Origin of the sequence: Bacillus australimaris, assembly GCF_001307105.1 — a bacterium.
GTDB classification, from domain to species: Bacteria; Bacillota; Bacilli; order Bacillales; family Bacillaceae; genus Bacillus; species Bacillus australimaris.
The window spans coordinates 288,357-345,087 of record NZ_LGYN01000026.1 but is presented as its reverse complement, the minus strand read 5'-3'; the positions used below and the strand labels follow the sequence as shown (position 1 = coordinate 345,087).

Annotated in this window: 64 protein-coding genes (2 of these 64 only partly in view); 46 read left to right on the top strand and 18 right to left on the bottom strand. The window is 40.6% G+C overall.

Going from position 1 to position 56,731, the window contains the following annotated elements:
- On the bottom strand, nucleotides 1-222 hold the start of the coding sequence (locus tag AKG37_RS13425) for an AraC family transcriptional regulator (RefSeq protein WP_060699249.1). 693 nt of this gene lie to the left of the window's left edge; only the first 222 of its 915 coding nucleotides appear in the window; the start codon lies at nucleotides 220-222; the stop codon falls past the left edge of the window.
- A 113-nt stretch (nucleotides 223-335) separates the two neighbouring features.
- On the opposite strand from AKG37_RS13425, the gene AKG37_RS13420 reads away from it, so the two are divergent.
- On the top strand, nucleotides 336-1,232 hold the full coding sequence (locus AKG37_RS13420; protein ID WP_060699248.1) for a DMT family transporter: 897 nt from the start codon (nucleotides 336-338) through the stop codon (nucleotides 1,230-1,232).
- Nucleotides 1,233-1,414: 182 nt separating this feature from the next.
- Here the strand turns inward: AKG37_RS13420 and AKG37_RS13415 are convergent, their stop codons facing one another.
- From AKG37_RS13415 to AKG37_RS13400, 4 genes are all read right to left on the bottom strand, one after another.
- Nucleotides 1,415-1,630, bottom strand: a complete 216-nt coding sequence (locus AKG37_RS13415; protein WP_060699247.1) for a hypothetical protein — start codon at nucleotides 1,628-1,630, stop codon at nucleotides 1,415-1,417.
- 306 nt (nucleotides 1,631-1,936) lie between these two features.
- Nucleotides 1,937-3,214 carry an MFS transporter gene (locus AKG37_RS13410; RefSeq protein ID WP_060699246.1) on the bottom strand — a complete coding sequence of 426 codons (1,278 nt, stop codon included), beginning with the start codon at nucleotides 3,212-3,214 and terminating at the stop codon, nucleotides 1,937-1,939.
- A gap of 73 nt (nucleotides 3,215-3,287) precedes the next feature.
- On the bottom strand, nucleotides 3,288-3,785 hold the full coding sequence (locus tag AKG37_RS13405; protein ID WP_060699245.1) for a L,D-transpeptidase family protein: 498 nt from the start codon (nucleotides 3,783-3,785) through the stop codon (nucleotides 3,288-3,290).
- 156 nt (nucleotides 3,786-3,941) lie between these two features.
- Nucleotides 3,942-4,799 carry a metallophosphoesterase gene (locus AKG37_RS13400; RefSeq protein ID WP_060699244.1) on the bottom strand — a complete coding sequence of 286 codons (858 nt, stop codon included), beginning with the start codon at nucleotides 4,797-4,799 and terminating at the stop codon, nucleotides 3,942-3,944.
- Nucleotides 4,800-4,937: 138 nt separating this feature from the next.
- On the opposite strand from AKG37_RS13400, the gene fadH reads away from it, so the two are divergent.
- The 15 genes from fadH to AKG37_RS13320 all read left to right on the top strand — a co-directional run bounded on the left by fadH (nucleotide 4,938) and on the right by AKG37_RS13320 (nucleotide 16,141).
- On the top strand, nucleotides 4,938-5,702 hold the full coding sequence (gene fadH, locus AKG37_RS13395) for a 2,4-dienoyl-CoA reductase (protein WP_060699243.1): 765 nt from the start codon (nucleotides 4,938-4,940) through the stop codon (nucleotides 5,700-5,702).
- Between the two features lie 64 nt (nucleotides 5,703-5,766).
- Entirely contained in the window at nucleotides 5,767-6,987 is a 1,221-nt protein-coding gene (locus AKG37_RS13390; RefSeq protein WP_060699384.1) for an EAL domain-containing protein, read from the top strand.
- 429 nt (nucleotides 6,988-7,416) lie between these two features.
- The gene (locus AKG37_RS13380) at nucleotides 7,417-8,313 is read left to right on the top strand and encodes a manganese catalase family protein (protein ID WP_060699241.1); all 897 of its coding nucleotides are present in this window, start codon (nucleotides 7,417-7,419) and stop codon (nucleotides 8,311-8,313) included.
- Nucleotides 8,314-8,496: 183 nt separating this feature from the next.
- Complete coding sequence (locus AKG37_RS13375; RefSeq protein WP_003212254.1) at nucleotides 8,497-8,739, top strand: YkuJ family protein; 243 nt, start codon at nucleotides 8,497-8,499, stop codon at nucleotides 8,737-8,739.
- A gap of 144 nt (nucleotides 8,740-8,883) precedes the next feature.
- Nucleotides 8,884-9,399, top strand: coding sequence for a ribonuclease H-like YkuK family protein (locus AKG37_RS13370; RefSeq protein WP_060699240.1), 516 nt, complete (start codon nucleotides 8,884-8,886; stop codon nucleotides 9,397-9,399).
- 149 nt (nucleotides 9,400-9,548) lie between these two features.
- Nucleotides 9,549-9,740, top strand: a complete 192-nt coding sequence (gene abbA, locus AKG37_RS13365) for an antirepressor AbbA (RefSeq protein WP_003210802.1) — start codon at nucleotides 9,549-9,551, stop codon at nucleotides 9,738-9,740.
- A 146-nt stretch (nucleotides 9,741-9,886) separates the two neighbouring features.
- Nucleotides 9,887-10,330, top strand: a complete 444-nt coding sequence (gene cbpB, locus AKG37_RS13360; RefSeq protein ID WP_060699239.1) for a cyclic-di-AMP-binding protein CbpB — start codon at nucleotides 9,887-9,889, stop codon at nucleotides 10,328-10,330.
- Nucleotides 10,331-10,426: 96 nt separating this feature from the next.
- Nucleotides 10,427-11,308 carry a LysR family transcriptional regulator gene (locus AKG37_RS13355; RefSeq protein ID WP_060699238.1) on the top strand — a complete coding sequence of 294 codons (882 nt, stop codon included), beginning with the start codon at nucleotides 10,427-10,429 and terminating at the stop codon, nucleotides 11,306-11,308.
- Between the two features lie 79 nt (nucleotides 11,309-11,387).
- Nucleotides 11,388-11,798 carry a DUF4275 family protein gene (locus AKG37_RS13350; RefSeq protein ID WP_060699237.1) on the top strand — a complete coding sequence of 137 codons (411 nt, stop codon included), beginning with the start codon at nucleotides 11,388-11,390 and terminating at the stop codon, nucleotides 11,796-11,798.
- Between the two features lie 187 nt (nucleotides 11,799-11,985).
- The gene (locus tag AKG37_RS13345; RefSeq protein WP_060699236.1) at nucleotides 11,986-12,462 is read left to right on the top strand and encodes a flavodoxin; all 477 of its coding nucleotides are present in this window, start codon (nucleotides 11,986-11,988) and stop codon (nucleotides 12,460-12,462) included.
- A complete protein-coding gene (locus AKG37_RS13340; RefSeq protein WP_060699235.1) occupies nucleotides 12,452-13,345 on the top strand; it encodes a WD40/YVTN/BNR-like repeat-containing protein in 894 nt (297 codons plus the stop codon). The genes AKG37_RS13345 and AKG37_RS13340 overlap by 11 nt, the downstream gene beginning before the upstream one ends.
- Nucleotides 13,346-13,361: 16 nt before the next feature.
- Nucleotides 13,362-13,820 (top strand): flavodoxin, encoded by a 459-nt coding sequence (locus AKG37_RS13335; RefSeq protein WP_077233721.1) that lies wholly within the window; start codon nucleotides 13,362-13,364, stop codon nucleotides 13,818-13,820.
- Nucleotides 13,821-13,925: 105 nt separating this feature from the next.
- On the top strand, nucleotides 13,926-14,636 hold the full coding sequence (dapD, locus tag AKG37_RS13330; protein WP_060699234.1) for a 2,3,4,5-tetrahydropyridine-2,6-dicarboxylate N-acetyltransferase: 711 nt from the start codon (nucleotides 13,926-13,928) through the stop codon (nucleotides 14,634-14,636).
- Between the two features lie 81 nt (nucleotides 14,637-14,717).
- Nucleotides 14,718-15,848, top strand: a complete 1,131-nt coding sequence (locus AKG37_RS13325) for an N-acetyldiaminopimelate deacetylase (protein WP_060699233.1) — start codon at nucleotides 14,718-14,720, stop codon at nucleotides 15,846-15,848.
- Nucleotides 15,849-15,898: 50 nt separating this feature from the next.
- Nucleotides 15,899-16,141 (top strand): YkuS family protein, encoded by a 243-nt coding sequence (locus tag AKG37_RS13320; protein ID WP_003211408.1) that lies wholly within the window; start codon nucleotides 15,899-15,901, stop codon nucleotides 16,139-16,141.
- A gap of 22 nt (nucleotides 16,142-16,163) precedes the next feature.
- Here the strand turns inward: AKG37_RS13320 and AKG37_RS13315 are convergent, their stop codons facing one another.
- Nucleotides 16,164-16,973 (bottom strand): mechanosensitive ion channel family protein, encoded by an 810-nt coding sequence (locus AKG37_RS13315; protein ID WP_060699382.1) that lies wholly within the window; start codon nucleotides 16,971-16,973, stop codon nucleotides 16,164-16,166.
- A 270-nt stretch (nucleotides 16,974-17,243) separates the two neighbouring features.
- Between AKG37_RS13315 and ahpA the strand changes: the two genes are divergently transcribed.
- From ahpA to rok, 3 genes are all read left to right on the top strand, one after another.
- Nucleotides 17,244-17,786, top strand: a complete 543-nt coding sequence (gene ahpA / locus AKG37_RS13310) for a biofilm-specific peroxidase AhpA (RefSeq protein ID WP_060699232.1) — start codon at nucleotides 17,244-17,246, stop codon at nucleotides 17,784-17,786.
- Nucleotides 17,787-17,868: 82 nt separating this feature from the next.
- On the top strand, nucleotides 17,869-18,327 hold the full coding sequence (locus AKG37_RS13305; protein ID WP_060699231.1) for a TlpA family protein disulfide reductase: 459 nt from the start codon (nucleotides 17,869-17,871) through the stop codon (nucleotides 18,325-18,327).
- Nucleotides 18,328-18,807: 480 nt separating this feature from the next.
- Entirely contained in the window at nucleotides 18,808-19,389 is a 582-nt protein-coding gene (gene rok, locus AKG37_RS13300; protein WP_060699230.1) for a transcriptional regulator Rok, read from the top strand.
- Between the two features lie 51 nt (nucleotides 19,390-19,440).
- On the opposite strand, the gene AKG37_RS13295 is transcribed toward rok, so the two are convergent.
- Nucleotides 19,441-20,358 carry a coiled-coil domain-containing protein gene (locus AKG37_RS13295; protein WP_060699229.1) on the bottom strand — a complete coding sequence of 306 codons (918 nt, stop codon included), beginning with the start codon at nucleotides 20,356-20,358 and terminating at the stop codon, nucleotides 19,441-19,443.
- Nucleotides 20,359-20,442: 84 nt separating this feature from the next.
- Here AKG37_RS13295 and AKG37_RS13290 point away from each other — a divergent pair, with 84 nt between their 5' ends.
- The 6 genes from AKG37_RS13290 to moaD are packed head-to-tail and all read left to right on the top strand — an operon-like array spanning nucleotide 20,443 to nucleotide 24,577.
- Nucleotides 20,443-21,024 (top strand): molybdenum cofactor guanylyltransferase, encoded by a 582-nt coding sequence (locus tag AKG37_RS13290; protein ID WP_060699228.1) that lies wholly within the window; start codon nucleotides 20,443-20,445, stop codon nucleotides 21,022-21,024.
- Nucleotides 21,025-21,053: 29 nt separating this feature from the next.
- Nucleotides 21,054-22,070 (top strand): thiazole biosynthesis adenylyltransferase ThiF, encoded by a 1,017-nt coding sequence (locus AKG37_RS13285; protein ID WP_060699227.1) that lies wholly within the window; start codon nucleotides 21,054-21,056, stop codon nucleotides 22,068-22,070.
- A 9-nt stretch (nucleotides 22,071-22,079) separates the two neighbouring features.
- A complete protein-coding gene (locus AKG37_RS13280) occupies nucleotides 22,080-23,357 on the top strand; it encodes a molybdopterin molybdotransferase MoeA (protein ID WP_060699226.1) in 1,278 nt (425 codons plus the stop codon).
- Nucleotides 23,339-23,863: a molybdopterin-guanine dinucleotide biosynthesis protein B gene (gene mobB, locus AKG37_RS13275; protein ID WP_060699225.1), complete on the top strand. Its 525-nt coding sequence runs from the start codon at nucleotides 23,339-23,341 to the stop codon at nucleotides 23,861-23,863. Before AKG37_RS13280 ends, mobB begins: the two co-directional genes overlap by 19 nt.
- Nucleotides 23,860-24,351: a molybdenum cofactor biosynthesis protein MoaE gene (locus tag AKG37_RS13270; RefSeq protein WP_060699224.1), complete on the top strand. Its 492-nt coding sequence runs from the start codon at nucleotides 23,860-23,862 to the stop codon at nucleotides 24,349-24,351. Before mobB ends, AKG37_RS13270 begins: the two co-directional genes overlap by 4 nt.
- A complete protein-coding gene (gene moaD, locus AKG37_RS13265; protein WP_060699223.1) occupies nucleotides 24,344-24,577 on the top strand; it encodes a molybdopterin converting factor subunit 1 in 234 nt (77 codons plus the stop codon). Before AKG37_RS13270 ends, moaD begins: the two co-directional genes overlap by 8 nt.
- 46 nt (nucleotides 24,578-24,623) lie before the next feature.
- Here the strand turns inward: moaD and AKG37_RS13260 are convergent, their stop codons facing one another.
- The gene (locus tag AKG37_RS13260) at nucleotides 24,624-25,001 is read right to left on the bottom strand and encodes a Rok-like winged helix domain-containing protein (RefSeq protein WP_060699222.1); all 378 of its coding nucleotides are present in this window, start codon (nucleotides 24,999-25,001) and stop codon (nucleotides 24,624-24,626) included.
- 516 nt (nucleotides 25,002-25,517) lie between these two features.
- Here AKG37_RS13260 and yknW point away from each other — a divergent pair.
- The 8 genes from yknW to lepB all read left to right on the top strand — a co-directional run bounded on the left by yknW (nucleotide 25,518) and on the right by lepB (nucleotide 33,812).
- The gene (yknW, locus tag AKG37_RS13255; protein ID WP_060699221.1) at nucleotides 25,518-26,144 is read left to right on the top strand and encodes a YknW family membrane protein; all 627 of its coding nucleotides are present in this window, start codon (nucleotides 25,518-25,520) and stop codon (nucleotides 26,142-26,144) included.
- A 9-nt stretch (nucleotides 26,145-26,153) separates the two neighbouring features.
- Nucleotides 26,154-27,260 carry an efflux RND transporter periplasmic adaptor subunit gene (locus AKG37_RS13250; RefSeq protein WP_060699220.1) on the top strand — a complete coding sequence of 369 codons (1,107 nt, stop codon included), beginning with the start codon at nucleotides 26,154-26,156 and terminating at the stop codon, nucleotides 27,258-27,260.
- Nucleotides 27,257-27,958, top strand: a complete 702-nt coding sequence (locus AKG37_RS13245; RefSeq protein ID WP_060699219.1) for an ABC transporter ATP-binding protein — start codon at nucleotides 27,257-27,259, stop codon at nucleotides 27,956-27,958. Before AKG37_RS13250 ends, AKG37_RS13245 begins: the two co-directional genes overlap by 4 nt.
- A complete protein-coding gene (locus AKG37_RS13240) occupies nucleotides 27,945-29,138 on the top strand; it encodes an ABC transporter permease (RefSeq protein WP_060699218.1) in 1,194 nt (397 codons plus the stop codon). The genes AKG37_RS13245 and AKG37_RS13240 overlap by 14 nt, the downstream gene beginning before the upstream one ends.
- A 319-nt stretch (nucleotides 29,139-29,457) precedes the next feature.
- Complete coding sequence (locus AKG37_RS13235; protein WP_060699217.1) at nucleotides 29,458-30,213, top strand: DeoR/GlpR family DNA-binding transcription regulator; 756 nt, start codon at nucleotides 29,458-29,460, stop codon at nucleotides 30,211-30,213.
- Nucleotides 30,210-31,121, top strand: coding sequence for a 1-phosphofructokinase (pfkB, locus tag AKG37_RS13230; protein WP_060699216.1), 912 nt, complete (start codon nucleotides 30,210-30,212; stop codon nucleotides 31,119-31,121). The genes AKG37_RS13235 and pfkB overlap by 4 nt, the downstream gene beginning before the upstream one ends.
- Nucleotides 31,122-31,134: 13 nt before the next feature.
- Nucleotides 31,135-33,027 carry a PTS fructose transporter subunit IIABC gene (locus AKG37_RS13225; RefSeq protein ID WP_060699215.1) on the top strand — a complete coding sequence of 631 codons (1,893 nt, stop codon included), beginning with the start codon at nucleotides 31,135-31,137 and terminating at the stop codon, nucleotides 33,025-33,027.
- Nucleotides 33,028-33,239: 212 nt separating this feature from the next.
- Nucleotides 33,240-33,812 (top strand): signal peptidase I, encoded by a 573-nt coding sequence (gene lepB, locus AKG37_RS13220; protein WP_239686118.1) that lies wholly within the window; start codon nucleotides 33,240-33,242, stop codon nucleotides 33,810-33,812.
- A 262-nt stretch (nucleotides 33,813-34,074) separates the two neighbouring features.
- Here lepB and AKG37_RS13215 read toward each other — a convergent pair whose 3' ends face one another.
- Nucleotides 34,075-34,350 carry a hypothetical protein gene (locus tag AKG37_RS13215; protein ID WP_060699213.1) on the bottom strand — a complete coding sequence of 92 codons (276 nt, stop codon included), beginning with the start codon at nucleotides 34,348-34,350 and terminating at the stop codon, nucleotides 34,075-34,077.
- 143 nt (nucleotides 34,351-34,493) lie between these two features.
- Between AKG37_RS13215 and AKG37_RS13210 the strand changes: the two genes are divergently transcribed.
- Entirely contained in the window at nucleotides 34,494-36,113 is a 1,620-nt protein-coding gene (locus AKG37_RS13210; protein WP_039178203.1) for an ABC-F family ATP-binding cassette domain-containing protein, read from the top strand.
- Between the two features lie 37 nt (nucleotides 36,114-36,150).
- Here the strand turns inward: AKG37_RS13210 and AKG37_RS13205 are convergent, their stop codons facing one another.
- The 3 genes from AKG37_RS13205 to mreBH all read right to left on the bottom strand — a co-directional run bounded on the left by AKG37_RS13205 (nucleotide 36,151) and on the right by mreBH (nucleotide 38,703).
- Entirely contained in the window at nucleotides 36,151-37,383 is a 1,233-nt protein-coding gene (locus AKG37_RS13205) for an aminopeptidase (protein WP_060699212.1), read from the bottom strand.
- A gap of 106 nt (nucleotides 37,384-37,489) precedes the next feature.
- Entirely contained in the window at nucleotides 37,490-37,621 is a 132-nt protein-coding gene (locus AKG37_RS18925) for a protein YkpC (RefSeq protein ID WP_003210922.1), read from the bottom strand.
- A gap of 74 nt (nucleotides 37,622-37,695) precedes the next feature.
- Nucleotides 37,696-38,703 (bottom strand): rod-share determining protein MreBH, encoded by a 1,008-nt coding sequence (gene mreBH, locus AKG37_RS13200; protein ID WP_060699211.1) that lies wholly within the window; start codon nucleotides 38,701-38,703, stop codon nucleotides 37,696-37,698.
- Nucleotides 38,704-38,979: 276 nt separating this feature from the next.
- On the opposite strand from mreBH, the gene AKG37_RS13195 reads away from it, so the two are divergent.
- From AKG37_RS13195 to ade, 5 genes are all read left to right on the top strand, one after another.
- Nucleotides 38,980-39,258, top strand: a complete 279-nt coding sequence (locus AKG37_RS13195) for an AbrB/MazE/SpoVT family DNA-binding domain-containing protein (protein ID WP_060699210.1) — start codon at nucleotides 38,980-38,982, stop codon at nucleotides 39,256-39,258.
- A 144-nt stretch (nucleotides 39,259-39,402) separates the two neighbouring features.
- Complete coding sequence (locus tag AKG37_RS13190; RefSeq protein ID WP_060699209.1) at nucleotides 39,403-40,713, top strand: ATP-binding protein; 1,311 nt, start codon at nucleotides 39,403-39,405, stop codon at nucleotides 40,711-40,713.
- A 4-nt stretch (nucleotides 40,714-40,717) separates the two neighbouring features.
- A complete protein-coding gene (locus tag AKG37_RS13185) occupies nucleotides 40,718-41,554 on the top strand; it encodes a gamma-glutamylcyclotransferase family protein (RefSeq protein ID WP_060699208.1) in 837 nt (278 codons plus the stop codon).
- Between the two features lie 37 nt (nucleotides 41,555-41,591).
- Nucleotides 41,592-42,260: a potassium channel family protein gene (locus AKG37_RS13180; protein WP_008345123.1), complete on the top strand. Its 669-nt coding sequence runs from the start codon at nucleotides 41,592-41,594 to the stop codon at nucleotides 42,258-42,260.
- A 262-nt stretch (nucleotides 42,261-42,522) separates the two neighbouring features.
- Complete coding sequence (ade, locus tag AKG37_RS13175) at nucleotides 42,523-44,253, top strand: adenine deaminase (protein ID WP_060699207.1); 1,731 nt, start codon at nucleotides 42,523-42,525, stop codon at nucleotides 44,251-44,253.
- Nucleotides 44,254-44,357: 104 nt separating this feature from the next.
- Here ade and rnjA read toward each other — a convergent pair whose 3' ends face one another.
- Nucleotides 44,358-46,025, bottom strand: coding sequence for a ribonuclease J1 (gene rnjA, locus AKG37_RS13170; protein ID WP_012009818.1), 1,668 nt, complete (start codon nucleotides 46,023-46,025; stop codon nucleotides 44,358-44,360).
- A gap of 5 nt (nucleotides 46,026-46,030) precedes the next feature.
- Nucleotides 46,031-46,240, bottom strand: a complete 210-nt coding sequence (locus AKG37_RS13165) for a DNA-dependent RNA polymerase subunit epsilon (protein ID WP_008345114.1) — start codon at nucleotides 46,238-46,240, stop codon at nucleotides 46,031-46,033.
- Nucleotides 46,241-46,637: 397 nt separating this feature from the next.
- Here AKG37_RS13165 and AKG37_RS13160 point away from each other — a divergent pair, with 397 nt between their 5' ends.
- Nucleotides 46,638-47,417 carry a Cof-type HAD-IIB family hydrolase gene (locus AKG37_RS13160; protein WP_060699206.1) on the top strand — a complete coding sequence of 260 codons (780 nt, stop codon included), beginning with the start codon at nucleotides 46,638-46,640 and terminating at the stop codon, nucleotides 47,415-47,417.
- Between the two features lie 38 nt (nucleotides 47,418-47,455).
- On the opposite strand, the gene def is transcribed toward AKG37_RS13160, so the two are convergent.
- Entirely contained in the window at nucleotides 47,456-48,013 is a 558-nt protein-coding gene (gene def / locus AKG37_RS13155; protein ID WP_060699205.1) for a peptide deformylase, read from the bottom strand.
- Between the two features lie 111 nt (nucleotides 48,014-48,124).
- Nucleotides 48,125-48,313 (bottom strand): YjcZ family sporulation protein, encoded by a 189-nt coding sequence (locus tag AKG37_RS13150; protein WP_181286150.1) that lies wholly within the window; start codon nucleotides 48,311-48,313, stop codon nucleotides 48,125-48,127.
- 233 nt (nucleotides 48,314-48,546) lie between these two features.
- Here AKG37_RS13150 and AKG37_RS13145 point away from each other — a divergent pair, with 233 nt between their 5' ends.
- The 5 genes from AKG37_RS13145 (at nucleotide 48,547) to lpdA (ending at nucleotide 54,589) form a co-directional block, all read left to right on the top strand.
- On the top strand, nucleotides 48,547-49,215 hold the full coding sequence (locus AKG37_RS13145) for a YkyA family protein (protein WP_060699203.1): 669 nt from the start codon (nucleotides 48,547-48,549) through the stop codon (nucleotides 49,213-49,215).
- Between the two features lie 409 nt (nucleotides 49,216-49,624).
- Nucleotides 49,625-50,740: a pyruvate dehydrogenase (acetyl-transferring) E1 component subunit alpha gene (gene pdhA / locus AKG37_RS13140; RefSeq protein WP_060699202.1), complete on the top strand. Its 1,116-nt coding sequence runs from the start codon at nucleotides 49,625-49,627 to the stop codon at nucleotides 50,738-50,740.
- A 3-nt stretch (nucleotides 50,741-50,743) separates the two neighbouring features.
- The gene (pdhB, locus tag AKG37_RS13135; protein ID WP_060699201.1) at nucleotides 50,744-51,721 is read left to right on the top strand and encodes a pyruvate dehydrogenase complex E1 component subunit beta; all 978 of its coding nucleotides are present in this window, start codon (nucleotides 50,744-50,746) and stop codon (nucleotides 51,719-51,721) included.
- 107 nt (nucleotides 51,722-51,828) lie between these two features.
- Nucleotides 51,829-53,172 (top strand): dihydrolipoamide acetyltransferase family protein, encoded by a 1,344-nt coding sequence (locus AKG37_RS13130; protein WP_060699200.1) that lies wholly within the window; start codon nucleotides 51,829-51,831, stop codon nucleotides 53,170-53,172.
- A gap of 4 nt (nucleotides 53,173-53,176) precedes the next feature.
- Nucleotides 53,177-54,589, top strand: a complete 1,413-nt coding sequence (lpdA, locus tag AKG37_RS13125) for a dihydrolipoyl dehydrogenase (protein ID WP_039178233.1) — start codon at nucleotides 53,177-53,179, stop codon at nucleotides 54,587-54,589.
- 130 nt (nucleotides 54,590-54,719) lie between these two features.
- Here lpdA and AKG37_RS13120 read toward each other — a convergent pair whose 3' ends face one another.
- Nucleotides 54,720-55,100, bottom strand: a complete 381-nt coding sequence (locus AKG37_RS13120) for a hypothetical protein (protein ID WP_237697777.1) — start codon at nucleotides 55,098-55,100, stop codon at nucleotides 54,720-54,722.
- A 316-nt stretch (nucleotides 55,101-55,416) separates the two neighbouring features.
- Between AKG37_RS13120 and AKG37_RS18595 the strand changes: the two genes are divergently transcribed.
- Entirely contained in the window at nucleotides 55,417-55,536 is a 120-nt protein-coding gene (locus AKG37_RS18595) for a GapA-binding peptide SR1P (RefSeq protein ID WP_003212464.1), read from the top strand.
- A gap of 43 nt (nucleotides 55,537-55,579) precedes the next feature.
- On the opposite strand, the gene AKG37_RS13115 is transcribed toward AKG37_RS18595, so the two are convergent.
- Nucleotides 55,580-56,731, bottom strand: the 3' portion of a protein-coding gene (locus tag AKG37_RS13115; protein ID WP_149865094.1) for an aminotransferase class I/II-fold pyridoxal phosphate-dependent enzyme. 321 nt of this gene lie beyond the right edge of the window; the window shows 1,152 of its 1,473 coding nt (coding positions 322-1,473); the start codon falls outside the window, past its right edge; the stop codon is at nucleotides 55,580-55,582.

Below are 56,731 nucleotides of genomic sequence, written 5' to 3'. Positions count from 1 at the left end.
GCCATCCCCTTGCTTCAAACATAACGTCTCTTCATTTATTTGGAATTCAGCCTCACCTTCTAAAATAAAGACAAATTGAAACTCGTCATGCCAGTGAAGAGGGATATAGCCGCTTCTATGGTGCCGAATCTTCGTATGATAAAGAGCAATAGGCCATGTTGTCGTGGAATGCTCCGTTAATTCTTTCAGGTTGTAGTCAATCAGAAAATGATGGTTGCGCATAATTCTCCTCAATATTCTTATATTTTTATGTTCAATTGATATATCAATATGTAACAAAGTGAACTACTATCAACTATATTATCATGATTTGTTGAGAATTGAGGAGAATGAAAATGAATAGGAGAAAGGGAATTTTACTTGTACTCATAGGCGCCATCTGTTGGGGAGTAGGGGGAACGATTTCACAAAAATTGTTTCAGCAATATGGGATTGATGTCAATTGGCTTGTGACCGTCCGGCTGCTCATTTCAGGGGGATTGCTTTTATTTGTTCATGTTATGACAAAAGAACGAGCACATCTGATTGGCGTGTGGCAAAAGAAGAGGACCGCGATACAAGTCCTTCTATTTGGACTCATGGGCATGCTGGCTGTTCAATATACTTACATGGCATCCATTCAGCATGGAAATGCAGCTGTGGCGACGCTGCTGCAGTATACAGCTCCCGTCATGATTATCGTGTATTTAGTCATTCGCAGACAATCAGCCTTCACAGTAAGAGATATGTTGACGGTGGTATTGGCTTTAGCGGGTATGTTTTTCTTATTGACGAATGGTTCTGTTTCAACATTAACTGTACCATTTGCGGCAGTAATTTGGGGAATACTATCAGCTGTGGCGCTCTCGTTTTATACGCTATATCCAATCAACCTGTTAAAACAATTTGATTCTCTAGTGGTTGTTGGCTGGGCCATGCTCATTGGGGGAGGCGTCCTTAGCTTGATCCATCCTCCTTGGAAGGTCAACCTGACTCATTTACCTTTTGAAGCGTATGTCTATTTACTGTTTGTGGTCATATTTGGAACGATGATCGCTTTTTGGTTTTACATAGAAAGTCTACAATACTTATCACCAAAAGAGTCGAGTTTAATTGGAAGTGTTGAGCCCCTTGCAGCTGTTGTCACGACTGTTTTCTGGTTAAAAGAGCCATTCGGTCTTTTCCAATGGATAGGGACAGCTTGTATTGTATACATGATTTTATTCATGGCATTGTATCAGCCAAAAAAATGAACGGGGATAATAGGAGGACTTATCAAAAGAATTGACTGAATGAAATGTAAATAAAGTGAAATATTAGTTCGTGATAACTACCTATTTATCAAAAATGGGTAGTTTCTCAAATGATATTGTTTCGTTTATACAATATTTACCATATGCCAACAGTGTTGAACATATGGCTTAAACAGGATGAATTATTTCGTATGAATAGAATAAGCGCAATAGAAACATCCATTAAAATCAGCTTCATTCGTCAATTGTTTGGCTTCTTCAATGGCGCTTTCACCATTCATATGCAGGCCAATCAACGTTCGGCTTGTAGCATCACCTAAAAATGCACAATCTTCAGTATGTACAACAAATTGTCCCTGTTGATCTTTTGTATGAATAAAATAGTAACTTTTTAGCATTTCTTTCACCTCCAACCTGACTATCCTACTATAAAACTTCCAAAGGTGTAAAGGAATTTTATTAAAATTGTTGTAATTTTATACACATTTCTGTTGTGTGAAAAACAAGAAAAAGGGAGCAACATAACGAGAGTTACTATATCGATGGAGGAGGGTTTAGTACTGGAAGATATGATAAGAAAGGAATTTGTCTTTGGTCGTCGGAGATATAAATAGGTTCAATCAACAGAGTAAATAACGTCATAGTGCATTCCATCTATGAAAAAAAGGACTTTCTTTATAAAGAAAGTCCTTTTGACTATTCATTTATTGAACTCCCTGACCCTTTAGTTCACGCTGCACGTCTAGGTCGGCAGCTTCTCTGCTGAACTTTGGCAGTGTAATGAAGTAAAAAAGGAAGACGAGTAAAATAATAAAGCCCATTCCGTAATAAATATAAGAAACATTTGTGATGAGTTTTGGAAATAGTAAAGCAATCAAACCTAATGTCATCGATTGGGCAAACATGGTGAGCGGATCAACCCATCCTGATACACGTCCCATCAAACGAGGGTGGACGATTCTCGGCAGCCAGCCGCCAATGACAATGTTCACTGGACCAATGCAAGTACCAATGACAAATGATGTGACATAAAATAACCATAATGAATGAGTAGAACCAAGGACAAAAATCAGAATGCCTGCGACCAAAATAGGAATCGACATGAGGTATTGCATCTTGACCTTTTTAGCCAGAACAGAGCCCATTAAGCTTCCAACGAGCAGCCCTGCACCGATTGCGATGGTAAAGAAGGATGTATGCAGCTCGAAATGGTCTGGTGAAAGGCCATATTTCATTGTAAACATCGGAAGAACGGCAAATGCGCCATTGACTAGACCGAAAACAAAGAATCCGAAAATTAAAGAAGCCAATAATTTATTTTTTAAAATATACAGAATGCCTTCTTTAAAATCTTTCAGGGACGTTTTAACGGTCATGCCTCTCCAGCCAGCTTGTCCATTTGGCTGACGCGCTTCAATCGGAATGTTACATGAACGAATCAGGATGCCGGAAATAATAAAGCTGACCAAATCAATGGTAATGGCACCGTGAAGTCCAATCGTCTTATACATAATGGCACCAAGGCCGACACCAAACACCATAAATAAACTAAACAGCATTTGATTTAAGCCAGCGGCTTTTGCATATTGATCTTTATTTAAAATGGCCTGAACGAGAGAGGCTTCAGCTGGATAGAAGAACTTCGTAATGGCACTTCGAATGAACAAGATCAAGAAAATAAGTGGCAATGAATTAAAATAAATAACGATGAATAATACAATCGTCAGCCCAGCTCGTATCCAATCGCAATTCTCTGCGACTTTTTTACGATCAAAACGGTCTGCGACCACACCGACCATAAAAAAGACAAAGATGGTAGGAAGAGAATACATGAGCTCAGCCAAAGTGGCGTATGCAGGCTGATGACTAAAATGGTCGAGCAAATAAAAGGCAAACGCCATATTGCCTACTGTTGTCCCCATTTGCGAGGCAAGTGCTGCAAAAAAGAGACGAACAAAATTTCTGTTTTTAAAAATATCCATAAATACGCTCCTTAACCTGAAGATCCCACTTTATATCATATAAAATTTTAACCATTCATACAATTGATTTCTCCTACTGGCTAATGGTCACAGGTGTTCCGTTTGGAACGAGTGAGGCAAGCTCGAGGACATCCTGATTGTACATACGAATACACCCTCTAGAAACAGCTTTACCAATTGAAGACGGGTTATTCGTCCCATGAATGCCGTAATGAATTTTCGAAAGGCTCAGCCAATAAGCGCCAAAGGGCCCTCCTGGGTTTGGCTGTCTGTTGACAATATAATAAGAACCTGTCGGTGTCATATTTAAAATTTTTCCTGTTGCAATCGGATATGAACGAATAAGCTCTGATCCAGAAAACAACACGAGACGTTTCGTTGAAATCGAAACAGAGATGCGGTAAGGGATCGTACTAGGATCCGGCAAACCAGGAATGGTGATGACCTCATTTTGTTCAGGCTCTCGATTTTGAAGTGACGGATTTGCAGCCTTTAAGGCATCTGTTGTTGTTCTGAAATCAAGCGCTATAGAAGCTAGTGTTTCTCCACTTTTAACCGTGTATCGCAGCACCAAAGCACACTCCTTTTGCACAAATAAAAGAAGCCATGATGCCGTCACTAAACATACTATATGGACGGAATCAGGCCCAGTAAGGTTTCTCCTAACATTTGTCATGAGAAAGATCTTTGATTATACATATGCAGGAAAGGGTGGTTTGGCTTCTGTTTATACGCGGGATGTGAAGGTGAAAAAAGTTAACTCAGGTTTGGCTAAAAATCGAAGCGGCAGCCGTGTTGTCCCAAGTCCACGGTTGACATAGATGCGGTGCTGATCGCTGCCGTATAAACCCTCTACATATGTATGGCCGTAAGGTGCTGTGAGAATCGGTCCATAGAAAGGAAGCTGCACTTGTCCGCCATGTGTATGTCCAGAAAGCTGTAAGTTAATGGGGGTTGATTTCAGTTCTAGTGCGGCATCTGGCTCATGGACGAGCAGTAGCGTAAATAAATCAGACGAAACTTCCTGTTTGATCAAATTGTAATCAGGCACACTCATCATAAGGTCATCCAGTGTAGCAATCTGAATATGCGCATGATCTTTTTCTAATAGAAACACATCATTTTTACATAAAGTAAATCCACAAGCTTCCATTGTTTTCTCATAAAGCTCCACGCCAAATGGTCCGTAGTCATGATTTCCGTAAATGGCGAGTTTGCCGAACGGAGCATGAAGCTTGGTTAAATAATCCTTCGCTTTTTCATGCTCTTCAGTTGATGCTTCAAAATCAACAAGGTCACCTGTGAATACAATGAGATCTGGAGATTCAGCATTGATTTTCTGGACGATGGCTTCTAGATCCTTCGCTGGAAATGTATCACTTAAATGAACGTCACTAAATTGGGCAATTTTAAACTGGTCAAATGAAGCTGGAAGCTGAGCATCTTGAATGGTGAGTGACACAGTATCGATCATACGCGGCTCGATGTATCTGGCATACCCATATCCACAAGTTGTAGCCAAAAAGCCGAGAATACTCGCTCCAGCTGCTCCTTTTAAAAACTGTCTGCGGGAAAGTTGCTTCATATAAGACTCCTTTATTAATAAGATTAAGTATAGCATCATATTTGGATAGTCTCCCATATGGTGCACATAGGGTCAATCATGATATGATAAACAATAATGAATGAATAGTCATTCAAAGAATACAAAGGGGGAGAACAAATGACGAAAAAAACAGTAATTGTCACAGGGGGATCAAGCGGTATGGGAAAGGCGATGGCTGCCCATTTGGCACTTGGAGGCTGGAATGTCGTCATTACTGGAAGAACGGAAGAGACGCTGGAAGAGACGGCAAATGAATTGAAGCAGAAGGGCGGCTCGATCGCCTTCTTCCAAATGGATGTGCGAAACCCAGAGGATGCTGACCAAATGGTTAAGTTTGCGGTGGATACATTTGGTGATGTGGATGCTCTCATAAACAACGCTGCAGGGAATTTTTTAGTTCCAGCAGAAAAACTATCACCTAACGGCTGGAAAGCTGTCATTGATATTGTGTTAAATGGTACATTTTTTTGCAGCCATGCAGTGGGCAATTACTGGATTCGTCAAAAGAAAAGGGGAAGTATGATTAACATGGTGGCCACCTATGCATGGGGAGCAGGAGTAGGAGTGGCACATTCAGCGGCAGCAAAGGCGGGCGTTTTATCTCTTACTCGAACGCTTGCTGTGGAATGGGGAAAGCAATATCGAATTCGCGTCAATGCCATCGCGCCAGGTCCAATCGAAAGAACAGGCGGTGCGGATAAGCTATGGGAATCTGAAGAGGCAGCGCAAAGAACATTAGATAGTGTCCCTCTTGGCAGACTCGGCACACCCGAGGAAATTGCAGAGCTTGCGAGCTTTTTATTATCTGAGCATGCGTCTTATATCAATGGAGATTGTATCACGATGGATGGGGGACAATGGCTCAACCAATCCCCTTTTTGAATGACGATGTAAGACCTGCTTTTGATGTGGTATAATCACACAAAGAGAGAAGCAGGTGATGAAAATGGTCGATCCATTGGATATTTTAACGAATATTGAAGATGTTTTCCCGCACTATCAAGCGATATTCAGTGCGGAAGAGCAAAAAGTGATAGGCTATGAGATTCTAGGTAGAATGAAGCTTGAGTCTGAAACGGTTAGCCTAGGCTCCTTCTTTACAGATTCATCTATTCCTGACGAATATAAATTGGAAGTAGATCAAAAAGTACTGAGGCAGGCACTCGATCACTTCACAACAGCAGATGATGATTTGCTCATTTTTATTAATCATGATGCCAATATCCTCATGCTTGATCATGGTGAAAGCTTTTTAGAACTTTTAAAGGAATATGAAGCAAGGGGCATTCAGCTTAACCGATTTGTCATTGAGTTTACAGAGCATACGTTTAGCGGCGATATTGAACAGCTATACCATACGTTAACGTATTATCGTACATATGGGATTAAAATCGCCGTATCAAATATAGGAAAAGAAAGCAGTAATCTGGACCGCATTGCCCTGCTTTCACCTGATCTATTAAAAATAGATTTACAGGCATTAAAGGCATCGGCTCCGTCTCCTTCCTATGAATATGTCTTGTACAGCATTTCATTGCTTGCAAGAAAAATAGGGGCTGCCTTAATATATGAGGACATTGAAGCAAATTTCCAGCTGCAGTATGCATGGAGAAATGGCGGGCGATATTTTCAAGGGTTTTATCTTCATGAGCCTGCAGGAGAATTAATTGACCGAAACCAGCGAAAAGATCAGCTTAGAGAAGAATTCCAGCAATTTATTGCCCATGAGAAAAAGAAGCTGCAAGCGGTCTATGAACATTCTGAAACATTTTATAAACGAATTCATCAAGCTGTCACGACTTTAAAAAAATCATGCAGTACAAATGATGAGCTCATTCAAAAACTGGCACTTGAGCTGACAGATTGCAGCTTTCGAATTTATATGTGTAATGAAGAAGGCTTTCAAATCACAGGAAATGTGTTTAAAAAAGAAGAAGAGTGGCTGTTTCAGCCGGAGTATATAGAGAAAAACTGGAGCTGGCGTCCTTATTTCCTATCCAATATTCTTCAAATGAGAATTAGCGGAAAGGGATTTTTCAGTGATATTTACAGCGATTTAGAAACCGGTGAGAGGATACGTACGTTTTCTTATCCTTTAGAGGGAGATATGTATTTATTTATAGACCTTCCGTATGCCTATTTATATGAGCAAGATGGATTAATTTGAAGACGCGGCGTGAAGACAAACCCTCGCATTCGTTGTCATTCCTGCGTGCCAGTGCTCACGAATGTACAATTCGCTCCGCTCCTGTACTCGTCCTTCCTAGACTTCAAAGGTTTTCTATCACACTGAAATGTAAACAAAAGGCATTTTAGCCTTTTGTCATCAATCTGAGCAGCCTTGTAGGCTGCTTTTTTTGTGATTGAAAAAAGATATAAAAAATGGTTGACATTGAAACTGATAATCATTATCATTTAGTTATAGAGAGAAGCTACTCTCTGTTCCCCAACCCCTCTATCAGATCAAGATCCAAAAAACTTGGCGCTACCCCCGCCAAGTTTTTTTTGTGCGTCAATCTTTCCCTTCATGCATAGGACAGCCCAAACCCTCCATACATCTTAAGTGATGATAGTTAGACAGTAGGAGGGAAACATCATGATCAAACGTGACACGCGGCTGCTCATTGATTTGCCAAAACCAGATCACCCGGATGCAAATGGTGCCGCTGCTGTACAAGAATTACTCGGCGGAAAATTCGGTGAAATGTCCACATTAAATAATTACATGTTTCAATCCTTTAACTTTAGAGGGAAACGAAAACTCAAACCGTTTTATGACCTCGTATCCAGTATTACAGCAGAAGAATTCGGTCATGTGGAGCTTGTGACCACAGCCATTAATCTCATGATTACAGGAACCACACATGGAGGAGATCCAGATACGACGCCGATGAAGGCAGCTGTCGATAAACGAAATACACAGCATTTTATTCAAACAGCCCAAACAGGCTATCCGTTTGATTCAATGGCAAAACCTTGGACCGGAGAAAATGTGTTCTCAAGTGGCAACTTGATTCTTGATCTCCTCCATAATTTCTTTCTTGAATGCGGGGCTCGCACGCACAAAATGCGTGTATATGAAATGACAGACCATCCAACAGCAAGAGAGATGATTGGTTATTTACTTGTCAGGGGCGGCGTGCATGTTGTGGCATATGCAAAGGCACTTGAAGTAGCTACAGGAGTCGATGTAGGAAAGATGCTGCCAATCCCAAATCTCGACAACAAATACTTTGATTCAGCACGGAAATTTGAAGATCAGAATGTTCATACAAAGCTGTACACATTTAGTGATACGGATTACAAAGATATCAATAAAATTTGGAAGGGCAGCCATCCGATTGATGGAAAGCCGCTGACAGTCATTGAAGGCACCCCGCAAGGAGCACCTGTGCCAGATTATAGAGAATTACCAGAAGAGTTTGCTCCGGGCATTTCCAAAGAGGACTTTGATGAAATTGCCAAACGGCTGATGAGATCTGCTGGTTTATAAAAATCATGGTGCATGAGATCAGAAAAAAGACTCAAACTAAAAAAACAGATTCTTCTTCTTTTTTTGAATTCAAGAGGAAAAATATCATCTGAGAACACTTTATGGTATGATGCTTTGTAGGACTTGTGTATAATCAATACGGGTTCATCTTGAGTTGTTTTTTGAAAGGAGTCTTTTTTTAGAATGTCACAATTAATGGGTATCATTACAAGGCTGCAAAGTCTTCAAGAGACAGCGGAAGCTGCAAACGAGCCGGCACAGCGTTATTTCGAAGTGAACGGTGAAAAAATCTGTAGTGTTAAGTATTTCGAAAAGAATCAAACGTTTGAATTGACTGTTTTTCAACAAGGGGATAAGCCAAATACTTTCCCATTTGACAACATTGATATGATTTCGATTGAGATTTTTGAGCTTCTACAATCCTAAGCTGAATCGTATGAAATGTTTTTTCTGAGGATTCCTTCGTTTATTGCGGCAGCATACATGTAACATCATAGATGATGTACAAATGGAAGATGATCAATCAGCGCATTTTTCGGATAAGAGACCATTAAAAAGGAGTTCCTTTCTGTGAATGATTCTTTTTTCTATAATCTTTCTGAAGATCATTTAGCGTTTTCTGATGTCGTCATGAGAATGAAAGACTTTATTCGAAAAGATCCTAGATCCGCCTATGTGTTATCCATTGGTACGGACTCTCAGGTCAATCAAAATGTCACAACATTTATGACTGCAATTCATCTTCACCGGATTGGCAAAGGGGCTTGGGGCTGCCTCACACAACAAGTGATCAGCAGGCCTGTGCAAAGTCTTAGAGAAAAAATTTCATTAGAGACAGCGTTTAGCCAAAAGGTATGTGCAGACATCCTTGAGGGGCCTTTAACAGAACTGATGGATTTGCTTCTTCCGTTTGCTGAGGAAGGGGCAGACCTTCGTTTTGAAGCCCATCTGGATATTGGCAAAAAAGGAAGTACGAAAGAGCTGATCCAGGAAATGACCGGAATGATCACAGCTATGGGAATTGAAGCAAAAATAAAACCCGACTCATATGCAGCATTTTGCTATGCCAATCGATACACAAAATAAATTCCGTCATTTTTCTCCAAACCTTGTCGAAACGTGCGGTTGACGATTCGATTCTAGTTCCTTATTCTAGCTGTATAGAGAGGAAGCAGACATTCAAAAGCCTGCTAATCAATATAAAAGCATATATGAAACAGGGGGCCTGATGTTGAATGAGCGTCATCGAAAATCGTTTTAATGAAGAAGAGAAAAAGCTATTATTAAACGTATTGCTGAATCAGGAATATGCTGTCGAATTACTAAGCAGTGAGATCAATGATATAGAATGTGGAACAAAAAATGTCGACGATAATACGTATAAGCAATTGATCACATTGTATGACAGAGTAAGGTTTGAGAATTAATATTGGTTTAACATTCTATTAGATACTCGGGGGCTGAGTATCTTTTTTATGCAGAAAAAATCTTTCGACAAAATTCGTTTTAGTTTATGCTTAATCGTAAACGGGAATGTATGATTGATGATTGAGAGAAAAGGGGTCGAAGAAACATGATAGAGATAGAACCGACTCAATTGCTTGAGTCAACTGTAGCCGAGCATATGATTGATGCAGATAAAGTGGCACATGTTCAAATTGGAAATAATCTTGAGCATGCTCTATTGGTCCTGACAAAAACAGGATATACAGCCATCCCGGTATTAGACGCTTCTTATCATCTACACGGGTTAATTGGAACGAATATGATTATGGATAAAATCTTTGGTTTAGAACGCATCGAATTCGAGAAGCTGGATCAGTTGAAGGTAGAAGAGGTCATGCTGTCGGATATTCCGAGACTCAAAACGACAGATCCTGTGCTAAAAGGCGTTCATGCTGTGACGAATAACGGGTTTGTTTGTGTAGAAAATGAGGAGAAAGTCTTTGAAGGGATTTTTACTCGACGTGTTGTATTAAAGCGCTTAAATGAGGTCATTCATTCCGCAAAAAAATGAGCTGCAGCCCAGCTTATTTTTTTTGCCTTCATAAGTTAAAATTTATATAATGGCCATATGAAATAAGTAAAACTTATAGAGGGAAAGGGGACGCCCATGCAGCTTCAGGAGTTACATATGCTTGTTGTGCTAAGCGAAGAATTGAATATGAGAAAGGCTTCGGAGCGGCTCTTTGTCTCTCAGCCTGCACTGTCTCAAAGATTGCAGACGATTGAAAAGGAGTGGGGAACCAAAATCTTTTTTCGTTCACAAAAAGGGCTGACCGTAACTTCAGCAGGTGAACAGATTATCCAATTTGCAAAAGAGGTGACGGTTGAGCAGGACCGAGTGAGAGAACGAATCGATGAACTTGAGGGAGACATTCACGGTACACTCAAGCTCGCCGTTGCGTCCATAATTGGACAGCACTGGCTGCCAAAGGTGTTAAAACGGTATGTTGAAAAATACCCAAATGCCAAGGTGTCACTCGTGACCGGCTGGAGTAGCGAAATGCTCAAAAGCTTATATGAAGACCACGTGCACATAGGAATCATTCGCGGAAACCCTGATTGGAAGGGGACAAAGGAATACTTGATGACAGATCATTTATATTTAGTCGATTCCGTAATCAAGGACGTGGATGAATTAATCAAGACAGAGCGGCCGTTTATCCAATTTAAAAGCGACAGCACGTATTATCAGGAAATTCAGCACTGGTGGCATCAAAAATTTAAAGTGTCTCCAAAGCAGACGATTCTGGTGGACCAAATTGAAACATGTAAACAAATGGCCTATCATGGGATCGGCTACGCCATTTTGCCTTCTGTGACCTTATATGACCACGAAAAAAGTGTCCATAAAACACCGCTTGTTGACGTAAACGGAGAGCAAATTGGACGTGACACATGGCTCTTGGGCTATGAAGCGTCTTTTCAGTTAAAACAAGTACAAGCATTTGTCAGTGTAGTCAAAGAAATGCTTGAAAGTGATGCGGTGTAAAGCACCTTCCAAGAAAAAGAAGATGCTGCTTTTTTAGGATGATGTTGTCCTTGATTTCAACGAGAGGAATGGTGACCATTTGAGAAGCAAACAGTTCATCACAATCAATAAACCGAAATGGGGAGATGATTTAAGAGCGAGATGGCGTGAACGTTTTGCTAGTCATCTGTCAATCAAAGAACAAAAAGAGCTTGGGCTAGATGACTTTCTATGGCATTTATGCAGCTCGGGAATGATTTCATGCCTTGAAAAGGCTGAAGCGATAGACGCATTTCTTCAACATCCAAAGCACAAATGTACTGTTTTTTATCAATTTGTGAACGAGGCGTATCTTTTCGAAAATGCTAGCTCACTTTCAATCAAAGATTTACCATATCAATCTGATCATATGGATTATAACGATTTGTATGTTATGGATTGGCATGAAAAATGGACATTTGTGATGACGCATGAAACGGACTATGGTCCATATTTTATTCAAATAGGATGAAACGATTGAATGAACTCTTCAACTTAAAAAACCTGCTTTCCAGTTGGAATAAGCGGGTTTTTTATTTGATTAAACTAATCTTGATCAATGTCTTTTCATAAAAACATTTGACAATGAAAATCATTATCATTTAAAGTGTACATATAATAATTGAAAATGATTATCATTTAGTTGAGGTGACCGATAGATGAAAGCACTAATTGCATTTGCGAGTATGTCTGGAAATACGGAAGATATGGCTGCGATCTTAAAGCAAACACTTGAAGGAAAAGGGATAGATACTGAGATGAAGGAATTTGATGATATGAACGCAGAGGACATTTCTTCATACGATTACATATTCATTGGTTCTTATACATGGGGTGATGGAGATTTGCCTTATGAAGCAGAGGATTTTTATGAAGAAGTCTCTACCCTTGAACTTAGTCACATAAAAGCAGCTGTGTTCGGGTCTGGTGATTACAGCTATCCGAAGTTTTGCGAGGCTGTCCATACATTCCATGACATGCTGAAATCAACAGGTGCGTCTGTTTTCCCTGAAACATTGAAAATGGAGCTTGCACCGGATACAGATGAAGATGTGGCGTGCTGTCAGGAATTTGCTGTGAGCTTTTTAACATGGGCCGCTTTGTCTGAGAAACGAGTTGAAAATCATGTTTCATAAAGGAGCGACGGCCGTTGCTGCATCTAAAAGTGGTGGATACTTTGTTGCTGTAAAACGTGAAGGTATTTTTCACTATAGTGTGGAGAGCGGGTGGCAGCAGTTGTTTAAACTTAAGCATAAAATTCATGCCATCAGCTATATTGGCCCTTATTTATTCGGTGTTGGTGAAAATGGCACAGTGATTAGATCAGGAGATGAAGGCCATACCTGGGCGTTATCTTCATTTCCAACAAATGCAGTTGTTTGGTCTATTACAGGACGCAAAGATGGTTTTGTTTGTGCACATGGAAAACATAGTATCTATGTGTCGAATGATTTCGGGATTTCCTGGGAAATTATGAAGCCATTTGCTCATGTGAATCATCCCCCAGTTATTCGCTCTTTATGTGTTGCTGGTAATCACCTTTATATTGGCACACAGATTCATGAGGTTCACGGAGGAATATGGGTATATGACTTGCAGACTGAACAGATTTTTCTTCTAAACAGAGAAGAGCACCGGATGACAGCTTCTATGCTGCTCTGCCAGGAACATCTTCTTGTTTGTGCATTAGGTTCAAAAAAGGGCAAAAAAGGATCTGTGCAAATTTTAGACTTACATACAAATATTCTGCATGATATTCAATCGCAGGCCTTTGCTAGAGAAGAATCATTTTTAGATGTGTCAGAGGATAATGGCATTGTGTATGTGACCACGTCACAAGACGAACATGGATTTTCTAAAGTGTATCAACTCGATATTGAGCAAAAAGAGCTCAAATGGTTTGATACGATCAAAGGACACGGTTTTCGTGTAGCCAATCAAAAAGAAAACTTTTTCTGTGCGGGTTTATATGAAAGTAAGTTTGTCAGGCCATATGAGGAGCCAGCATTGATTCATTGATAAGGAGGAAGGAAAAGTGACAGAAAAGGTGTTATTGGTGTATGCCACGATGTCTGGGAATACAGAAGCGATGGCAGATTTAATAGAAAAAGGTTTAACGGAAGCAGGAGCTAGCGTGGACCGGCATGAAGCGATGGATATCGATGCCGAGTTGCTCAATGATTACTCTCACATTATGTTAGGTGCGTATACATGGGGAGATGGCGATCTTCCGGATGATTTTATTGATTTATATGAAGAAATGGAAGAGCTTGATTTAACGGGTAAAGCATTTGCTGTCTTCGGTTCCGGTGATACATCTTACGAGCATTTTTGCGGAGCTGTTGACTTAATCGAAGAAAAAGTGAAGGAGCTTGGCGGTGACATTGTCCTGCCATCAGTTAAGATTGAGCTGAATCCAGAAGGAGATGAAGAAGACGAATTGATTTCTTTTGGCAAACAATTTGTTCATCTTCACCAGCAAGAAGCGGGATAATCAGTTCCGCTTGTTTTATTTTCCATTGAGGAGATAACTCTTTCACTTGTCATTAAAACTCTCCTTTGGTACAGTAATGAAGTATAAATTAAGAGGAGGACATACATGAAACAAATGGACGCTAATGAAATTATTTCATTTATTCAAAATAGTACAAAATCAACACCTGTCAAAGTCTATATCAAAGGTGACTTAGAAGGTATTGAGTTTGGTGAACATGCTAAAACGTTTATCACAGGAAACACTGGTGTTGTTTTCGGTGAGTGGAGCGAAATTCAAGACGTTCTAGCATCAAACAAAGACAAAATTGAAGATGTTGTTGTGGAAAATGACCGCCGCAACTCTGCTATTCCGATGTTAGATTTGAAAAACATTAAAGCGCGTATTGAGCCAGGTGCAATCATTCGTGACCAAGTTGAAATCGGTGATAATGCAGTCATTATGATGGGTGCTTCTATTAATATCGGTTCTGTGATTGGTGAAGGTACAATGATTGACATGAACGTGGTGCTTGGTGGCCGTGCGACAGTGGGTAAGAACTGTCATATCGGTGCTGGATCTGTTCTTGCAGGTGTCATTGAGCCGCCGTCTGCTAAACCAGTTGTTGTAGAAGATGATGTTGTCATCGGTGCAAACGCTGTTGTTCTAGAAGGTGTGACAATTGGTAAAGGAGCAGTAGTAGCTGCTGGAGCCATCGTTGTAAACGATGTGGAGCCTTACACAGTTGTAGCAGGTACACCTGCAAAGAAAATTAAAGACATTGATGAAAAAACAAAAGGCAAGACTGAAATCAAGCAAGAACTGCGTCAGCTTTAATTCATATCATTCGCAGCTGAAGACATAGACGTGGATATATATCCACGTCTTATTCGTATAGAGGAAAGGAAGCGAGTTCACTTGTTAAATCGTGAGCAATTAATATCCATTCGAAGAGATTTACATCAAATCCCTGAGCTTGGTTTCCAGGAATTTAAAACACAAGCGTATCTGATGAAGCATCTTGACGCTTATTCAAAAGATCGAGTTGAGATTGAAACATGGCGGACTGGACTTTTTGTAAAAGTGAAGGGAACGAATCCAACACGCGTATTTGCTTATCGTGCAGATATGGATGGACTGTCTATTCCTGAGGACACAGGGTATCCATTTCAATCTGTGCATGAAGGGAAGATGCATGCATGTGGACATGACCTTCATATGACTATTGCACTTGGTATCATTGATCATTTCGTTCATGCGCCAATCAAAGAAGATCTATTATTTATTTTTCAGCCGGCAGAAGAAGGTCCAGGAGGGGCTGAACCGATGCTGGCAAGTGATGTTCTCAAAAAGTGGACGCCAGACTTTATTACAGCGCTGCATATTGCACCTGAATATCCTGTCGGAACAATTGCGACAAAGCCCGGCCTATTATTTGCCAATACGAGTGAGCTTGTCATCGATCTTGAAGGAAAAGGCGGACACGCTGCTTATCCGCATTTAGCGAATGATATGGTTGTCGCTGCAAGTGCACTTGTAGGACAGCTGCAATCGGTCATTTCACGTAATGTCGATCCTCTTGATAGTGCAGTTATTACAGTCGGCACGATTACCGGCGGAACGGCTCAAAATATCATTGCTCAGCATGCAAAGCTTGACGGTACCATTCGCACGCTTTCACCGGAGTCTATGGAAAAGGTGAGAAAGCGAATTGAAGCACTTGCAAAAGGGATTGAAATTGGCTACGAATGCAAGGCAACCGTTCGTTACCCTTCATCTTATTATGAAGTGGACAATTCACACGATTTGACTGAGGAATTTATGTCATATGTAGCAGAAGAAAGACTTGCGAATGTGATTCAATGCAGAGAAGCCATGACAGGAGAAGATTTTGGCTACATGCTGAAAAAATATCCCGGCTTCATGTTTTGGTTAGGGGTCGATTCAGAATACGGTCTGCACCATGCAAAACTCAAGCCAAATGAAAACGCGATTGAAACAGCTGTGAACGTCATGACGGCTTATTTTAAAAAGCAAGCAGGTGAATGAATAATCAAGCTGCCTCCTGTACACCTTATGAACAGGAGGTGTTCTTGATTATGACAAGAATTGGTGTAGAGCCATCTTTATCCGATGTAGAAGAATTGTTGAAGCAAAAAGGGTATGACGTCGTACGTATTCAAAATGAACAGCAAATGGATCAGTGTGACTGCTATGTAGTCACAGGCCTAGATTCAAATGTTCTTGGCATCTCAGACACAACGACAAAGGCATCTGTTATTACGGCATCAGGTATGACAGCTGATGAAATTTGTCAAGAAGTTGAACAGCGTGTTCAATAAAACAAGAAAAAGAACCGGTAGATTATGATCCCGGTTCTTTTTGCTCTTTTTCCATATCGAGTACTTCTTTCATTTTTTTGCGCAGGATTCGTTCTACCCGCCATTGCTCCATTGTTTCGGTTTTTGCTATGATACGCAGCACGAGGGAAGACGAACCGAACGCTTCCACACCTACAACTTGAGGACCTTCGATAATTTGAGGAGTTTCTTCCCGTACCTCATCACAGGCAGCTTGAAGGGATGTGATCATCTGATCCACATTTTCCTCTGGAGACAGCTCAATATCAACGAGTGCCTGCATGGTCCCTCTTGAATGATTGCTAACATTCAGTATGCTTCGATTTGGAATGAAATGAAGGGTACCGTCAAAGCTTCGAAGCTGTGTAGTTCTAAGTCCAATTTGTTCGACAATCCCATCAAAGCCAGCGACTGTTATATATTCTCCTACATCAAATTGTTTTTCCAATAATATAAAGAATCCGGTCACAATGTCACTTACTAATCCTTGAGCGCCAAAACCGATGGCAAGGCCCACTACGCCTGCGCCAGCAAGTAAAGCGGTTGGGTTGTAATGAAATAAGTCGAGGATCATGACAACTAGAATAAAAATCAATAAGTAGGCGAAAATATTTAACGTCAGACTTTGCAGCGTTTGAGCTCTTGATAAAGAGACTTCATGCTTTTCAGAGAATGTTGAATAAGCGCGCTTAATCATCTTGTTTCCTATAGCTCTAATGATAAAGTAAATGACAAAAATAGCGATTAGTTTTAGCAAAATCATGCTGCTATTGATGATAATGGAAAACCAATCTACTTGTTGAAATGCTTTCATCATCTTCAAAACCTTTCTATGTATGCTCTAAAAGAGAAGCTAATCATTTGTTCCCTTATGCAAGTCATGTTAAACTTTTATTAGATGAATCAAGAGATTGTGACAAATCGTTAATTAAATTTATTATTAATTAATATTGACTAAAAATCGCTAAAGTATTATAATTGTAATTGTGAAGTTATTAACTAAATGAGAATTTCAAGTTTTGATTCTCATTTTATATACAGCTAAGAAGCCTGTATAAGATATTATTTTTGGAGGGATTTACATATGGCAGAGCGTTTTGTAGGAAAACAAGCTCCACGTTTTGAAATGGAAGCAGTACTTGCTAACAAGGAATTTGGTAAAGTAAGTTTAGAGGAAAACATGAAGAATGACAAATGGACAGTTCTTTTCTTCTATCCAATGGATTTCACATTTGTTTGCCCTACTGAAATTACAGCAATGAGCGATCGTTATGATGAGTTCGAAGATTTAGATGCAGAAATCATTGGTGTATCTACTGATACAATCCATACGCATCTTGCTTGGATTAATACAGACCGTAAAGACAATGGTCTAGGTGAATTGAAATACCCGCTAGCTGCTGATACAAACCACACAGTTTCTAGAGAATACGGCGTTTTAATTGAAGAAGAAGGAATTGCACTTCGCGGTCTATACATCATTAACCCAGAAGGCGAACTTCAATATCAAACAGTATTCCACAACAATATCGGTCGTGATGTAGATGAGACATTACGTGTTCTTCAAGCATTACAAACTGGTGGACTTTGCCCAGCGAACTGGAAGCCTGGTCAAAAAACACTTTAATTGATAGCTGAAGAAACAGGAGGGTCTAACTGATGTTAGACCTTTTTGTTTCGACACATACAATGGATGGAGGCGCTTCATAATGAAATTACGTCAACCAATGCCAGAACTAACTGGTGCAAAAGAATGGTTAAATGGAGAAGTAACAAAAGAAGATCTGATTGGTGACAAACCAACATTGATTCATTTCTGGTCAGTCAGCTGTCATCTTTGTAAAGAGGCTATGCCTCAAGTGAATCAATTCCGTGATGATTATAAGGATCAACTGAACGTGGTGGCAGTTCATATGCCTCGTTCAGAGGATGATCTAGATCTTGAAAAAATCAAAGAAGTGGCAAAAGAGCATGAAATCACGCAGCCAATCTTTGTGGACAGTGATCATCACTTAACAGAAGCCTTTGAAAACGAATATGTACCTGCATATTATGTATTTGATAAAACAGGTGCTCTGCGCCACTTCCAAGCTGGCGGAAGCGGAATGAAAATGCTTGAAAAACGAGTCAATCGAGTGCTATCTGAGTCTGAAAAGGCTGCAGAATAAGCTTTCCCCCATAAATGGGGGTTTTTTCATGGGCAGAAATAGGCGACATATTTCACTTGATGACTCTTTAAGTAGATGTTATTCCTAACAAAAGAGAAATTGAGGGAGTTTATTAAAAAATATCCCTGAAATAAAAAGGTATAACGACCTATTTACATTTTTGTTTTGAAATAAAAATGTAAAGATTTTAACTATTTACTATTCAGAACATTTTTGCACAAAAGAAATTTCAGTTTGGTAAATAACTATATAAATCAAGTAGTATAAGCGTTTATTCAATTTTTTTACAATATTTTAAAGTTTGTCAAAAGCCTTTAGTGGCAATGAACTGGATGCCAAATTTTCCTCTGTGTCAAAATTTTAGTTGAAAATACCTATCTGTTAGCAAACTGTAAAATGATAAAAAAATAGTTGATAAAATTAGTTTTCTAATCTAATATTTACTATAGAATATTTTTTATATGATGAGGGGGATATCCATTGTTTAATGAGAGGGAAGCGTTACGTTTACGATTGGAGCAATTAAACGAAGCAGAAGTAAAGGTCATTCGTGAATATCAAACTGAACGAGATGCGATTTATGCAAAATTAAGAGAATTAGACCGTCAAGGTTCTGGTCTAGTGTCAGATACAAAAAAAGAAGTTCGCACGGAGAGAAAGACGGATTCACTCCCTGTATTAGCTGAACTCGCTGCACAAGAAATGAGAAGCTATCAGCAGCCGTCACAGCAGCAATCAAATGCTGCATCACCTTTAGGAACAGGACAGCTAAACAGTGCACCTGTAGGTATTCCTGATGGTTCAACAAGACGCAGAAGAGGCACAGCCCGACCTGGTTCAAAGGCAGCTAAGCTTCGTGAAGCTGCAATTAAAACGCTAAAGCGTCATAATGCGGCGATTAAAAGCTCAGAGCTTCAAAAAGAGATTGAAAAAGAGAGCGGTCTTGAAATCCCAAATATGACAACGTTTATGCAAAGCTTAATTAAAATGTATCCTGAAGTGAAGAAGCCTTATCGCGGACAATATATTTTAGAAGGCGACATTCAAACAGAAGACGAATAAATAAAAAAGAAACTGCTGGGCGTAAAAGCCAGCAGTTTTTTATTTCGAGAATTACTTTTTTTGATCTACCGTATAGACAATTTTGCGTTCCTTAGACAGGTGATCACGCTGTTTTTTGAACCTGTCGATCTTGACTGTCATCACCTCTCCATTGCGCTGCACCGCATCGACTTGTTCCTGAAGTGTTTGAACTTGTTCGTTGAGTTTCTTCAAAATCGGTTCGATTTCTTCCGTCGTTTGCAAAATACGGTCTCGTGAGAATGGCTGTGAATTTGTTTGAGCTGACTGATCAATATCAGCAAAATGAGATGCGATCCATTCCTCGCTTTCTGCTAACTGCTTTTGATAGCTTGTGAGCGTTTCGTAAAAAATCGCTTCTTTTGCTTTTTCAATTTGCAATAATTTCTCCTGGGTTTCATAAAAACGTTCTTGAAGGTGCTTGACGCCTTCCTGTAATAAATGGAGCTCGGTGTTTTTACCGCTCAATGTTTGCTGCAACTTCTCAATGACAGCAGATAAAGTATTTCCTTTTTTCTCCTCTTTTGCAAGTCGTTTATCTTGATCCTGCATTCGTTCGTTTAATTGTTGAGAGATTTCCTTATATTTGACAACTTTCAAATGCAGCCTGTGTTTTTCTTCTGTTTCTTTTCTTCTATGATAGGTTTCCTTTTGCAGCATTTCTTGAAGAAGGACGATTTTATGTAATAATTCTGATTTGCTGTAGGAGAGATCCTCTATTTTTGAGGCCGCATCGTCTTGATCAATGGTCATTTCATCCAGTTGCTGTTTTAATTGCGTGAAATCCTTTTTCATCTCATGATATTCTTGAGTCAGCTTCTTATTTTTAGAATGCGTATATGAGGATTGTAAATCAGAGATGATTTGTTGATATTTGGCAGTTTCAGCTTTTAAGTATAAATTCTCTTGAGATAAATCATGGAATAGGGGAGAAGCATGGCGTCTGTTCATCGGTAGATCCTCCTTATTCATGTTACCAATAAAGTATGCGAAATGAGTGCGATTAGAACAACCATATCAAAGGAGGACGAGAGGATGCACGTCGTGAATGTGATCTTAGCTGGAGGAGCTTCTAGACGTTTTGGAGAGCCAAAGGCAAGTCATGTGTATCAAGGGAAACCACTATATGAGCATGTGAAAGAGCAGCTTTTAGAAGGGCAGACTGTTATCATTAGTCATCCATCACTTCTTCCTTTTTTCAAAGCAAGAGGCGAACAAAATGTGTGGTTAGATGATGAAGAGGTGCGTGGATGCGGACCGCTTGCCGGGATGTATACGGCGATGAAAAAACAAGAAGCAGAATGGTATTTGGTGACGGCATGTGACATGCCTTTCATACGGAAGAGAACGGCCGAGATAATATTATCCTATTGCACGGAGCACACAGATGCCGTGATTCCGCTTGTGCATGGCAGATTACAGCCTTTATTTGCACTTTATCACCGCCGCTGTCTGCCTTTTGTTCACGCGTGTTTAAAAGAGAATCAATTAGCCATTCAAGACTTGCTTCGAAAGCTTCAAGTGCGCATCGTTTCGGAGGAAGAGTTGAACGTAACATCAAACGAATTTTGTAATATCAATAAAAGAAGCGATTTACCTGAAAACGGTATGATATGATACATAAAAACGGTGAGGAGAGAACAGCATTGAATGACCGATATTCAAGACAAATCTTGTTCCCTCCGGTTGGGGAAAAAGGCCAGCGTGCGCTTGCTGAAAGTCATGTTCTGATCATTGGAGCTGGAGCACTTGGAACCGCTTCTGCTGAAGGGCTTGTCCGGTCTGGCATCGGTACATTGACGATTGTCGATCGTGATTATGTCGAATATTCAAATTTACAGCGGCAGCAGCTGTACACGGAACTTGATGCTAAGGCACATGTGCCTAAAGCAGCTGCGGCAAAAAAACGTCTAGAGCAGATCAATCATGAAGTGACCATTCATGCCTTGATAGAAGATGCAGATGCGAGGCTGTTAAGGCCGTTGTTCCAGAAAGCTGATATTGTCGTTGATGCGACAGATAATTTTGAGACAAGAATGGTGATGAATGATTTATCAATAGAAACGAAAACACCGTGGATCTATGGCGCTTGTGTGAGCAGTCAGGGGATGTATATGACGATTTTGCCGGATAAAACGCCGTGTTTATCTTGTGTGTTCACGGCAATGCCTGTTGGCGGCTTGACGTGTGATACAGCGGGAATTATTTCACCAGCAGTTCAAATGGTTTCTGCTTATCAGCAAACAGAGGCATTAAAATATTTAACAGGGCATGAAGAGCAAATCGAGCAGAAATTTGTCACGTTTGATTTATGGCAGTCATCTTCGTTTAAAATGGATATATCTCATACTAAGCAGGAGAACTGTCCATCATGCGGCACAAATAGAATGTATCCATATTTACAAGAACAGCGTAAAAAAACGGCAGTTCTTTGCGGACGTGACACAATTCAAATCATTTCAAAGGATTTAGAAAATTTTTCATTTCAGCATTTAAAAGAACGTCTGTCATTGATATGTGAGATGGAAGTGAACGACTTTTTAATCCATATACGCTATGAAACGTACCGTCTTGTCTTTTTTAAAGGAGGACGGGTATTAATTCATGGGACAAATGATGTCAAAGCAGCAAATTCATTATTAGCAAGACTGCTAGGAGTATAGGAGTGAAGTGTGATGGAAAGACGGCAGCCAATACCAGTAGAAGAGGCCATAAAGAAGGTACATCAATACGAAAAACACGGAAAAGTAGAATGGGTCCCTTTAAAGGATAGCCTTGGAAGGTTTATTGCAGAAGATATTTTGGCAGATCATGATGTCCCGGCATTTGACCGTTCGCCGTATGATGGCTTCGCACTTCGGGCAGAAGATACAAAAGAAGCGTCAAGCGAGCATCCGGTCGAATTTGAGGTCATTGATCATATTGGTGCAGGAATGGTCTCAGAAGAAACAATTGGTCCCTTTCAGGCTATACGTATCATGACAGGAGCAAAAATTCCAGATGGAGCAAATGTCGTCATCATGATCGAACTGACTAAGACCTTCGAAAAAGATGGCACATCATACATGTCACTTAAAAGACCACTGAAAAGTGGAGACAATATCTCTCGACAAGGAGAAGAAGTGCTCAAAGGAAACGTAATGGTCAAAAAAGGAACAAGCGTAACTCCGGGCGTCACGGCTCTATTGGCGACATTCGGATATGCGGTAGTGCCAGTTGTTAAAAAACCGGTGATCGGTATTATTTCAACAGGTACAGAACTTCTTCAAGTGAGTGATGCCATGGAGGACGGTAAGATTAGAAATAGTAATCTTAGTATGGTTTATGCCCAAGTACTTGAGGCTGGAGCTGAGCCGCTTGATTTAGGCGGTGTGTCCGATGATTTTGACAAAAGTTATCATGCGGTAAAAGAAGCCTTGAGCAAGGTAGACATTCTCATTACAACAGGCGGTGTGTCTGTGGGCGATTTTGACTTTCTGCCTGCTATTTATGAAAAGCTGGGAGCCGAGGTGCTGTTCAATAAAGTAGCTATGAGACCTGGAAGTGTGACGACGGTTGCTGCAATGCCAAATGGTCAATTACTGTTTGGGCTCTCCGGTAACCCTGCTGCCTGTTTTGTTGGCTTTGAATTATTTGTGAAACCGATCATTTATAAGTGGTATTTCAAAGAAAAGCCGTTTCCCGCTTTTGCCGAGGCGAAGCTTACTCATGATTTTCCAAAAGCCAATCCGTTCACACGATTTGTCAGGGCAGCCTTTCAATTCACTGGCAGTCAGCTTAGTGTGACTCCAACAGGTCTTGATAAATCAAGTGCAGTAACCTCTATTGCAGAAGCTAACTGTTTCATCGTGCTGCCTGGAGGGACAAGAGGTTTTCAAGCGGGTGATCAAGTCAGAGTTCTGCTGTTTCAGCTCGAAGGCGGTGGTTCCACGTGCTGGATGACAAATTAAGCATATTACAAGTGGTTGGTTATCAGAACAGCGGCAAGACCACGTTGATCGAAAAGCTCTGTCAGTTGGCTGAGAAAGAAGGGCTAAAGCTAGGCTGCTTTAAACATCATGGACATGGCGGGACACCAGATCGTCTTTTAAAAGAAAAAGATACCGATCGATATGTTCAAGCTGGTGCATATGCTGCTGGTGTGGAAGGAGAGGGTGAATTTCACTTTTCCATGAAGCATATCACATTAGAGCAGCTACTTAATATGTGCCAGCAGCTTCCGTTAGATGCTGTCCTAGTAGAGGGATATAAACGGGCACCTTATCGCAAAATCGTTTGTGTAAAGAATGAAGAGGAGCTTATCGACCTTTCAACTCTGTCTAATATACAAGCAGCTATTTATTTTTCTCGTGAGTATCAATTAACTGAACACTACCCGTTTCCTGTGTTTTCAGCCTTTGAAAAGCGCGGGATGACATTTGCTTTTCACTTATTGAAGGGAGGCGGCTCAATTTGAGCGAATTGTTTAAAATAACAAAAACGCCGATTGATGTAAACGAATTGATTCAGCATGTGACAAGACGAAAGGCAGGGGCGATTACGACATTTATCGGAACTGTCAGAGAGTGGACAAACGGCAAGAAAACATTGCGTTTAACCTATGAAGCCTATATACCAATGGCAGAACGTATGTTAAGCCAAATTGGACAAGAAATAAAGAAACGGTGGCCTGACACTGAAGCAGCCATTGTGCACCGGGTTGGGACGCTTGAGATAACGGATATTGCTGTTGCGATCGCCGTTTCATCTCCTCATCGGAAGGCTGCTTATGAAGCCAATGAATATGCCATCGAACGAATCAAAGAAATCGTTCCCATTTGGAAAAAAGAATATTGGGAAGACGGAGAGGCCTGGATAGGTGATCAGCTTGAAACGGTTTCATATCCAGAAGGTAAACCTAGCGATCTTCAGCTTGCAGCGAAAGAAGGTGATCAGCATGATTAGTGTATTATTGTTCGCCGGCCTTGCTGAGAAGGCCGGTAAACAACAAATCATCATTCAAAAGGATCAAACAACGATTGATGAGATTAAAATAGAATTACAGGAGGTATATGGTGTTGATGCTGCACAAAACGTAATGGTTGCAGTCAACGAAATATATACGAGGGGAAATGCTGAAGTGCGTAGCGGGGACACTGTTGCATTCATTCCTCCTGTAAGCGGTGGATAATAAATATTAGAGGATTTGGTTATGGCCAGCGGCTGTAACCAATTTTTTATGTGTGAAAAGTTTGTAGAGGTATTTGGGTGTGATCTTCGTAAATAAAACATCCCCTTCTTGCTTTAGAAATGTGAGGATCGAGCTGCTGGATGAGATCATACAATTCGCTGATTCGTCTCACATTAAAATCTGTTCGGGCTTGAAGCTGTTCCTTTAATTCTTTTGTGCTGACAATGCTTCCCTTTTTCTCTTTAATGATCTCTACACATCTTGCAGCGTAGTATATTTTGTCATTAGAGGGTCTACTTTCTTTCATATCAAGTAATTTGAGCTCATGATAAATCGATTCTCTTTCCTTTCGAAAGTATTGCCATGCTTCTTGTTCCTTTTCATAAAGTAAAATCAATTGCATTTTCAATTTTTCTCTTAACATTCACTTGACTCCATTTCCACTATCATTTAACCTACCTCTATTTTACATTATATGAAAAAATAACTTTTGATCAAGTAAAATCCTATTATTTTTAATTTTTTAATATGAAAGTATTGATACTAAAGACTTATTTGTTCTATAAAAGAAACCAATCGTAGTCCTATAAAGCCGGGATTTGTCGAAATTACTAGGATTATTTTAACAAAAAATCGTTGTGTCTATCTAAGACCCATTGAATCCAAAGGAAAAGGATATTTATTCCGAATGACATGTTGTTTACTTAATAAAATGTTTTTAAGACAGTAAAACCACGATTCTTAATATGAATATGGTCGGGTCACGGTGTCATTTGGAGGAATTCATTCGTGAAAATAGAATAATAGATAAAATTTTTTCTCAATGAAAATAAGAAAATCAAATAATCTATCACTTATTGGCAAACTTTTGATAAAATAGATAGAAAAAGAGCGCTATTGTGCTTTGCCTGCTTGCTCAACATAGAGAGGATGACATTTGATGAAAGAAAATATGCAAAAACCCACGATCATTGGAGTGAGTACAAAACCATTAGAACACCTGAAAAGAGTATGGGAAAACCCAGTTGTTTGGTGGCCTTTATCTTGTGTGCTTATGTTAACAGTCGTTTTGACTTACTTGTCTGAGCTCGTAAATAAAGGAATGTGGGCAGATTTAAGTTTGCCGATACCTGTTGTTTATGTGGTGACGCTAATTGGTCTGGTACTTGGGATTATCATCAATGCTGCTATATATAGATTCATCGTATTCTTAGCAAAAGGTGATGCATCTTTTCACCAGCTGTTCTCTGCGGTGCTGTTTATTACACCCGTTACGATCATTGGGACGATTATTTCTCATTTGGCAGTCATTCTTTTTCATGTTCCAAAAGACATCACGGTTACCTCGTTAAACGCACTTATTCGGATGTCTGGTCCTTGGCATGCTGTGCTAGCCAATATCGATCTATTTATCTTCTGGAATCTTGTTTTAACAGGCTTATTATTCATCCAAGTTGGGCGTATATCACCGAGAATTGCTTGGACGATCATTGGCGTCTTCTATATTTTATCTTTGATTTTTCAATATGTAGGAGCAGCAATCAACATATCAGTAAGCTGGGGGTAGAAGGGTTTTATGAGAAAGAAAATCATCATCGGATCTATTTTAATCATTGTGATTGGCTTATTTATTGGATTTAATATTGCGAAAAACCAAACAAAGCCTGCTTCAACAGCAGCTATTAAAACAGTCAAACTTACGCCAAAAGAAATCACATCTACGGTGATGACACCAGGAACACTTTCATTCTCTGAAGAGCAGTTTATTTACGAAGAAGAGGAAAAGGGGAAACTGAAGGGGATTGCTGTGAAAGAAGGAGAAACGGTAAAGGCCGGAACACCGCTTCTTACATATGAAAATAAGGAACTGGAGCTTGAGGAGCGGCAGCAAGCACTAGCGGCTGAATCAAGTGCTTTAAAACTGGAACAATTGCAAAATAGACTTAGTGAATTAGATGAAAAAAAAGCAGATGAGTCCGGCTCTCATTCCAAAAACGAGCGAGATCAGCTTGAATTAGAACTGAAAGCGGCTGAATTAGAACAAAAGCAAGCAGAGATCAGCCAAGAAAAAGTAAAGGCACAAATAGAAGATTTAACTGTACATAGTAAGATCGGTGGAACCGTGATTTCCATTGAGCAAGAGGCAGGGGCGGGCAAGCCGGAAGAAAGGCAGCCAATCATCCATATTGGAAATGAGAAAAAAATGATCGTGCGAGGTTTGGTCTCAGAGTATGACGCCATAAAAGTCCAAAAGAAACAAAAAGTGAAGGTAACGTCTGATGTTATTCGCGGAAAGAGCTGGCAAGGTGTCGTGAAAAAAGTAGGTGCGGTTCCTGTCCAGACAGCAGCTGAAACAACTTCGGGCGATCAATCGGTTCAGTATCCTGTTGAAATTGAAATAAAGGGAAAAAGACCAGAGGCGAAACCTGGTTTTAAAATGATCATGGAAATTGAAACAGAAAAGCGACAGGCGCAAACGATTCCTGAAACAGCGGTAACAAAAGAGAATGATGGACAATATGTTTATATTGTTGAAAAAAATGTACTGAAAAAAGTAAAAGTGGCCATAGGGGAAACGTCAGGTCATGATCTTGAAGTGACAAAAGGTGTCAAGGAAGAGGATCAAATCATTGCTCATCCAACAGATGACATGTATGACGGAATGGAAGTGAATGCTGAATGATTCAGCTTTCCAACGTGACAAAAAGCTATGAGGTCGCACAAGAAACTTTTGATGTATTGAGTGACATGAATCTTGTCATTGAAAAAGGAGAGTATTTGTCTATTATGGGCCCGTCTGGCTCTGGAAAGTCGACGTTAATGAATATTATTGGCTGCTTAGACCGCCCAACGACAGGACAATATCATTTTCAAGGAACAGAGTTGTCATCGGCAAAGGATCAAGAGCTCGCGTTCATTCGAAATCAATCGATTGGATTTATTTTTCAGCAATTTCATCTGCTTCCGAGGTTAAATGCAAGGCGTAATGTTGAACTTCCGATGATTTACGCTGGTATCAGCCAAAAGGAAAGAAAAGAACGTGCCGAAATGGCACTTGAAAAGGTTGGTTTGGCAGATCGTATGAAACATATGCCAAGTGAGTTGTCAGGAGGACAAAAGCAAAGGGTGGCAATTGCACGCGCGATTGTGAATGAGCCTCAGCTTATTTTAGCAGATGAGCCGACTGGCGCTCTTGACTCAAAAACAAGCTTCTCCATCATGGAACAGTTTACACAGCTCAATGAGGAAGGGACAACAATTGTGCTTGTTACTCATGAAGAAGAAATAGCTGCGTATACAAACCGGACGGTTGTTGTAAGAGATGGAAGGCTTGTTGAAGATAGATTGGCACAAGGAGACGCTATGAATGAAACTCTTTGAAAATATCAAGATCGCGATGAATTCGGTTTTAGCGCATAAATTACGTTCTATTTTAACGATGCTTGGAATTATTATTGGTGTTGGTTCAGTCATTGCGGTCGTGGCGATTGGTCAAGGCGGTGAGCAAATGTTAAAAGGATCGATTACAGGTCCAAACAATACCATTGATATGACCTATACGCCTTCTGACGAAGAGCTAAATGCGAATCCAAATGCCTTATTCGAAGCTGCGTTTAATGAGGAAGATATAAAAACCATTAAGACAATTAATGGCGTGAACCAGGTTGCCTCCTCGACTGCACAAGGAATGCAGCTGAGATTTCAAGATACGACAGTTGATGCGACAGTGAACGGTATAAATGAGGGGTATACGAGTGTACATTCATTACACATCTCAGAAGGACAGGATTTAAGAGATATTGACTTTAGAAGCGGCAGAAGAGCAGCTCTCATCTCAGAAGGCTTACAAAAAGAACTATTTGACGGACAAAAGGCATTAGGCAAACTCATTTGGATGAACGGCCAGCCAGTTGAAGTCATCGGTGTGCTAGCAAAACAGAAAGGGATGTTTTCATTTGATATGAATGAAATATATGTCCCATTTGCAATGCTTACCTCCACATTTGGGATAAATGAATATGATAAGCTGTCTATTCAAGTCGCACATGCTGATCAAATGAAGGAAGTAGGAAAGAATGCGGCTGCCTTATTAAATGAAAATCATCATACGGAAGATGCTTACGAAATGATTAATATGGAAGAAATCGCAGAAGGTATCGGTCAAATAACGTCCGTTATGACAACAATCATTGGTTCAATAGCCGGAATTTCTTTACTTGTCGGCGGCATTGGTGTGATGAATATTATGCTCGTTTCTGTGACAGAGAGAACAAGGGAAATCGGTATTCGAAAGGCGATTGGTGCAACCAGGGCTCAAATTCTCGTTCAGTTTTTAATTGAGTCTGTCGTCTTAACACTCATCGGCGGGTTGATGGGGATTGCACTTGGCTTAGGCGGTGCCTCGCTCGTTTCACTATTTGCCGGCTGGCCGTCTCTCGTATCTTGGCAAGTGGTATGCGGAGGCGTACTGTTTAGTATGCTTATTGGGATAGTTTTTGGGCTAATTCCTGCGAATAAAGCAGCAAGACTAGATCCTATTGAATCGCTGCGGTATGAATAATTCGGAGAAGAAAAAAGCATATAAACGTTGTGAATTCGCCTTTATTCAACCTTCTAAAGCATTTATGCAAATCGCATAAATGCTTTTTTTAGTTCCATTGAATGAAATGAAAAATGATAGAAATGCTAATATCATGACTTTCTTCTTAATGTCACATATTTTTCAGTTTACAAATGGTACATATAAAGGTAAGATGACCATGGTGAAAGATTTTGATAGTTATTGAATGTATTTGATTGTTTTGTGTTGATAATGTTGAAAAAAGCGATTACAATAAAGGTGTGCGCAAAATGAATACGTTTTCAAAGGGGGTGTTTTCATGTTAACACCTGAAAGACATCAACTCATTATTGAATGTTTAGAAGAAAATGATGTCATTAAAATACAGGACTTAACGATGATGATGGATGCGTCTGAATCTACAATTAGAAGAGATTTATCAGCCCTTGAAGAAAAAGGATTTCTGAAAAGGGTTCATGGGGGAGCAGCTAAGATATCGAGTATTCGCCTTGAACCAGATGTATTTGAGAAATCTGCCAAAAACCTTCATGAAAAGTCATTGATCGCAGAGGCAGCTGCCTCTCTTTTAAAACAAGGTGACTGTATATATTTAGATGCTGGTACAACCACACAGCAAATGATTGAATATATCGATCCAGATCAAGATATTGTCGTGGTGACAAACGGTGTTATGCACATTGAAGCACTCATGAGAAAAGGGATTTCTTTTTACCTGATAGGCGGATCAGTAAAACAGCGAACAGGAGCCATGGTGGGAGCCTCAGCTTTGACAGCGATGGAAAATTACCGCTTTGACAAAAGTTTTGTTGGAGCAAATGGCATTCATCCCGAGGCTGGTTTTACAACACCTGATCCAGAGGAAGCGCTCATGAAAAAAAGAGCCATGAAACAGGCGAAGAAAACCTATATCTTATCAGATGCCTCAAAGTTTGGCGAAATATCGTTTTCAGCCTTTGCTAGTTTACAGGAAGCCACCATTATCACAAACGACGCAAAAGAGGATTCATTCGATAATTACCATGAAAAAACGGTTATAAAGGTAGTGAAAACATGATTTATACAGTTACTTTAAACCCATCAGTTGATTACATCGTACACGTGGAGGATTTTGCAGTCGGCGGTTTAAATCGTTCAACCTATGATAAAAAATATCCAGGTGGTAAAGGAATTAATGTCTCAAGACTTTTAAAACGTCACGGTGTTGAATCAAAAGCACTTGGATTCATTGGTGGATTTACAGGCAAATATATTCAAGATTTTTTACAAAACGAACAATTACAAACAGCCTTTCACGAGGTGTCAGAAGATACACGAATTAATGTGAAGCTAAAAACAGGTGAAGAGACAGAAATCAACGGACTCGGCCCATCGATTACTGAAGCACAATTTAAGTCGTTTCTATCTCAATTTTCTTCATTGACTGAAGGAGATGTTGTTGTATTAGCTGGCAGTATTCCTTCTTCTTTGCCTCATAACACATATGAGCGTATTGCTGAAGTTTGCGAAGAGCAGGGAGTAAGAGTTGTTCTTGATATATCTGGCGAAGCGTTAAAAAAAGCGGCAGACTTGAAACCATTCTTAATGAAGCCAAATCATCATGAGCTGGGTGAAATGTTTGAGACGAGTATTTCATCAGCAGAAGAAGCCGTTCCTTATGGGAAAAAGCTGTTAGAACAAGGTGCGGAACATGTCATTGTATCTATGGCTGGAGATGGCGCCCTTTTATTCAGTAAAGAAGGAATCTATCAGTCCAATGTTCCAAAGGGAACGCTTGTTAATTCAGTTGGTGCAGGGGATTCAGTCGTTGCAGGGTTTTTAGCCGGCGTTTCGAAAGGACTTTCAATTGAAGAGTCATTTAAGCTTGGTGTCACTTCGGGTAGCGCTACAGCATTTTCTGAGGAGCTCGGAACAAAAGAGCTTGTCGATACACTATTACCACAAGTAAAAGTCACACGCATTTAAAGGAGGAGTCATCATGAAAATTACAGAACTACTCACGAAGCAAACCATTAAGCTTCAATTAGACAGCCAGCAGAAAGAAGCAGTCATTGAAGAGCTGGTCACTGTTTTAGATACAGCAGGCAAGTTAAATGATAAAGAAGGCTACAAAGAAGCTGTAATCAATCGTGAAAAACAGAGCTCTACAGGTATTGGCGAAGGAATTGCCATCCCTCATGCTAAAACAGCAAGTGTAAAAGAGCCTGCCATTGCATTTGGCCGCTCGACTGCTGGTGTAGATTATGAATCACTAGATGCTCAGCCGAGTCATCTTGTCTTTATGATTGCTGCAACGGAAGGCGCAAACAACACGCACTTAGAGGCACTTTCTCGTTTATCTACACTTCTTATGCGTGAAGAAATTCGAAAGCAGCTCCTTGAAGCGGCTGATGAGGATGAAATCATTGATATCATCAATACGCATGATCAAGATGATGAAGAAGAAGAGGAAGTTCAAGAGGAGCCGGCAGCAGAAGGAAAACCTGCTAAAATTTTAGCGGTAACGGCTTGCCCGACAGGTATTGCACATACATTTATGGCAGCAGATTCTTTGAAAGAAAAAGCAAAAGAAATGGGCGTTGACATTAAAGTTGAAACAAACGGCTCTAGTGGTATTAAACATGCCCTTACTGCAAAAGAAATCGAAGAAGCGCCAGCCATCATCGTGGCAGCGGATAAGCAAGTTGAAATGGAACGCTTTAAAGGAAAACATGTCATTGAAGTACCTGTGACAGCTGGTATTCGCCGTCCGCAGGAATTGATTGAAAAAGCCATCAATCAAGATGCGCCGATTTATAAAGGCTCAGGCGGCAGTTCTTCAAAAGGCGAAAGTGAATCTTCTGTCAAAGGAAGAAGCGGATTTTACAAGCACTTAATGAGTGGCGTAAGTAATATGCTTCCATTTGTCGTCGGAGGCGGTATTCTTGTTGCGATTTCATTCTTCTGGGGTATTAAGTCAGCAGATCCAAATGACCCTTCATTTAATTCATTTGCAGCTGTATTAAACAATATTGGTGGAAGTAATGCGCTTGCCTTAATCGTTGCTGTATTAGCAGGATTTATTGCCATGAGTATTGCAGATCGCCCAGGTTTTGCACCAGGTATGGTCGGTGGGTTTATGGCGTCAGCAGCAGGTGCAGGATTCTTAGGCGGACTGATTGCTGGTTTCCTTGCTGGTTATATTGTTGTGCTGCTCAAAAAAGTATTCACATTCGTACCGCAGTCACTCGACGGAATTAAACCAGTTCTGCTGTATCCATTGTTCGGTATATTCTTCACAGGCATTATCATGCATTATATTGTCAACACACCAGTGAAAATGGTGATGGACGGATTAACACATTGGCTTGAATCATTAGGTACTGGAAACCTTGTTTTAATGGGTATTATTTTAGCTGGTATGATGGCAATTGATATGGGCGGTCCAATTAACAAAGCGGCTTACACATTTGGTCTTGCCATGATTGCTGCTGGCAACTATGCACCGCATGCTGCAATTATGGCAGGCGGAATGGTTCCACCACTAGGTATTGCACTTGCAACAACAATCTTTAGAAATAAATTCTCAAAACGTGACCGTGAAGCAGGGATTACATGCTACTTCATGGGAGCTGCCTTCATCACAGAAGGAGCGATCCCGTTTGCGGCGGCAGATCCTCTGCGCGTGATTCCTTCGGCTGTCATTGGTGCAGCAGTTGCTGGTGGATTAACGGAATTCTTTAGAGTCACTCTTCCTGCACCGCACGGCGGACTATTTGTTTTCTGGGTAACAAATCATCCAGTTCTTTATATCATCAGCATCTTAATCGGTGCCGTTGTCACAGCGATTTTACTGGGTATTTTGAAAAAACCAGTCAAACAAGAAGCGTAATTTGAGAAGAGGAGCATCGTCAATAGCGGTGCTTCTTTTTGTTTAAACTTCATTGAATTAGGAAAAAATATCTAATTAGATGGTTGTCTTGTGAATTTTTAAATGACATGTGATAAAGTAAAGTTATTGAATTCACGTTTCAAGTCTTTTAGCAGAAAGTCTTAGGAGGAAGCAGTATTTTGAACGAAGAAAACAAACAAAACGAAAATGAAATTCAATCTGATGCGAAGCAAGCCAAAACAGAGAAGAAAAGTTCACTGTTTGAATGGATCAAAGCCATTTTAATTGCACTTGCGCTCGTCTTGCTCATCCGTACGTTTATATTTGAACCGTATGTAGTGGAAGGAGAGTCAATGGAACCAACACTTCATGACGGGGAAAAGCTGTTTGTCAACAAAACCATTAACTATCTCGGTGGTGTCAAACGCGGTGACATCGTGATTATTAATGGGAAAGATGGTCAGAAGATTCATTATGTCAAACGCTTGATTGGCCTTCCAGGTGATACGATTGAAATGAAGGATGACACGCTTTACATTAATGGTAAAAAAGTAGATGAGCCTTATTTAAAAGAGAACAAGGCGCATGCGAAAGAGTATGAAGTGCATTTGACTGGAGATTTTGGTCCAGTGAAAGTACCGAAAAACGATTACTTTGTGATGGGGGACAACAGACTGAATTCCATGGACAGCAGAAATGGACTTGGACTCATTGAAAAGGATCGGATTGTTGGGACATCAGAATTTGTTTTCTTCCCATTTGGCGACATTCGACAAACACAATAAAGCACCTTCTCAGGGGATGAGAAAAGTGCTTGAATGGACGACCCTTAAAGAAGGGTCGTTTCAGCGTGTAGACAAACCCTCGCATTCTTTGTCAGGTCTGCGCTCCGGTGCTCACGAATGTCAAATTCGCTCCGCTCCGCTGCTCGCCCTTCCTAGACTGCAAAGGTTTTCAATCACGCTGAAAAGAAGACAAAGGGCCAAAATCAAGATCATTTTAGCCCTTTGTCAACAATCTGGGACGACCCTTAAATAAGGGTCGTTTTTAATTTGGCGTGAGCATCGTGACAATGATCACAATTGCTAGAACAGAAACAAACACAGACCCGGTAATGGCTAAAACGGATCGAAACAATCCGATCTTTTTGTTTTCTTTTCCGCGCTTTTGTAAAAAGCGCTTAGAAAAGATGTGGACCAGTGTGTAAATAAGGACAAGACCAATATAAAGGCCAAAGTCCTTCGCATTAAAGCCGGTTGCAGATAAATAAATGCCCATAAAGAAAATCAATAAACAGTATTCCATCAGTGTGAGTAATCTCAAATCGCACGAACTCCTTCAATCAATCATTCCCGTCCATTATACCATAATGGATAAAAAGCCTTCGTTCTTAGCGAGAGACGTTTCTATCAAGCGTTATTCATGTTATACTTCATAATGATGAATGAGTGATGGAGGATTAATAAATGATTGCAGTAAATAATGTTAGTTTGCGCTTTGCTGATCGCAAACTATTTGAAGAAGTAAATATTAAATTCACTCCTGGCAACTGCTACGGACTAATTGGTGCCAATGGAGCTGGTAAATCAACGTTCCTAAAGATTCTTTCTGGAGAAATTGAGGCTCAAACGGGCGATGTTCATATGAGTCCTGGTGAGCGGTTAGCGATTTTAAAACAGAACCACTTTGAATACGAAGAGTTTGAAGTGCTAAAAGTCGTCATCATGGGCCACAAACGTCTATATGATGTGATGCAGGAGAAAGATGCGATCTATATGAAACCTGATTTCTCAGATGAAGACGGGATTCGTGCAGCGGAGCTTGAAGGTGAGTTCGCTGAATTAAACGGTTGGGAAGCAGAAAGTGAAGCAGCGATCCTATTAAAGGGTCTTGGCATTCCAGAGAGCCTTCAATCGAAGAAAATGTCTGAGCTTGGCGGTTCTGAAAAGGTAAAAGTACTTCTAGCCCAAGCTTTATTTGGTAAGCCTGACGTTCTTCTTCTCGATGAGCCAACGAACCACTTGGACTTACAAGCGATTCAGTGGCTGGAAGAGTTCCTTATTAACTTTGAAAATACCGTCATCGTCGTATCGCATGACCGTCATTTCTTAAACAAAGTATGTACACATATTGCGGATCTTGATTTCGGGAAAATCCAAGTATATGTCGGTAACTATGATTTCTGGTATGAATCAAGCCAGCTGGCACTGAAATTAAGCCAAGAAGCAAATAAGAAAAAAGAAGAACAAATTAAGCAGCTTCAAGAGTTCGTTGCCCGGTTCAGTGCGAACGCTTCTAAATCGAAGCAAGCGACATCAAGAAAGAAATTGCTTGATAAAATCTCTTTAGACGACATTAAGCCGTCTTCACGTAAATATCCGTATGTTCATTTTGCGCCAGAGCGTGAAATCGGAAATGATGTCCTTCAAGTAGAAGGTCTATCAAAAACAATTGACGGTGTAAAGGTACTGGATAATGTCAGCTTTATTATGAACCGCGAAGATAAAATTGCGTTCTTAAGCCGTAATGAGCTTGCTGTGTCCACGCTATTTAAAATTCTTGCTGGTGAGATGGAGCCAGACAGTGGATCATTTAAATGGGGCGTAACAACGTCACAAGCCTTTTTCCCGAAAGACAATAGTGAATACTTTGAAGGAAACGACGTCGATCTAGTGGATTGGCTTCGTCAATACTCTCCGAATGATCAAAGCGAAAGCTTCCTGCGTGGTTTCTTAGGACGTATGCTTTTCTCTGGAGAAGAAGTAAAGAAAAAAGCGAGTGTCTTATCAGGTGGAGAAAAGGTTCGTTGTATGTTATCAAAAATGATGCTGTCTGGAGCGAATATTTTGCTGCTGGATGAGCCAACGAACCACTTAGACCTAGAATCTATTACAGCGCTGAATAACGGCTTAATGAGCTTTAAAGGAGCTATGCTGTTCTCATCTCATGACCATCAGTTTGTTGAAACAGTCGCAAACCGTATTATCGAAGTGACGCCAAATGGCATTGTTGATAAACAAACAACATATGATGAGTTTTTATCAGATCAAGACATCCAAAAAAGACTTCAAGAGCTTTACGCATAATAAAGAAAAAAGACATCCAAAGGATGTCTTTTTTTAATTAAATCGCCCAGTTTCCATTTCGGAAGATCGGTTCGCGTTTCCCGTCTTTTGTAATCCCGTCTATATTCATTTCCTTTGAACCAATCATGAAATCGACGTGTGTAATACTGCTGTTTACACCCGCTGCATCCAATTCTTCTCGTTTCATTTCTTTTCCGCCTTCGATATTAAACGCATATCCGCTGCCGATGGCAAGGTGGTTTGATGCATTTTCATCGTAAAGTGTATTGTAGTAAAGAATATTTGAGTTAGAAATTGGTGAATCATCTGGAACAAGGGCAACCTCACCTAGATAATGAGAGCCTTCATCTGTTTCAACGAGGGAATTTAAAATATCTTCGCCTTCCTTCGCTTTCACATCTACAATCCGGCCATTTTCAAAGGTTAATGAAAATTCATCAATGATGTTTCCTGCATAGCTGAGTGGCTTTGTGCTTGAGACGGTTCCGTTTACACCGTCTTTTTTCGGTACAGTAAAGACTTCTTCAGTTGGCATGTTGGCCATGAACGAGATGCCTCGTTCACTTACGCTGCCAGCACCTACCCAAATATGCTGCTCTGGAAGCTCAATCGTTAAGTCTGTGCCTGGTGCTTCATAATGAAGCTTATGGTAGTGACGTTCATTGAGTATTTTGACCTTTTCATTTAATGACGCATCGTGCTTTTTCCAAGCCTCAACAGGATCTGCTTGATCAGCGCGTGCGACTTTAAAGATTTGATCCCACAATAAAGCGACAGCCTCTTCGTCTGTATGATCAGGGAAAATCTTTTTCGCCCACTCTTTTGATGCAGCACCTACGACCGTCCAAGCGACTTTGTCAGATTGAACGTATTGACGATATGTATGTAGTGCTGATCCAGCAGCCTTTTGCTGTGCAGCGATTTTTTTCGAGTCGATGCCTCGCAGAAGGTCAGGGCTTTCTGACAGGATGGTAATAAAAGCGCCGCCGCGTTTTGCGATGGTTTCCATCATCTGTGCTTCCCATTCTGGGAATTGCTCAAACACATCCTGTGGTGCATGTTCAAATTTTAAACGAGTGAGAACACCATCACTCCAGCGGATATGTACGTTTTTCGCCCCGCGCTCATACGCATGTTTCGCTACAAGACGAACAAGGTGTGCAGATTCAGTAAATGCGGATACAACCACTTCTTGCCCCTTTTGTACATTCACACCGACTTCAACGATGGTCTTGGCATATTGATCTAGTTGTTTTTCAAATGAACTCATAAAAAAACCCTCCTTTAGTCATGTTCATCATATCAGATTTAAGACCGAAAAGGAAAATGGGGAGCACGCTTAAGCCAAAATAAAAAAGCCGCTTTCGTGCGGCTTTTTAGCGGTTCAGTTGTTTCACAGGCTGTGCATTAGAAGGGGGCATATGTGAAAACGACAGGCTCATTCCTCCTAAAATAATCCCAGTTAAAATGACTGTGACAACGACCCGTTTACCTAAATCAAGCAACATGTTCTTCCTCCTTCACGTTTATCCATTTCTCACGATATGACGGAAATGAAGAAAAAAGAAGTAAAACATGAAGATTATTTTAATGTTTTTTGCAATTTGTCGATGACTTCTAATGAACGTCCAGTTCCAATGGCAACAGATTCAAGTGGATTGGCTGCAATATGAACTGGAACGACAATCTCTTGAGAAAGCCATTCTTGAATCCCATTTAAAAGAGCGCCGCCGCCAGTTAAGATCACGCCGCGGTCCACAATATCTCCGCTTAGCTCTGGAGGGCTGTCCTCTAATGTGGCACGAATCGCCTCTAAAATATGAAGAAGTGATTCTCGCATCGCGCCTTGAATTTCATGAGATACAAGAGTGATTGTTTTTGGCAGACCTGTCACAAGGTCACGCCCACGCACGTCTAATGATTTTGGCTCATGCTCAATGAGACCATACCCAATCTCCATTTTCACCTGCTCGGCAGTCCGTTCCCCGATTAATAGGTTATATTTCTTTCTGACAAACGTAATGATATCTTCATCCAGCTGATCTCCACCAATTCGAATGGAATGACAAGAGACAACGCCGCCAAAGGAAATGATTGCAACTTCTGTTGTTCCGCCGCCAATATCGACTACAACGTTCGCAACAGGCTCGTCTACCGGAAGATCAGCGCCGATTGCAGCTGCAACAGGTTCTTCAATTAAATGCACATGCTTTGCTCCGCAGTTTTTCACAGCATCGCTGATAGCGCGGCGCTCAACAGCCGTTGAACCAGATGGCGTACATACAACGACTGTCGGTTTTCTGAAGGTGAACCCGATATTTTTCCCTGCTTTTTTCATGATTTGTTTGAGTAAATCTGTCGTCATATCATAATCAGCAATGACACCGTCTTTCATCGGACGGATCGCGACAATTTTCCCTGGTGTTTTCCCGATCATTTCTTTTGCTTCTGATCCGACGGCAAGTACAGTCTTTGTTTCTGTATCGACTGCCACAACGGACGGTTCATTTAAGATAATTCCCTTATTTTTACTATAAACCAATATGTTAGCTGTTCCTAAATCAATTCCAATTTCGGCATTTTGAAACATGTTTTCACCCAATCTCTATTTTTGCTGTTTTAAACAATTTTACATTTAAAAGTTCATAGGGTTGAAGTCATTTGTGGGGGTTTGTGATGACCTTGAAATGAATCTGTAAAATTCAAGTATCATTTTGACAATCGCAATAAATTTTCCCTTTCTTTTTTCTTTTGTGAAAAAAATTTTTAAAGAGGAGAAACCTTTTAAGAATCTCTTACGTCTACGATATATCAATTGGTGAAAAACAGATTGATCTTGAGCTAATGAAAGAGAGAGGGAACGAAATTGAAATCTATCGGAGTTGTAAGAAAAGTAGATGAACTAGGGCGTATTGTGATGCCAATCGAATTGAGAAGAGCACTTGATATCGCTATTAAAGACAGTATGGAATTTTTTATAGATGGAGAGAAAATCGTCTTAAAAAAATATAAGCCAGAGGGCGTTTGTCTTATGACTGGTGAAATTACCTCAGAAAACCATGCGTATGGAAATGGTCAAATTACATTAAGCGCTGAAGGCGCAGAACTACTGTTAAAAGAGCTGCAAGACGCTCTTCAGCAGTAATCAAAATAGCCTGATCTCTTCCTTTGTGCTGAGAACAGGCTATTTTTTTCTGAAAAAGTTCCTTAAAAATGCCTCATCTCCCTCAAAAAATAAGTGGAAAATGGTACAATTGACAAAGAATCTCAGGGCGGCAGGTGGAATCATTTGAACAAAACGTATCAAGTGCGGATCATGTTATCTGTTCTTGCATTTATCTTAATCTTAAGCTGGGATTTCTTTTATTATCTAGGCGGCTATCAAATTAACTGGCCGCTCGATCTAGCCTTTACAGTTGTTGTGTTAGCAGGGATTTGGATTGTCTCAGGCTATGTAGACCGCTTAAATCTATTTGTATCAGATTTAAATAAGAGGGAAAAAGAAGCACACGAACTGACAGAGCGACTGAATCGAATCACAGATAACTTGCAAGAAATCGTCTTTGAAACAGATGACAAAGGACAAATCATTTTCTTAAATCAAGCATGGAAACAAATGACCGGCTATGACATTGATGAATGTCTAGGTACGAGTTACAAACAGTATTTTGATCAAGAAGAAAGAGTTGTCCAGCATTTGTTATCTGTCATTAAAGAGCATAAGGATTCAGGGCGGATCGAATTGCAGCTGCTTCACAAAGAGGGAAGAAAAGTGTGGGGAGACGTTCATTATAAGCTCTACTTTGATGAACAGCACCAGTTTACTGGAGGCATTGGAACGGTTGCAGATATTACAAAACAAAAGCAGGCGAAGCTCGAGCTGGAAAAATCAAATCAACAATTGCAAATGCAGGCGCAAAAGCTGGCCGTTGCAGGACAAATAGCCGCTGGAATCGCCCATGAAGTCAGAAACCCGCTGACCTCAGTAAACGGCTTTTTGCAGCTGATGAAAACACAATATCCCGAAAGAACCGATTATTTTGACATTATCTTTTCCGAAATTAAACGGATTGATTTTGTTTTAAGTGAGCTACTTGTCCTTGCTAAGCCTCAATCTGTTCATTTTCAAGAAGTTCAGCTTCACGGGCTCTTAGAGCAGGTTATTACTCTGCTAAAAACAAATGCAGTTCTTTCGAATATTGATCTGAAACAGCCATTTAAAAAGCAGGATGCCGGCGCTATTTTAGCAGACGCTAACCAAATGAAGCAGCTGTTCATTAATTTAATCAAAAATGCCATTGAGGCAATGCCAGAAGGCGGCAGCATATACATATCAACAGAAAAGATCATGAATGAATGGAAAATTACTATTCAAGATGAAGGAAAAGGGATGTCTGAAGAGGATATTCAGAAAATATATGATCCTTTCTTCTCCACGAAAAAAGAAGGAACTGGGCTCGGTCTGACGATTTGTGCGACGATTTTAAAAGATCATCACGGAAGAATGGATGTGTCGAGTGAGCTAGGAAAAGGCACAGCTTTTCATATCTATTTACCTGTGTGCCAAAAAAGCAGACATCAGCAAGGCGAGAGGACGTGATTTCATGACGATGAACGCATTATTTGTATATGGGACGCTTCTAAAGCATGAAGAGCACCACGAGGCGTATATGAAGGAAAGCAAGCCATTAGCAAAGTCAGCTTGGATCAGTGGAAGGATCTATGATACAGGTCAAGGATACCCTGCGTGTGTTCCTGAAGAAAAAGGCACCGTATATGGGGAATTGTACGAGATAACCGATGATACGTTGAATAAGATAGATTTACTTGAGGAAGGGTATGACAAGCAGGTGGTTGATGTCATGACGGACCAAGGGCTGGTGGCAGCCATTACATACACTTTACGAAAGCAAAATGCATCAGTGCTGAAGGAAATCGAGAGTGGCTGCTGGAAAGAATATAGACTGTGGCAGCAAAAGCCAGTATCCTTCTATTATTTTGCCTATGGCTCCTGTATGGATGATGCAAGGTTTAAGCTGGCGGAAGTCGATCATTATTTCAAAGAAATCATCGGCGGCGGTGCGCTGAACGGCTTTACAACTAGATTTACATTAGTGCGGCCTGATGGATCAAGGGCTGATATGGTAGAAGACGGCGGAGAAACAGAGGGCGTTTTATATGAAGTTCCTTTCGATGCCATCCGTTATTTGTACAAAAGAGAAGGCGTAAATGAGGGGACATATCGTCCAGCTTTTGTTGATATTAAAATCGGTGATCAAATATATGAGGACTGTTTAACTTTTCTTGTTCTTCAAAAGAGCGAAGAAATTGCTCCGCCAGGTCATTACCGCAGTGAAATTGAAAAAGGGGCAGACCTTTACCTAAGTGAAGCGTTCCGTAAAAAAATTCGTTCGCATATGGATTCATTAATCAAACCGTAGTAAAATGCATGGTAAGTGAGATAAAAGGAGTCTGAACATGAAAAAGGAATATGCAGTCATTGGTCTTGGACGCTTTGGCGGAAGTATTTGCAAGGCGCTGAGCGAAGAAGGACTTGAAGTCATGGCCATGGATATGAATGAAGATCGAGTAAACGAATACGCGAAAATTGCTTCACATGCGGTCATTGGCGATTCGACGGACGAATCTGTTTTAAAAAATCTCGGTATTCGCAATTTTGATCATGTCATCGTTGCGATAGGTGAAAACATTCAGGCAAGTATTTTAACAACGATCATGCTGAAAGAGCTTGGCGTCAAAATGGTCACAGTCAAAGCGCAGAACGACTACCATGAAAAGGTGTTAAACAAAATTGGGGCTGACCGCATCGTTCATCCAGAGCGAGACATGGGCAGACGAATTGCACATAAAATCATTTCCAATAACGTATTAGATTATCTCGAGCTGTCAGATGAGTACAGCCTCATTGAAATCGTTGCTAATAGCAGGCTTGCAGGGCATTCGCTTTTAGATCTCGATATTCGAGCGAGATATGGTATTAATATTGTGGCGATTAAGCGGGGGAAAGAAGTAATTGTTTCACCGCTCGCAGATGAAATGATCCAAAAAGAAGATATTCTCATAGTCATTGGGGCAGTAGCCGATATAGGACGCTTTGAAAAGCGAGAAATGCAGAATGATTATTAAACACTCCAGAGCGGGGTGTTTTTTATATTGTTGTGTACACACAGGGCGGACAGTGAAGAGGAAAGAAGACATTGAAAAAGACTTGTTTTATTCTGAATGAACAGCAAAAATCAATCGACATATTTTTCGTGCAATTATCACTATTCAGAAATAAAAATCAGTCTTTTTATCTGGCTGATTTTCTCTAAATGTCATTGACTGAGCTAACAGATTCGTTTACGATAAGAAACATTATATTGTTTACTTGGAGGAGGCAGTGTCGTTGGATAAGGAGCTTTTCAGACATCAAATTGAGGTAGCTGCAAAGAGAAAAAAAGCAGCCCTAGTGATTAAACATGCGAAAGTTATGGACGTGTTTAACCAGGAATGGATAGACGCTGATGTCGCTGTTGAAAATGGACAAATAGTAGGGGTTGGAGAGTACGAAGGAGAACAGGAGCTGGATGCAGCAGGTCAAATGCTTGTACCTGGTTTTATTGACGGCCACGTTCATATCGAGTCCTCCATGGTAACTCCTGCTGAATTCTCCAAAGCTGTCGTTCCTCACGGTGTGACAACTGTCGTAACAGACCCACATGAAATTGCCAATGTGTCAGGTATAACAGGCATTCGTTTTATGCTGGAAGAAGCGAGAAAAGCTGCTTTGAATATTTATTTTATGCTGCCATCTTGTGTACCAGCAGTCAGTTTTGAACGATCAGGTGCTACATTAAAAGCGAAAGATTTAAAACCTCTTTATCAAGAGAAAGAGGTACTTGGTCTTGCCGAGGTGATGGATTATGTCGGTGTGGAGCAGGCAGAAGAAGATATGCTTCAAAAGCTGCTTGATGCTCAAAGCGAGAATAAATTGATTGATGGCCATCTAGCAGGCTTAACGGACCGATTAATAAACGTTTACCGGACAGCAAGTGTCCAAACAGATCATGAGGTGACAAACGCTGAGGAAGCGCTTGAACGTGTAAAACGAGGCATGTATGTCATGCTGAGAGAAGGATCTGTTGCCAAAAACGTGAAAAACGTTTTACCAGCTGTGAATGAAAAGAATGCGAGACGCTTTTTCTTTTGTACGGATGATAAGCATTTAGATGATTTAATGGCAGAGGGAAGTATTGACGAACAAGTACGAATGTCTATAAAAGAAGGATTAGACCCATTTTTAGCGTATCAAATGGGGAGTTTAAATGCTGCTGAGTGTTTTGGCCTCAAAACAAAGGGAGCCATCGCGCCAGGCTTTGATGCTGATTTTATGCTTGTCTCTGATCTTCATCACGTAGACATTACCAGCGTTTTTATTGCAGGAGAATTGGTGGCGCAGCATGGAGCGTACAAGCCGAGTGTCGAAAAGATTAAACCGAGTCCAGCATTATTACAATCTGTTCATGCAGTAGACGTTCAAGAGCAGGATCTTGCACTGCCTATCACTGACCATCAAAAAATGAATGTCATCCGCATTATTCCGAATCAGCTAGAAACAAAATTAGAACAAGTCGCTCCTTCAGAAACGAACGGTCAATTCATTAGTGATATAGCAAGAGATGTATTAAAAATGGTGCTTGTCGAACGTCATCAAGGCTTATCTGAAATGGGGATAGGGATTGTCAGCGGCTTTGGGTTAGAAAAGGGCGCAATTGCAACAACGGTTGCGCATGATTCTCATAATTTAATTACCGTTGGTACAAATGATGCCGATATAGTGAAAGCCATTGAGACGTTAAAAGAAGCAGGAGGCGGCTTGACGGTTGTCAAAGATGGCCAGCCTCTTCAGACGCTCCCATTACCGATCTCTGGTTTATTGTCAGATCAGCCGGCACATCTTGTAAATGAAAGCCTTCATGCACTCCATGAAGCGTTAAAGGAAACAGGTTTCACTTTAGATTTCAATCCGTTTTTGACGTTGTCCTTCTTGGCACTCCCAGTCATTCCTGATGTGAAAATGACGACAAAGGGATTGTTTGATGTCAGAAGCTTTCAGCATCTCCCAATTCAATCATAAAAAAATGAGAAACCGTATGTGTACCTTGTATATATGCGGTTTTTTTCAATGAATGGGCGAAAAAAAGAGACACAGCTAAACAGCCTGTGTCTCTTTTTTTGTGTTTACACTTCCATAATAATCGGTAAGATCATTGGGCGGCGTCTTGTTTTTTCGTAAAGGAAAGGGGCAAGGGTGTCAGTAATTTCGTTCTTAATTTCTGACCACTGAGTTGTCTTACGCTCCATTACTTTTTCAAGATGCTTTGAAATTAAATCCTGCGCGTCGTTGATCAGGTCTCCAGATTCTCTCATGTAGACAAAACCTCTTGAGATCAAATCAGGACCAGCCGAGATTTTGAATTCTTTCATGTCCATGCTGACGACCACAATGACAAGGCCCTCTTCTGAAAGAATACGGCGGTCTCTTAAGACGATGTTTCCGATATCACCAATGCCGCTTCCGTCGATATACACGTTGCCTGATGGAATTTTACCAGCGACACTTGCTTCGTCACCTTTCAGTGCAAGAACTTCACCGTTATCCATGATAAAGCAATTTTCCTCAGGAATGCCGCAATCATTCGCAAGTTTGATATGCGTTTTTTGCATGCGGTATTCACCGTGAATCGGCATAAAGAATTTTGGTTTAATTAAACGGAGCATCAGCTTTTGTTCTTCTTGTCCACCGTGACCAGATGTATGAATATTATTAAGAGAGCCGTGAATGACCTCAGCGCCGGCACGATAAAGCTGGTTAATGGTGCGGCTTACGCTAATATTGTTACCCGGGATCGGTGAAGATGAGAAGACAACAGTGTCTCCAGGGTTAATTGAAATCTGACGGTGAGTACCGTTCGCAATTCGTGAAAGAGCTGCCATCGGTTCACCCTGACTGCCAGTACAAAGAATTGTCACTTTGTTTGCTGGGAGACGGTTGATTTCATTATGTTCAATGAATGTATTTTTTGGACATTTAATATAGCCTAGGTCTTGCCCAATATCAATGGCAGACTCCATACTGCGTCCAAATACAGCGACTTTTCGGCCATTGGCAACAGCGGATTCAATCACCTGCTGAAGTCTGTGAATGTTTGAAGCAAACGTGGCAAAGATGATACGTCCATCGACTTTTCTAAAGATGTCATCAATGCTTTCACCTACGCGTCTTTCAGACATCGTAAATTCTGGGATTTCACTATTTGTACTATCAGATAAAAGACAAAGAACGCCTTCTTTTCCGATCTCCGCCATTTTGGTTAAATTGGCAGGCTCACCAACAGGAGTAAAGTCAAACTTGAAATCACCTGTATGTACGATGTTACCAGGAGGTGTCTTGACGACAATTCCATAAGAATCTGGAATACTATGTGTCGTTCTAAAGAAAGACACAGCTGTTTTTCTAAATTTAATGGTATCTTCCTCTTCAAAAATGTGAAGTTTTGTTTGTCTCAAGAGACCATGCTCTTCCAATTTATTACGTAGTAGGCCGATTGCGAGTTTGCCTCCGTAAACTGGAATATTCACTTGCTTGAGAAGGTAAGGGATACCGCCGATGTGGTCTTCATGTCCGTGAGTGATGAAAAGACCTTTGATTTTATCTTCGTTTTTAACTAAGTACGTATAGTCAGGGATGACGTAGTCAATTCCAAGAAGCTCATCCTCAGGGAACTTAATACCAGCATCAATTAAAATGATCTCATCTTGAAATTGAACGCCATACGTGTTTTTACCTATCTCGCCTAAACCGCCGAGCGCAAAAACTGCCGCCTGATCGTTTTTTACAAATTTCATTCCTCTCATAGCTCCAATACTTTAAAATTTTCACTTTCTCGTTCATAGTCTAAAAAAGCACCGTCTACAGGCTGAATGAATTCAATATTGTAGTTATGTTTTTTTAACTTATCGCGTACGTCTCTTTCAGAAACCGCTTCAACGTATAGTGAATCTGTGTGTTCTCTTACAGGTACCTCAGTAGTACTTGCCTGAAAAAATACCTTATATATCATCCAAATCTCTCCTTAAATACCGTATGTTACACTCGCTTATTCTATTATATTAAAAAAACGCGCATAAGAAAAGTCTCTGAGAAAAAAGGACCTTCGGCAAATGTGCGGAAGATCCCTTTAAGCGATCGATTTTTTACGAAGCATGTCCTTCCATTGTCTTCGAATTTTCTTACGCAGACGACGAAGCATCACAGGCCGCCTCCTTTCGGTTTAAAGTAAAATTAGACAGCAAATTCCGTTCTCTCTATATACTTGTATTATATGATGTTTCCATTGAATGTTACATGGTTATATGTGGGAAAATAGGCGCTTTCAAAAGGAATTAGTTTCGAAAGAGGGAATCTTTCTGTATGATGAAAGGGAGTGTATATACATAACAAGGGCAGGAGGGCGAGATATGAATAAAAAAGTTATCTTCTTTGATATCGACGGTACTTTATATGATCATGATAAAAAAATACCTGAGTCAACGAAGCGAGCGGTTCATTTATTAAAAGAAAAAGGCCATCATCTCTTTATTGCTTCTGGACGTTCTCCTTTTTTGATTCAACCTATTTTAGAAGAATTAGGACTTGACTCATTTATTGCTTATAACGGTCAGTATGTCATGTATGAGGGGGAAGTTATTTACGGCAATACGCTGAAGCGGGAGCTGATGGAGCAAATTTATGAGACAGCAGATCGTCATGATCATCCGCTTGTTTTCATGGGAGAAGAAACGATGAAGGCTTCTGTGCCAAATCATCCGTTTATCCATGAAGGAATCGGTACTTTAAAAACAGAGCATCCCGAGCATGATTTGTCTTTCTTTAAAGAAAACGACATTTTTCAAATGCTGTTATTTTGCAAGGCAGAAGAGGAAGTGCAATACGAGGCATTCCGCGAAGAGATTGACCTTGTCAGATGGCATGAGCTCTCAACTGACGTTTTGCCAAAAGGCGGATCAAAAGCCGAAGGAATCAAACGAGTCATCGAAAGACTGCCTTACGATCAAAAGGATACGATTGCCTTTGGAGACGGATTGAACGATCGAGAAATGATTTCGTTTGCTGGAACAGGCGTTGCGATGGGAAATGCTGTGAGTGAGCTGAAAGCATTGGCTGATTTTGTGACAAAGCCAGTAGATGAGGACGGCATATTCCATGCAGTGACCCATCTTGGCCTCATTGAAGAATAAAAAAGAAGACCCTCAAGCTGCTGGGTCTTCTTTTTATATTATGATCTGCCGATCGCAACAGAGTTATCTGGCTCAGCAAATGGCTGATCCTTTTGAATATGATCATAAAACATAATGCCATTTAAATGGTCAATTTCATGCTGAAAGACAATGGCAGGGAACCCTTTTAGGCGGATATCAATGTCCTCTCCTTCAAGCGTTGTGGCCTTCACCCTGATTTTTTGATATCGAGGAACAAATCCAGGGATCGCTTCATCAACAGATAAGCAGCCTTCACCTGTAGCTAAATAAGCTCTTTTGACTGAATGACTGACAATCCGCGGGTTGAATAGGGCGTAGCTGTACTCTTCTCCGTCTTCATCCTCACAATGAACAGCGATCATCCGTTTACTAATATTAATTTGCGGAGCTGCTAATCCAACGCCGGGTCTTAGTCCGTATTTTTCAGCAATGTCAGCATCCTGACTATTTTTGACGAATTCGATCATGTCAGCTAATTGCTGTTTTTCCTCTTCTGTCGGCGGGAGCTCGACCGCTTTAGCTGTTTGTCTTAAGACGGGGTGTCCGTCCCTTACGATATCATCCATGGTAATCACAAAACTTCACTCCTATTTCCTTTGTATGTAAAGTATATAAAATGATACACAACATATGCAATGAAATAAAGAAGACCGGTCCTGTGAGACCGGTCAGAGGCTTAAACAGCCTTAGCAGCAGCCACCGCCGCCTAAGAATGCTGCGCCAACGATGATTAATAGGATGAAAAGCACAACGATTAAAGCGAATGTACGTCCGCCACCGTAACCGCATCCGTATCCACCGCCATAACTTGGGTAACAACAGCCGCCGCCGTATCCATACCCGTAACCGCCGTAACCGCCATATCCACCATACATACTTCCATGACTATAATTAGACATACTTTTGACCTCCTTTGGAAATACACTCGGCCTCTCATAAGTGAAGGCGAAGCGTGTAATATAAACTATGTATGAATGCACTATTTGTATAGTCATGCGCCTATCACTTGAAAAAAATCTTCTCCGCCTCATCTGACTGACCTCTTTCCTTGTCACAAAAGCCTATAAAAATTATAGTGGTATGTGGAGATGTAAAGGGGGACCTTTTGATGAGACAGGTGAAAAGAAGCGTGAAAGCAGGTGCTGCTTTAGCGGGGTTATGTACTCTTTTGCTTTCGGGATGCGGAGGTCAAAGTCCGTTTAATGACATGCAAGATGCGATGACGAAAATGAGTGAAAAAGAAGCATCCTTCGAAAAAGAGCAAGGTACACTGCAAAGCTATGAGAAGAAAGAGCAGAAGCTGTATACAAAAATGATTCAAACGACAAAGGACCATATCAAAACAGTGTCAAGCCTTTCTGATCAGGCGTTAGCATCGGCAGAGAAACGAGAAGAACATTTAAAAACAGAAAAAGACAGCATGGATCAATCGAAAAAAGAATTGAAAGCGGTAAAGGAATCTGCCGGACGATTGCAAGATGCGGAGTTAAAAGAGAAAGCAGATCAAACAGTTACATTTATTGAAAAACGATATGCTGCGTATGATCAGCTTTACAAGGAGTATCAAAAGGCGCTGAAACAAGATCAGCATTTGTATCAATCGTTAAAGAAGAAGGACTTAGCATATGAAGAGCTGAAGTCTAAGCTGAAGACCGTAAATCGATCTTATAGCAAAGTTAGAAAAGAAGGGAAGAAGTTCAATCAATATACAGATCAATTGAATGAGCATAAACAGGCTTTGTATAAAGCGGCACATCAAAGGTCAAAAAAGAGCTGAATACCAGCTCTTTTTTTATTTTTCGACAAAAACAAACATTTTCTATTGTAGTACAGCAGTACACTCTATACTAGTACAGTTAGGGGTGTTTGTTAAACAGATTGATACAGCTCACCATAAAAAGTAAAGCGAATACATTTATTTAAATAAAGCCGTTAAATCAATTGACGGACTATTTTTCTTGTTGTAAACTATTCCTTGTTAACAGAAGTTGTATTAGTTTTTTGTGAACTATCGTTAATACAGTTAGAAGAACTCAAAAACGAGCGGTCAACCAATGTTTCGACAACGATCTTAGTGGCTATTAAATACATGAGTCATATGAGTGTTTTGGGTTATCCTATATCTGTATGTATAAATGGATTCACGACAAATTGACTGTTAAAAGAAAGGAAGAGGTGACTTTAGAATGGCTGCAAAAACAAAAAAAGCAATTGTTGATAGCAAAAAGCAATTTGATGCCATCAAAAAGCAGTTTGAAACGTTTCAAATTTTAAACGAAAAAGGCGAAGTCGTAAACGAAGCGGCAATGCCAGATCTTTCAGATGACCAATTAAAAGAATTAATGCGCCGTATGGTGTTTACACGTGTATTAGATCAACGTTCAATTTCATTAAACCGTCAAGGACGTCTTGGCTTCTATGCGCCAACAGCTGGACAAGAGGCTTCTCAGCTTGCAACTCACTTTGCACTTGAGAAAGAAGATTTCATTCTTCCAGGATATCGTGATGTACCACAATTAATCTGGCATGGCCTTCCACTAACAAAAGCATTCTTGTTCTCTCGCGGACACTTTGTTGGTAACCAAATGCCTGAAGATGTGAATGCACTTTCACCGCAAATCATTATCGGTGCACAAATCATCCAAGCTGCTGGTGTAGCTCTTGGTTTGAAAAAGCGCGGTAAAAAAGCTGTTGCAATCACTTATACTGGTGACGGCGGAGCTTCACAAGGTGATTTCTACGAAGGTATTAACTTTGCAGGGGCTTACAAAGCGCCAGCGATTTTTGTTGTCCAAAACAACAGATACGCAATCTCTACACCTGTTGAAAAGCAATCTGCTGCACAAACGATTGCACAAAAAGCAGCTGCAGCTGGTATCGCAGGCGTACAAGTTGACGGTATGGATGCATTAGCTGTATATGCAGCAACTGCTGAAGCTCGTGAGCGTGCTGTAAATGGTGAAGGTCCAACATTAATCGAAACTCTTACATTCCGTTACGGCCCACATACAATGGCTGGTGACGATCCAACAAGATATCGTACAAAAGAAGATGAAAACGAGTGGGAGCAAAAAGATCCATTAGTCCGCTACCGCAAATTCTTGGAAAACAAAGGCCTATGGTCTGAAGAAGAAGAGAATAAAGTCATCGAAGATGCAAAAGAACAAATCAAACAAGCGATCAAAGAAGCTGACGAACAGCCTAAGCAAAAAGTCACTGACTTGATTGAAAACATGTACGATGTGAAACCATTCAACTTAGTTGAACAGCTTGAAATTTACAAACAGAAGGAGTCGAAGTAAGCCATGGCGCAAATGACAATGATTCAAGCGATCACTGATGCGTTACGCACAGAACTGAAAAATGACGAAAACGTTCTCGTTTTCGGAGAAGACGTTGGTAAAAACGGCGGCGTATTCCGTGCGACTGAAGGATTGCAAAAAGAGTTTGGTGAGGATCGTGTATTCGATACTCCACTTGCTGAATCTGGTATTGGCGGTCTTGCAATTGGCCTTGGACTACAAGAATTCCGCCCAGTAATGGAAATTCAATTCTTCGGATTCGTTTACGAAGTATTAGATTCTGTTTCTGGACAAATGGCTCGTATGCGTTACCGTTCTGGCGGACGCTGGCATTCTCCAGTGACAATCCGTTCTCCATTTGGCGGAGGAGTTCACACACCTGAGCTTCACGCTGACAGCTTAGAAGGTCTTGTAGCACAACAACCTGGTATCAAGGTTGTCATTCCTTCAACACCTTATGATGCAAAAGGACTATTAATTTCTGCAATTCGCGACAACGATCCTGTAGTATTCCTTGAGCATATGAAACTTTATCGTTCTTTCCGTCAGGAAGTTCCTGAAGAAGAGTACACAATTGAAATCGGTAAAGCTGATGTGAAACGTGAAGGTTCTGATCTTTCAATCATCACTTACGGTGCAATGGTTCACGAATCACTAAAAGCTGCTGAAGAGCTTGAAAAAGAAGGCGTTTCTGCTGAAGTTATCGACCTTCGTACAGTTAGCCCGCTTGATATTGAAACAATCATTGCTTCTGTTGAAAAAACAGGCCGCGCAATCGTTGTTCAAGAAGCACAAAAACAAGCTGGTATTGCTGCAAACGTAGTAGCTGAAATCAATGACAGAGCAATCCTTAGCCTAGAAGCACCAGTACTTCGTGTAGCTGCACCTGATACTGTATTTGCTTTCTCTCAAGCTGAGAGCGTATGGCTTCCAAACCATAAAGACGTGCTTGAAACTGCTAAGAAAGTTCTTGAATTTTAATTAAATGACAGAGGGGAAAAGAATTTATTTCTCTTCCCCTTTATCAATTACATGACCGTGTAAATATACACAACAAGGGTTCAACAAAATCTAGGAGGCGAAAAACAGTGGCATTTGAATTTAAACTTCCGGACATCGGAGAAGGTATCCACGAAGGTGAGATCGTTAAGTGGTTTGTTAAACCAAACGACGAAATTAATGAAGATGACGTTTTAGCAGAGGTACAAAATGATAAAGCAGTTGTAGAAATTCCTTCACCTGTTAAAGGAAAAGTATTAGAATTAAAAGTTGAAGAGGGAACAGTTGCAACTGTAGGACAAACAATCATTACGTTTGATGCACCTGGTTACGAAAATCTTCAATTTAAAGGCAACGAAGAAGAAGGCGAAGCAAAAACTGAAGCTCAAGTACAAGGTACTGCTGAAGCTGGTAACGAGCCAGAGAAGAAAGAAGTAGCACAAGAAGAAGCGGCAGCAGCAACTGGTGCAGGCGCACAAGAGCAAGTAGATGCTGATCCAAACAAACGCGTTATCGCTATGCCATCTGTACGTAAATACGCTCGTGAAAAAGGCATTGAAATTTACAAAGTTGCAGGTTCTGGTAAAAACGGACGTGTGTTAAAAGAAGATATCGACAGCTTCGTTAATGGTGGTTCTGCAGCTCAAGCAGCAGCACCTCAAGCAGCTGAAAGTGCAAAAGAAGCAGCAGCAGCTCCAAAAGCGGCAGCAGCTCCAGTTCTTGAAGGAGAATTCCCAGAAACTCGCGAGAAAATGAGCGGAATCCGCAAAGCAATCGCGAAAGCAATGGTGAACTCTAAGCATACAGCTCCTCACGTAACATTAATGGATGAAGTTGATGTAACAAACCTTGTTGCACATCGTAAACAATTCAAACAAGTTGCAGCTGATCAAGGAATCAAGTTAACTTACTTGCCTTACGTTGTAAAAGCTCTAACTTCTGCTTTGAAAAAGTACCCAGTACTTAACACTTCTATCGATGACAAAACAGATGAAGTTGTTCAAAAGCATTACTACAACATCGGAATTGCAGCTGACACTGAAAAAGGCTTGCTCGTTCCAGTTGTGAAAAATGCAGATCGCAAAGCAATTTTCGAAGTTTCTAACGAAATCAATGAGCTTGCAACAAAAGCACGTGATGGTAAATTGGCTCCAGCTGAAATGAAAGGTGCATCTTGCACAATCACAAACATCGGTTCTGCTGGTGGACAATGGTTCACTCCAGTTATCAACCACCCAGAAGTGGCGATCCTTGGTATTGGCCGTATCGCTGAAAAAGCGGTTGTTCGTGATGGCGAAATCGTTGCAGCTCCTGTCTTAGCTCTTTCCCTAAGCTTTGACCACCGTATGATTGACGGAGCTACTGCGCAAAATGCCCTTAACCACATCAAGCGTTTATTGAATGATCCACAATTAATTTTAATGGAGGCGTAATGTCATGGTAGTAGGAGATTTCCCAATCGAAACAGATACTCTTGTCATCGGTGCAGGTCCTGGTGGATATGTAGCTGCTATTCGTGCTGCACAGCTTGGACAAAAAGTAACAATCGTTGAAAAAGGAACACTTGGCGGCGTATGTCTAAACGTTGGTTGTATTCCTTCAAAAGCGTTAATCAATGCTGGCCATCGTTTCGAAAATGCTAAGCATTCTGAAGACATGGGTATCAAAGCTGAAAACGTAACAGTTGATTTCACAAAAGTTCAAGAGTGGAAAGCTTCTGTTGTGAACAAATTAACAGGTGGAGTTCAAGGTCTTCTTAAAGGAAATAAAGTAGACATCGTCAAAGGTGAAGCTTATTTCGTAGACAGCAACTCTGTGCGTGTTATGGATGAAAATTCAGCACAGACTTACACTTTCAAAAATGCAATTCTTGCAACTGGATCTCGTCCAATTGAATTGCCTACTTTTAAATACACAGACCGCGTGATTAACTCAACTGGTGCTTTAGCGCTTAAAGAAGTACCTAAAAAGTTAGTTGTCATCGGTGGTGGATACATCGGTACTGAGCTTGGTACTGCTTATGCAAACTTTGGAACAGAAGTTGTGATCCTTGAAGGTGGAGACGAAATCCTTCCAGGTTTCGAAAAGCAAATGAGCTCATTGGTTAAACGTAACCTGAAGAAAAAAGGAAACGTTGAAATCCATACAAACGCTCTTGCAAAAGGCGTTGAAGAAAAATCTGATGGTGTCACTGTTACATTCGAAGTAAAAGGTGAAGAAAAAACAGTTGATGCTGATTATGTACTTGTTACTGTTGGCCGTCGTCCAAACACTGATGAGCTTGGTCTTGAACAAGTTGGTGTTGAATTGACAGACCGCGGAGTTGTCAAAACAGACAAACAATGCCGTACAAGCGTATCTAACATCTATGCAATTGGTGACATCGTTGATGGACCACCACTTGCACACAAAGCTTCTTACGAAGGTAAAATTGCAGCTGAAGCAATCGCTGGAGAGCCAGCTGAAATTGATTACCTTGGTATTCCTGCTGTTGTATTCTCTGAGCCAGAACTTGCAACTGTTGGATACACTGAAGCAGAAGCAAAAGCAGAAGGCATCGAAATCGTTGCAGCGAAATTCCCATTTGCAGCAAACGGTCGTGCACTTTCTCTTGACGCAACTGATGGCTTCATGAAAATGATCACTCGTAAAGAGGACGGTCTAGTTATCGGTGCACAAATCGCAGGTGTTGGCGCTTCTGATATGATTTCAGAGCTTAGCCTTGCAATCGAAGCTGGAGTGACTGCTGAAGATATCGCAATGACAATTCACGCTCACCCAACTTTAGGTGAAATTACAATGGAAACGGCTGAAGTAGCAATTGGAAGCCCAATCCATATCGTAAAATAATGAACCTATAAAACCCTTTCCTTGATGGAAAGGGTTTTTTTGAGCGTTTGAACACTTGAACACCACATGAAAAAACCCCTCATGAGCTGAGGGGGTGTTTCATAAGGATATATAAGTACAAGAAATATCATTAGTTTGTATTCACTCGGTCTAGAGCCTGACATAGGGGCGATAAGATCTCCTCTTTACTGCGGACATTCCCTTCAACCTTCACAATGACTTTTTCATTATTTACAAGTAAAATAGCCGGTAATTCATCCACTTCATTTTTCCAGCCTTTACGATCTTCTTTTACAATCATCTTCGACATTTCTTTAGGATATTCATTTTTTAAATCGAGGACGGCATCATAATAAGGACTTTCTTTATCCAGATTTTCTGCATCAGTAAAAAAGAGAATTCTCGGTTTTTGAATATGACTGACTTGGTCAGTCTGATTCGGTATGATATACGCAAATGAGCATGAACTAAGTACAAAGAGCATAGGGAATATAAGGAGAAGTGCCCTCATAAAATTCAATCTATTCACCTCAAAATCTTTTGGGGTTATCCCAACATTTTTAGGAGCTGGTTCCCTGTTAGTCACTCTAGTGTATCACGTCCCTTTTGACAATTTTCGATTGTTACTCAATTGTTACAGAATTGATATGAAGCAAAATACAATTGAAACGTTCCCTCAATATGATGAGAAAAAAACATATATTTATAAAAAATGATTAAATGTGTCATACAATTAACCGTTGACAACTTAAATATGACATCATATTATAGAGATATGAAATAGATCAAACGCTTTCAAACTATGAATGAAGAAAAGGGGAATGTACGTGGGTACAATTATTTGTCAAGATTGCAATGAAACCATTGATCAATTTGAAAATGAAAAAGTGACAACACTATACGGAACGTGTGGTCACTGTCATTGCTGTGATGAAGCCTCTGAATAAATAAAAAAGCATGCAGCTCCATTTGGGGCTGCATGTTTCTTTTTTATAAAATTGGTTTTTGTTCTTTAATGACACGGATCATTTCTAGCGTAGAATCTTCTGGTCCTTGGACAGGGAGGCCAATTTCAATGTTTTTAAAGATATACGAGATATTTTCTTCTGTAATAATTTCGCCTGGTATAAAAATTGGAATGCCTGGTGGGTACACCATCACAAACTCTGCGATGATGCGGCCTGCTGCCTCTTTAAACGGAACCACTTCTGTAGTGGCATAAAAAGCGTCACGCGGCGTCATAGCTAGCGATGGAATATCAGGAAGGAGCACTTCCGTTACCGCATGTTTGCCGCACTCACGCGTAGAGGCTACGGCAATTTCCTTCATCGCCGTCACGAGCGTATCAATTGTCTCATCTGTATCGCCAGGGGTAACGATACATAAAATGTTGTAAAGGTCTGAGAGCTCTACTTCAATTCGATAGCTTTCTCTCAGCCATTTTTCGACATCATGTCCATTTAGGCCAAGGTCTTTAATTGAGATAATTAATTTCGTCGGATCATAATCGTAAGTAGAAGGTGAACCGAGTATTTCCTTGCCAATACAGGTAATGCCGTCAATTTGATTCAATCGGTTTCTCGCTGATTCAGCCAAACGAATGGCTTCATCTGCAAGTGTCTTTCCTTCAGTCGCTAATCGTTTTCTAGCGACATCAAGTGACGCTAAGAGCAAATACGAAGTGGACGTTGTCGTCAGCATACTCAAAATTGATTGCACACGATCTTTTGAAACAAGCCCTTCTTTCATATTTAAAATAGAGCTTTGCGTAAGGGAACCGCCAAGTTTATGAACACTTGTTGCCGCCATATCAGCACCAGCCTGCATGGCAGAGAGAGGCAGCTCATCGTGAAAATGGATATGCACACCGTGTGCTTCATCGACAAGGACAGGCACATCAAATGAATGGGCAATGTCTACGATTGTTTTTAAGTCCGCTGAAATGCCAAAATACGTTGGATTAATGACAAGCAGGCCCTTCGCATCTGGGTGTTCAGTGAGCGCCTTTTTGGCTGAGTCTGGTGTGATCCCGTGAGAGATGCCGAGCTCTTTGTCAATTTCTGGGTGAATAAAAACAGGAATGGCGCCAGAAAATACAATTCCGGACATAATCGATTTATGGACGTTACGCGGAACGATGAT

What these genes read in the sequence shown, in the direction of transcription:
- AKG37_RS13120 (WP_237697777.1), bottom strand. Translation starts at nt 55,100, where the DNA reads ATGAGGGCACTTCTCCTTATATTCCCTATGCTCTTTGTACTTAGTTCA.
- AKG37_RS18925 (WP_003210922.1), bottom strand. Translation starts at nt 37,621, where the DNA reads ATGTTGCTTGATTTAGGTAAACGGGTCGTTGTCACAGTCATTTTAACT.
- pdhB (WP_060699201.1), top strand. Translation starts at nt 50,744, where the DNA reads ATGGCGCAAATGACAATGATTCAAGCGATCACTGATGCGTTACGCACA.
- pfkB (WP_060699216.1), top strand. Translation starts at nt 30,210, where the DNA reads ATGATTTATACAGTTACTTTAAACCCATCAGTTGATTACATCGTACAC.
- fadH (WP_060699243.1), top strand. Translation starts at nt 4,938, where the DNA reads ATGACGAAAAAAACAGTAATTGTCACAGGGGGATCAAGCGGTATGGGA.
- AKG37_RS13420 (WP_060699248.1), top strand. Translation starts at nt 336, where the DNA reads ATGAATAGGAGAAAGGGAATTTTACTTGTACTCATAGGCGCCATCTGT.
- rnjA (WP_012009818.1), bottom strand. Translation starts at nt 46,025, where the DNA reads ATGAAATTTGTAAAAAACGATCAGGCGGCAGTTTTTGCGCTCGGCGGT.
- AKG37_RS13315 (WP_060699382.1), bottom strand. Translation starts at nt 16,973, where the DNA reads ATGAAAGCATTTCAACAAGTAGATTGGTTTTCCATTATCATCAATAGC.
- moaD (WP_060699223.1), top strand. Translation starts at nt 24,344, where the DNA reads ATGATTAGTGTATTATTGTTCGCCGGCCTTGCTGAGAAGGCCGGTAAA.
- AKG37_RS13290 (WP_060699228.1), top strand. Translation starts at nt 20,443, where the DNA reads ATGCACGTCGTGAATGTGATCTTAGCTGGAGGAGCTTCTAGACGTTTT.
- AKG37_RS13235 (WP_060699217.1), top strand. Translation starts at nt 29,458, where the DNA reads ATGTTAACACCTGAAAGACATCAACTCATTATTGAATGTTTAGAAGAA.
- AKG37_RS13210 (WP_039178203.1), top strand. Translation starts at nt 34,494, where the DNA reads ATGATTGCAGTAAATAATGTTAGTTTGCGCTTTGCTGATCGCAAACTA.
- AKG37_RS13400 (WP_060699244.1), bottom strand. Translation starts at nt 4,799, where the DNA reads ATGAAGCAACTTTCCCGCAGACAGTTTTTAAAAGGAGCAGCTGGAGCG.
- AKG37_RS13250 (WP_060699220.1), top strand. Translation starts at nt 26,154, where the DNA reads ATGAGAAAGAAAATCATCATCGGATCTATTTTAATCATTGTGATTGGC.
- AKG37_RS13415 (WP_060699247.1), bottom strand. Translation starts at nt 1,630, where the DNA reads ATGCTAAAAAGTTACTATTTTATTCATACAAAAGATCAACAGGGACAA.
- AKG37_RS13355 (WP_060699238.1), top strand. Translation starts at nt 10,427, where the DNA reads ATGCAGCTTCAGGAGTTACATATGCTTGTTGTGCTAAGCGAAGAATTG.
- AKG37_RS13180 (WP_008345123.1), top strand. Translation starts at nt 41,592, where the DNA reads ATGAAAAAGGAATATGCAGTCATTGGTCTTGGACGCTTTGGCGGAAGT.
- AKG37_RS13320 (WP_003211408.1), top strand. Translation starts at nt 15,899, where the DNA reads ATGACAAGAATTGGTGTAGAGCCATCTTTATCCGATGTAGAAGAATTG.
- AKG37_RS13225 (WP_060699215.1), top strand. Translation starts at nt 31,135, where the DNA reads ATGAAAATTACAGAACTACTCACGAAGCAAACCATTAAGCTTCAATTA.
- mreBH (WP_060699211.1), bottom strand. Translation starts at nt 38,703, where the DNA reads ATGTTTCAAAATGCCGAAATTGGAATTGATTTAGGAACAGCTAACATA.
- AKG37_RS13340 (WP_060699235.1), top strand. Translation starts at nt 12,452, where the DNA reads ATGTTTCATAAAGGAGCGACGGCCGTTGCTGCATCTAAAAGTGGTGGA.
- AKG37_RS13205 (WP_060699212.1), bottom strand. Translation starts at nt 37,383, where the DNA reads ATGAGTTCATTTGAAAAACAACTAGATCAATATGCCAAGACCATCGTT.
- AKG37_RS13185 (WP_060699208.1), top strand. Translation starts at nt 40,718, where the DNA reads ATGACGATGAACGCATTATTTGTATATGGGACGCTTCTAAAGCATGAA.
- AKG37_RS13145 (WP_060699203.1), top strand. Translation starts at nt 48,547, where the DNA reads ATGAGACAGGTGAAAAGAAGCGTGAAAGCAGGTGCTGCTTTAGCGGGG.
- AKG37_RS13260 (WP_060699222.1), bottom strand. Translation starts at nt 25,001, where the DNA reads ATGTTAAGAGAAAAATTGAAAATGCAATTGATTTTACTTTATGAAAAG.
- AKG37_RS13165 (WP_008345114.1), bottom strand. Translation starts at nt 46,240, where the DNA reads ATGATATATAAGGTATTTTTTCAGGCAAGTACTACTGAGGTACCTGTA.
- ahpA (WP_060699232.1), top strand. Translation starts at nt 17,244, where the DNA reads ATGGCAGAGCGTTTTGTAGGAAAACAAGCTCCACGTTTTGAAATGGAA.
- AKG37_RS13345 (WP_060699236.1), top strand. Translation starts at nt 11,986, where the DNA reads ATGAAAGCACTAATTGCATTTGCGAGTATGTCTGGAAATACGGAAGAT.
- yknW (WP_060699221.1), top strand. Translation starts at nt 25,518, where the DNA reads ATGAAAGAAAATATGCAAAAACCCACGATCATTGGAGTGAGTACAAAA.
- AKG37_RS13305 (WP_060699231.1), top strand. Translation starts at nt 17,869, where the DNA reads ATGAAATTACGTCAACCAATGCCAGAACTAACTGGTGCAAAAGAATGG.
- dapD (WP_060699234.1), top strand. Translation starts at nt 13,926, where the DNA reads ATGAAACAAATGGACGCTAATGAAATTATTTCATTTATTCAAAATAGT.
- AKG37_RS13410 (WP_060699246.1), bottom strand. Translation starts at nt 3,214, where the DNA reads ATGGATATTTTTAAAAACAGAAATTTTGTTCGTCTCTTTTTTGCAGCA.
- AKG37_RS13390 (WP_060699384.1), top strand. Translation starts at nt 5,767, where the DNA reads ATGGTCGATCCATTGGATATTTTAACGAATATTGAAGATGTTTTCCCG.
- cbpB (WP_060699239.1), top strand. Translation starts at nt 9,887, where the DNA reads ATGATAGAGATAGAACCGACTCAATTGCTTGAGTCAACTGTAGCCGAG.
- AKG37_RS13380 (WP_060699241.1), top strand. Translation starts at nt 7,417, where the DNA reads ATGATCAAACGTGACACGCGGCTGCTCATTGATTTGCCAAAACCAGAT.
- lpdA (WP_039178233.1), top strand. Translation starts at nt 53,177, where the DNA reads ATGGTAGTAGGAGATTTCCCAATCGAAACAGATACTCTTGTCATCGGT.
- AKG37_RS13160 (WP_060699206.1), top strand. Translation starts at nt 46,638, where the DNA reads ATGAATAAAAAAGTTATCTTCTTTGATATCGACGGTACTTTATATGAT.
- AKG37_RS13150 (WP_181286150.1), bottom strand. Translation starts at nt 48,313, where the DNA reads ATGTATGGTGGATATGGCGGTTACGGCGGTTACGGGTATGGATACGGC.
- AKG37_RS13240 (WP_060699218.1), top strand. Translation starts at nt 27,945, where the DNA reads ATGAAACTCTTTGAAAATATCAAGATCGCGATGAATTCGGTTTTAGCG.
- abbA (WP_003210802.1), top strand. Translation starts at nt 9,549, where the DNA reads ATGAGCGTCATCGAAAATCGTTTTAATGAAGAAGAGAAAAAGCTATTA.
- AKG37_RS13375 (WP_003212254.1), top strand. Translation starts at nt 8,497, where the DNA reads ATGTCACAATTAATGGGTATCATTACAAGGCTGCAAAGTCTTCAAGAG.
- AKG37_RS13245 (WP_060699219.1), top strand. Translation starts at nt 27,257, where the DNA reads ATGATTCAGCTTTCCAACGTGACAAAAAGCTATGAGGTCGCACAAGAA.
- AKG37_RS13295 (WP_060699229.1), bottom strand. Translation starts at nt 20,358, where the DNA reads ATGAACAGACGCCATGCTTCTCCCCTATTCCATGATTTATCTCAAGAG.
- pdhA (WP_060699202.1), top strand. Translation starts at nt 49,625, where the DNA reads ATGGCTGCAAAAACAAAAAAAGCAATTGTTGATAGCAAAAAGCAATTT.